The organism is Nesterenkonia alkaliphila, from assembly GCF_009758175.1.
GTDB classification, from domain to species: domain Bacteria; phylum Actinomycetota; class Actinomycetes; order Actinomycetales; family Micrococcaceae; genus Nesterenkonia; species Nesterenkonia alkaliphila.
The window spans coordinates 1-57,671 of sequence record NZ_WRPM01000071.1 but is presented as its reverse complement, the minus strand read 5'-3'; the positions used below and the strand labels follow the sequence as shown (position 1 = coordinate 57,671).

The following is a 57,671-nucleotide window of genomic DNA, read 5'->3' as shown; positions in this document are numbered from 1 at the left end:
CCCACGCGGGCTTCTTCGGCGGCCCGGCGGGCGTCCTCAGAGATCTGCTCGGTGGTGGCCGTGGCCTCGACGGGGTGCAGCTGTGGGGATTGTGCGGACATGGTGACCTCCTGAATTACTGACCGTTCGTTCAGTATATACCAGGAGTGATGTGAGGCACAACACTTAGTGGGGTTCCCGCTCCGGAGCGCGCAGGCCCTCCAGCAGCAGGGTGACTACTGACTGGGCCACCGGAGCTGAGGAGTCTGCCCGTTCCGGGCGGTACCAGTCCACGATGGAGTTGACCATGCCCATGGCCAGCCGGGAGGCGGTGCGGGCGTTGATATCGCTGCGCAGATCACCGTCCTGCTGAGCCTGGCGGATCAGCTCCGCGATGCGCAGGGTAATCTCTCGGCGGCGCCGTAGGGCAGCGGTCTCCAGATCGGAGTTACCGCGCAGCCGCAGCAGCAGGGTGACGTAGGGCAGGGAGCGGGTGAGCACATTGACCGATTCGCGCAGGATAGTCTCCAGTTCGACCACCGCGGGCACATCCAGGGCCTCGGCCTCGGTGACCACCCGCTCGAGCTCCGAGAGTGAGTGGCTCAGCGCAGCCTCAAGGATCTCCTCCTTGGACTTCACATGATGATAGATCGCGGATTTGGAGATGCCCAGCTCCTGGGCAAGAGTGCCCATGGAGGTCGCCTCATAACCGTGTCGGTTGAACACTTCTACGCAGACTCTGACCAGGGAGTCCCGGTCATAGCCGGGGCGTCCCCGCCGGGCCTGACGGTCGGACTCTGCGGAGCTGAGATCGGTGGTGGGAGGCATCATCCCAGGGTACCGTTCGGCAGTCTCAGCGGCGCGGGCTCAACGGGGGCGTTTGTCATAGATTCGGCGCAGTTTTCCTGAGGAGCGGGCCAGGGTCTCCGGCTCGGCGACCACCACTTGGCAGCTGGAGCCGATCTTGACCTTGATCTGTTTGGCCAGTTCGGCGCCTGCGGCCTGGGCGGCCTCAGGCGTGGTCTCCGGGCGGCGCTCAATGTGCACCGTCATCTGGTCCATATGCTTGGGTCGGGTCAGCTCCAGCTGGAAATGAGGGGAGAGGCCCTGGATGCTCAGGGCGATCTCCTCGATCTGTGTGGGGAAGAGGTTGACCCCGCGCAGGATGATCATGTCATCGCTGCGCCCGGTGATGCGGCCCATCCGGCGGTGCCCGGGACGGTCGGTGCCGGGGAGCAGCCGGGTCAGGTCATGGGTGCGGTACCGGATGATCGGCAGTGCTTCCTTGGTGAGGGTGGTAAAGACCAGCTCGCCGTGCTGACCCATCGGCAGCACCTGCTCGGTGAGCGGGTCGATGATCTCTGGGCGGAAATGGTCCTCCCAGATGGTGGAGCCGTCCTTGCGCTGCACGGACTCACCGGCCACTCCTGGCCCCATCACCTCGGAGAGCCCGTAGATATCGCAGGCGGTGATGTTGAAGGCCTTCTCGATCTCGTGCCGCATCTCCTCAGTCCAGGGCTCGGCACCGAAGACCCCCACCTCCAGGGAGGACTCCCGGGGGTCCAGGCCCCGGTGGCGGAAGGCATCGGCCAGGGCCAGAAGGTAGGTGGGGGTGCAGAGGATGACCCGGGGTTGGAAGTCCTGGATGAGCTGGATCTGCTTCTCGGTCTGCCCGCCGGACATCGGGATCACTGTGGCGCCGAGCTTCTCGATGCCGTAGTGGGCGCCAAGTCCGCCGGTGAACAGCCCGTAGCCGTAGGCGTTGTGCACAATGTCCCCGGGCCGGACTCCGGAGAAGCGAAGGCAGCGCGCCAGCAGGGTGGCCCAGCGGTCAATGTCACCCTCGGTGTAGCCCACCACTGTGGGCCGCCCGGTGGTGCCGGAGGAGGCGTGGATGCGCCGGACCTGGTCCATCGGTACGGCGAAGGACTTGAACGGATAGGCGCTGCGCAGAAACTCCTTGTCGGTGAAGGGGAACTTGGCCAGGTCCTCCAGGGTCTGCAGGTCCTCAGGGCTCACCCCGTGGGCGTCATAGAGCTCACGGTAGGCGGTGATGTTCTCATAGGCGTGCCGCACAGTGGCCTGCAGGCGGGGCAGCTGCAGCGCCTCGATCTGCTCACGGCTGGCCAGCTCCTCGGGATCAGGCTCATTGCCCGGGGTGGGGGCGGCGGCAGTGGCGGCAATTGCGGTGGCCACTGCATTGGCGGCGTCGTGCTCGGTGCCAGTGGCGCCTGCGGCGGGGGAGGGGGCAATGCTCATCAGCGAGTCACCTTCTCTGGGTTGAACGGCACGGTGCGGGAACGCCCGCGGAACACGGCGATCAGGTCATCGCCCCGGGTGACGGAGACGTCATAGACCCCGCTGCGCCCGGCTTGGGCCACCGGTTTGGCCTCAGCGATGAGCTCATCACCCAGCCAGGCTGACTTCATGAAGTTGATGTCCACACCTGAGGCCACGGTGATGGTGCCATCATCCCCCTGCGGGTGATTGCAGGCCATGGCGAAGGCGGTGTCAGCCAGGCTGAAGATCATCCCGCCGTGCACGATGTCGAAGCCGTTGGTCATCTCCCGGCGCACGGTCATCGCGAGCTTGGCATGGCCCGGCTCGGCCAACAGCACCTCAGCACCCAGCCAGGCGGTGCACCGGTCTGTTTCCAGCATCCTGTGGTGCGGGCCGCCAGGGGGCATCGGCACGCCCTCATAGGTGGTCTCGGCAGTGGTGCTGATGTCAGTCATGGTGCTCCTGGGGATGCGAACAACAATTACAGACCAATCGGTCAGTAATGTAACCTAAGCACCGCGGAGCCTGTGATGTCAAGCACACTCAGGGCCTTCAGCTCAGACGAAGGCAGAAACTCCTGTCAGGTCACGGCCAGCAATGAGCAGATTGATGCCGTGGCTTCCTTCATAGGTGTAGATTGCCTCGATGTCACCGGCCACTTTGGCGGCCTCGTGGGTGCTCAGGATCCCGTTGCCGCCCAGGGTCTCGCGCGCCAGGGCGGCGGACTCGCGGGCCAGGCGGGTCAGTGTGGCTTTGGCCAGCGAGGCCCGCATCATGGTCAACTTCTCCTCACTCTGCAGGCGGCTGAGTTCTCCCATCAGTGCGGTGGACACGGCTAGGTTCCCGGCCACCTTGGCCAGGGCGGTCTGGATCATTTGGAAGGAGGCCAGCGGCTTGCCGAACTGCTGCCGGGAGCGTGCGTAGCTGCGGGAGATGTCCAGCAGTGCCTGCTGGGCGCCCACTGCCTGCCAGCCCACCCATGCGCGTGAACCCCGCAGGCCCTCTCCTGCGGCGGCGAAGCTGCTGGCTCCCGGCATCAGGGCGGTCTCCGGCACCAGCACATCTAAGGTGATGTCGGCGTTCTGCATAATCCGCAGCCCGGTCTTCTGGCTGATTTTCTGCGCTTGGTAGCCCGGAGTGCTGGTGGGTACCAGGAACCCCTTAATCTGGGCGTCGGCAGTGTCGCGTGCCCAGACCAGAGCCACATCTGCAACGGTGCCCAGGCCGATCCAGCGCTTGGCCCCCTGGATGTGCCACTGGCCGTCCGCCTGCTGCGTGGCCGAGGTGGTCAGGCCGCCGGCCACATCCGAGCCGTGCTCGGGTTCGGTCAGGCAGAAGGCTCCCAACTGCCGAAGGCTGCGCAACCCGGGGAGCCACTCGCGCTTGTGCTGCTCCGATCCCAGGCTGTCGATAGTGCCCACGATGAGCTCATTGTGGATGCCGACTACGGCAGATATCGAGACGTCTGCCCGAGCCAGGGCCGCGTGGGCCAGGCCTTGGAAGAGGTGGGAGGACCCGTCGACGAAGACCTCGCCGAGCCCAAGCTCGCCGGCCTCCTCGAGCAGGTGGCGGGGCAGCTCCTCCTGGTTCCACGGCTCGATGCTCTCGGGCCGGATGCGGCCTTGGGCAAACTCCTCGATCTGCTGCAGCCGCTGCCGCTCAGCCGGCTGCAGATGCCGGGCCAGCTCCAGGAGATCGGGGTGCTCCGGGCTGGTGTGCAGCTGATGTGGGGCAGCTGCCAGGGCTGGCGGCGTCGTCATCGTTGTCTCCTCAATCTCCCGCGAGTCTCGGGTGTTCTGCGGCCCGGGCGGGGGTGGACACCGGGACTTTACCAACTATAGGACTTCCAAGTATATTCTATGGGTGACTGGCATCACACTGTTATTGCAGGAGCAGATATGACCGTGACTGAGGAGTTCCGCGCAGCTCGCGACCACCTGGTCAGCGTTCAGGAGGACTGGGAGCGTGCCCGGAAGGAGTTCCAGTGGCCCCGCTTCACCCACTTCAACTTCGGGTTCGACTGGTTCGACCAGGTGGCTGCCAGCCCGGAGCGCGCCGAGCAGGATGCCCTGGTGATCGTCGAGGAGGACGGCAGACGGCTCTCCCGCACTTTCGCCCAGCTCAGCGCCGATTCCAATCGCGTGGCGAACTGGTTCCGCAGCATCGGGATCTCCCGCGGTGACCGGCTCATCCTGATGCTAGGCAATCAGGTTGAACTTTGGGAGACGATGCTGGCAGCCATCAAGCTGGGAGCGGTACTGGTGCCCACCACCACCCAGATGGGCGCCTATGATCTCCAAGACCGGGTCACCCGGGCCGAGGCCAGATGGGTGGTCGGCGATACGGAGACCCTGCAGAAGTTCACCGAGGTCACCGGCGACTATCAGCTCATCCACGTCCCGGGGTTCTACGCCGGCGACGCCGCAACCGCACCTGAGGTGCCCGGACGCAGGGTGCACTCCTATCCGGAGGCGTATCAGTCCTCCGCTGAGCTCCGCCCGGAGCAGCCCAGCGGAGCGGATGACACCCTGCTGCTGTACTTCACCTCCGGGACCACCTCCAAGCCCAAACTGGTCGAGCACACCCACACCTCCTATCCGGTAGGCCACCTCTCCACGCTCTACTGGATCGGACTGCAGCCCGGCGATGTCCACCTCAACGTGTCCTCCCCGGGGTGGGCCAAGCATGCTTGGTCCAACTTCTTCGCCCCGTGGATCGCCGAGGCGACCATTTACCTCTATAACTTCAGCAAGTTCGACGCCGCGGCCCTGATGCAGAACATGCAGGAGGCCGCGGTGACGACTTTCTGCGCCCCGCCGACGGTGTGGCGGATGCTCATCAAGGCCGACCTGTCCCAGCTGAAGACCCCTCCCCGGGTGGCGGTCTCGGCAGGAGAGCCGCTGAACGCGGAGGTGATCGAGCAGGTGCAGCGGGCTTGGGGCTGCACCATCCGGGACGGTTTCGGCCAGACCGAGTCCTCGCTGCAGGTGGCCAATACGCCCGGCCGGCAGGTCAAGTTCGGCGCCATGGGGGTCCCGCTGCCCGGGTTCGACGTGGCCCTGGTGGACCCGATCTCCGGGGAGGAGGCGGCCGAGGGAGAGATATGCCTGCGTCTGGACAGCGAGCTCTACGGGCCTCCGGTAGGCCTGATGAAGGGCTACTACGGGGATGAGGAGAAGAACGCCGAGGTCTTCCGGGAGGGCTACTACCACACCGGGGATATCGCCTCCCGCGATGAGAATGGCGTGATCACCTATGTGGGCCGGGCCGATGACGTATTCAAGTCCAGCGACTATAAGGTCTCGCCCTTCGAGCTGGAGTCTGTGCTGGTGGAGCACCCGGCTGTGGTGGAGGCGGCCATTGTGCCAGCCCCGGACGAGATCCGGCTGGCCATTCCCAAGGCCTATGTGACCCTTGCCTCCGGATGGGAGCCGGATGAGCGCACCGCAGCGGAGATCCTGCAGTTCTGCCTGGACAAGCTGCCTCCCTATAAACGGATCCGCCGCATCGAGTTCACTGAGCTGCCGAAGACTATCTCTGGAAAGATCCGCCGGGTTCAGCTGCGCAAGGCGGAGGAGGAGCGGGCCCAGTCCGGCGGGGCTCCGGAGGGCTACGGGGTGGAGTATAGGGAGGAGGATCTCGCCATCCGACCCAAACGATGAGGCGGCTCTAGAATAGTCAAAATTCGCCGCAACCTTGAAGGAGACTGTCGATGCATCCGCCGCTGGCCAAGGACCCGATCGCTGAGATCCAGAAGAACTGGGAGCGCCATGGGTGGGAGACGGCAGCGGCCCCGGCTGCGGCGGTGACCGCGATCATGCGCACCCAGCAGATCCTGCTGGGCCGGGCACAGGAGATCCTCAAGCCTTTCGAGCTGACCTTCGCCCGCTATGAGGTGATCAGCCTGCTGAGCTTCTCCCGGGAGAAGCGGATGCCCATGAACAAGGCCTCCAAGCTCTTGCAGGTCCACCCCACCTCGATCACCAATGCAGTGGATCGTCTGGAGTCAGCCGGGCTGATGGAGCGTCAGCCGCATGAGTCGGACCGGAGGGCTGTGCTGCTGGTGCTCACCGCCAAGGGCAAGCAGGTGGCCGGGGAGGCCACCCGGGCGCTCAATGAGCAGCTGTTCGAGCAGACAGGCTTCACCCCGGAGGAGGTCGCTGAACTCAACCGGATTCTGGCAAAGTTCCGCCAGCGCGCCGGGGACTTCGAGGCCTGAGCGCTCAGTTCACCGGTGCTTCCACTGGGGTTCGCGTTTCTCGGCGAATGCGGCCATACCCTCCGCCTGGTCCTCGGTGGAGAACAGCGAGTGGAAGATCCGCCGCTCAAAGAGCAGCCCCTGGCTCAGGGAGGTCTCGAAGGCGCTGGCCACCGCCTCCTTGGCCAGCTGAGTGGCCGGTTTAGACTTCGCAGCGATAGTCTCAGCGACCTTGGTGGCCTCGGCAAGGGTCTGGTCATCGGCCACCACCCGCGAGACCAGCCCGATCCGCTCGGCCTCCGCGGCATCGATATGCCGGCCGGTGAGCACCATGTCCATGGTCTTAGCCTTGCCCACTGAGCGCGCCAGCCGCTGGGAGCCGCCCATTCCGGGAATCACACCGAGGTTGATCTCGGGCTGGCCGAACTTGGCGCTCTCCCCGGCGATGATCACATCGGTCATCATGGCCAGTTCGCAGCCCCCGCCCAGGGCGTAGCCGTTGACTGCGGCCACCACTGGGGTGCGCAGGGCTGCGAAGTCCTCCCAGCGCTGGAAGAAGTCCGCCGCGTACATCGCCGGATAGTCCATATCCGCCATCTGTTTGATGTCAGCACCGGCAGCGAAGGCCTTATCCGAGCCGGTGAGCACTATGGCACCGATTCGCGGATCTGCATCAAATGCCGTGGCGGCAGTGATTACCTCCTCCATCACGGTTTCGTTGAGCGCGTTCAGTGCCTTGGGCCGGTTGAGCTGGATGGTTCCCACACGGCCAGAGGTGGAGACCAGGATGGTGGAGTACTCGGTCATATGGTGTCCTTTGTCGGTTGCGCCTGTGAGACATCAGGCTGGGAGTTCTCACGGATGGTATTGATGATGGCAGAAAAGTCCTGGCCGGCGCCCTCGCCTTGGGCGAACTCGGAGTAGATCTCGGTAGCCAACCGGCCCAGCTGAGCCTGCACCCCCTGCTCATCCAAGGCATTGGTGGCCAGGTTGAGGTCCTTGGCCATCAGGGCCCCGGCGAACCCGGGCTGGTAGTTCCGGTTAGCCGGCGAGGTGGGCACCGGTCCCGGCACTGGGCAGTTGGTGGTCAGGGCCCAGCACTGGCCGGAGGCCTTGGAGACTACGTCGAAGAGCGCCTGGTGGGTCAGGCCCAGCTTCTCCCCGAGTACGAAGGCCTCACCAACTGCGATCTGGGTGATGCCCAAAATCATGTTGTTGCAGATCTTGGCCGCCTGACCCAGACCGTTGGTGCCGCAGTGCACCACTCGGGCGCCCATGATCTCAAGCAGCGGCTCGATCTCGGCGAAGACCTCGTCCCCGGCGCCGACCATGAACGCCAGAGTGCCCGCCTCTGCGCCGACCACTCCACCCGAAACTGGGGCGTCAGCGGCGCGGAATCCTGACTGCTGGGCCAGCTCGGCCGCCTGCTGGGCCTCGGAGATATTGATGGTGGAGCAGTCCAGGAAGATAGTTCCGGGCCGGGCCGCTGAGAGCAGTCCGGGGGAGTCCTGGTAGGCGGAGATCACCTGCTGTCCCGAAGGCAGCATGGTCAGGACAACCTCCGCTTGGGCCACCGCCTCCAGGGGGTCATCCACCACCGTGATCCCGTTCGTGCTGGCGGTCTCCATGGCGGCGGGCACCACATCGAATCCGTAGACCCTGACCCCGGCCTTGACCAGGTTTGCGGCCATCGGCCCGCCCATATTGCCCAGCCCGATAAAGGCGACAGTGGGCAGTGGGGCCTCTCCCGCGTCGTCGTACTGGGAGGTCTGGGTACTCAGCACCGCCTCAGTCTCCAGCGGGGTGTCCACAAGGGGTGTGGGCTCAGTGCTGTATCCATGTTCTTCCATCATGCTCAGCTTCCCTCCGGCATGATGAAGCTCGCGCCCTCTTTCAGCCCGGAGGGCCAGCGGGTGCTTACTGTTTTGGTCTTGGTGTAGAACTTCAGCCCCTCGGTGCCGTGCTGGTTGAGGTCACCGAAACCGGAGGCCTTCCAGCCGCCGAAGGTGTAGTAGGCGATCGGCACTGGGATCGGCACATTGACCCCGACCATGCCCACCTCCACGCGTGAGGTGAAATCGCGTGCGGTGTCCCCGTCACGGGTGAAGATCGCTACGCCGTTGCCGAACTCGTGCTCGGTGGGCAGCCGCAGCGCCTCCTCGTAGTCGGCGGCGCGCACTATGCACAGCACGGGGCCGAAGATCTCCTCCTTATAGATCCGCATCTGCGGGGTGACATGGTCGAACAGTGTGGCGCCGACCCAGTAGCCGTTGGGGTAGCCCTCCACCTGCGCGCCGCGACCGTCCACCACCAGCTCGGCACCCTCCTGGGCCCCGATGCCGATGTAGTTCTCGATCCGCTCCTTGGCATCGGCCCCGACCACCGGGCCGAAGTCGCTGGTGGGGTCCAGGGAGGGGCCCACCCTGAGCTTGGCGATGCGCTGCTCCAGCTTCTCGCGCAGTGCTTGGGCAGTGGCCTCGCCTACCGGGACTGCCACTGAGATGGCCATGCAGCGCTCGCCGGCCGAGCCGTAGCCGGCACCGATCAGTGCATCGGCGGCCTGATCGAGGTCGGCGTCAGGCATGATGACCATGTGGTTCTTGGCCCCACCGAAGCACTGGGCCCGTTTGCCTGCCGCTGCGGCCGCGGAGTAGATGGCTTGGGCGATGGGGGTGGAACCTACAAACCCGACGGCTTTGACGCGGGGGTCCTCGATGAGCGCGTCCACCGCTTCCTTGTCTCCGTTGACCACGTTCAGCGTGCCTGGGGGCATTCCGGCCTCCAGAGCCAGTTCGGCCAGGCGCAGCGGAACCGAGGGGTCACGCTCTGAGGGTTTGAGCACAAAAGTGTTGCCTGCGGCCAGGGCCGTGCCGGCCTTCCACAGCGGAATCATCGCCGGGAAGTTGAAGGGAGTGATTCCGCCAACCACACCTAGGGGCTGGCGCAGGCTGTGCACATCCATGCCAGTGGCCACGCTATGGCTGAACTCGCCCTTGAGCAGATGCGGTGCCCCGGCGCCGAACTCCACCACCTCCACCCCGCGCTGGATGTCTCCCTTGGCGTCCTCGAAGGTCTTGCCGTGCTCATTGGAGAGCATCTCGGCCAACTCATCGCGGTGCTGAGCGATCAGGTCCACCCACTTCAGCAGGATCCGCCCGCGCCGCTGCGGATTGATGGCCGACCACTCTGGGAAGGCTCGTTGGGCGGAGTCCACTGCGGCGCTGACCTCATCCAGGCTGGCCAGCGGAACATGAGAGGTGACTTCGCCGCGCACCGGATTGAAGACCTCTCGGCTCCGGCCGGAGGTTCCGCTGACGTGCTCACCGTGGATAAAGTGGGACAGTTCGGGCATGAGGCGTTCCTTTGCACAGGGAGTGATCTATCTCTCATGTGCTAGCCTAAGCTCGAGTGGTTGGACGTGCAACTAATTAGCTGGAGCGAGCGCGACCCCGCCCCAGCGTTTGAATCAACACAGTGAGGTGTCATGGCGGAATCAGTGATCGTAGCCGGTGCCCGCACCCCGATGGGGAGGCTGCTGGGCGGACTTTCCTCCCTCTCCGCGGCTGACTTAGGCGGTGCAGCCGTCGCCGCTGCGCTGCAGCGCGCCGGGGTCAGCGGAGATGCTGTGGACTACGTGGTGATGGGCCAGGTGATTCAGGCTGGGGCCGGGCAGAATCCGGCGCGCACTGCGGCGATCGCCGGCGGAATCCCCACCTCAGTTCCTGCCATCACGGTGAACAAGGTTTGCCTCTCCGGGCTGAACGCCGTGGCCACCGCGGATCAGATGATCCGCGCCGGCGAGTGCGAGGTGGTGGTGGCCGGCGGAATGGAGTCCATGTCCCAGGCCCCGCACCTGCTGCCCAGCTCCCGCACCGGGATCAAATACGGCGACGCCGCCCTAGTGGACTCAATGGCCTATGACGCCCTCTACGACCAGGCCACCAGCCAGTCTATGGGCGCGTTGACCGAGTCCTGCAACGCCGATGCCCTGGAGGTCTCGCGCGCAGAGCAGGACCGGATCGCGGCAACCTCCCACCAGCGGGCAGCACGCGCTGCAGAGGCCGGGCTGTTCGCCGAGGAGATCGTTCCGGTGCGGATCCCGCAGCGCCGCGGCGACGATCTGGTGGTGGAGGCCGATGAGGGCATCCGCCCGGAGACCACCGCCGAATCCCTGGGCAAGCTGCGCCCGGCATTCAGCGGCAAGGGCACTGTGACCGCTGGGTCCGCCTCCCAGATCTCAGACGGCGCCTGCGCCCTAGTGGTGATGTCCAGGGCAAAGGCTGAGTCCCTGGGGCTGAACTGGATCGCCCGGATCGGCGCCCACGGCATGGTGGCCGGCCCGGACTCCAGCCTGCAGCTGCAGCCGGCCAATGCCATCGAGGCCGCCTGCGCCAAGGCCGGGATTGCTCCCGGTGAGCTGGACCTGATCGAGATCAACGAGGCCTTCGCAGCAGTCTCTGCGGCCTCCATGCGGCAGCTGGGAGTCGGCGAGGAGATCGTCAATGTCAACGGCGGAGCCATCGCGCTGGGCCACCCGGTAGGAATGTCCGGGGCGCGGCTGCTGCTGCACCTGGCTCTGGAGCTGGGCCGCCGCGGCGGCGGCACCGGAGTCGCCGCACTGTGCGGGGGCGGCGGCCAGGGCGATGCCCTCATCCTTCACGTTTGAGCACACCCACGGGAGAGAGACGATGGCACTGAACATCAGCACCGACCTCACCGGAACCAGCGCCGTGATCACCGGAGGCGCCTCCGGTCTCGGCTACGCCACCGCCCAAGCGCTGGTGGAAGCCGGCGCCCAGGTAGTGGTCATTGACCTCCCGGATGCACCGGACTCCACATCCCGAGCCGATGCCGTGGCTGCCCTGGGGGAGGCCGCGCAGTTCCATCCCGGTGATGTCACGGACCCGCAGACCAGTATTGACGCCGTGGCAGCGGCCGCAGCCCGGGGCCCGCTGCGCACTGCGGTCAGCTGCGCCGGGGTGGCAACCCCCGGCAAGCTGCTGGGCCGCAAGGGGCCCCTGCCCGCCGAGACGTTCATGAAGGTGCTGGCCATCAACACCGGCGGCACTGTGAACCTGATGACCGCGGCAGCGGCGGTGATGGCGGAGAACGAGCTGGCCGGGGAGGACCGCGGGGTGCTGATCAACACTGCCTCCGTGGCTGCCTTCGACGGTCAGATCGGCCAGATCGCCTACTCGGCTTCCAAAGGAGCGGTGGCCTCGCTGACCCTGCCTGCTGCTCGGGAGCTGGCCGCCCATGCCATCCGCGTAGTGACCATCGCACCGGGGCTGTTCGAGACCCCCATGATGGCAGGCCTGCCGGAGGATGCCCGCGAGTCCCTGCGCGCCAAGACCCTGCACCCGGCCCGGCTGGGCAAGCCCGAGGACTATGCCCAGACCGTCCTGCAGATCATCGCCAACCCTATGCTCAACGGCGAGACTATCCGGCTGGACGGGGCCATCCGCCTCGAACCCAAGTAGCGTCGAAACCCTCCGCTGTCAGCCCTGCCTAGAGCTGTATGCGCTGCCTAGAGCTATACCGCTCGGCATCCTGAACAGCTCTAGGCAAACGGCTGCTGGGCGGCGGAAGTAGGCTAGTTCCATGCCTGCCGGACGCTATGCACCCAGCCCCTCCGGGGATCTGCATCTGGGGAATCTGCGCACCGCCATCCTCGCCTGGCTGTTTGCCCGGGCCTCAGGCAGGGCGCTGCTGCTGCGCTATGAGGATCTGGACACCGGGCGCACCGTACCTGGCTCCGCTGAGCGCCAAGCTGCCGATATGCGCGCCCTCGGCATCACCTTTGACGGGGAGGCCACGCATCAGTCCCAGCGCCGGGACTATTACGACGACGCCCTGGACCAGTTGAGAGCCCAGGGCCTGGTCTATGAGTGCTTCTGCACCCGCCGCGAGATCCAGGAGGCCCCGCGGGCACCGCATGCTCCGCCCGGGGCCTATCCCGGCACCTGCCGGAACCTCACTGACCAGGAGCGCCGGCGGCGTCGGAGGCAGCGCACTCCGGCTCTGCGGCTGCGCGCTGAGCAGCAGACATACACCGTCTACGACCAGCTGCTGGGCCAGGTCACCGCCGCAGTGGACGACGTGGTGCTGCTGCGCAATGACGGGGCTGCCGCCTATAACCTCGCAGTGGTGGTGGATGACCAGCTCTCCGGGGTGGACCAGGTGGTCAGGGCAGATGACCTGGCCGACTCCGCCCCGCGGCAGGCATATCTGCGGGGCCTACTCTACGGTCAGGAGGCTGCCCAGGCGGTGGAGTATGCGCATGTGCCACTGGTGGTCAACGATGAGGGGAAGCGGCTGGCCAAGCGCGACGGGGCGGTCACCCTGGCCCAGCTCGGCGAGCAGGGAGTCTCCGCCGAGCAGGTGCGCGACCTGCTGCTGGCCTCACTCGGCCTCCCTCCCGGTCCGCTGGAGCAGGCGCTCGCCGCCTTCAGGCCGGAGCACCTGCCCCGTGAGCCGTGGGTCTGGCCAGGCGGGCCGCAGCCGGGCGCCGAGGGCTGACTCAGAGCGAGACGATGACCATGGTGGCCGCGAAGACCACCCCGGAGGCCAGCAGCACGATGGTGGTGTAGCTGAGGATGTCGCGCATCTTCAATCCCGCGATCGCCAGCAGCGGCAGTGCCCAGAACGGTTGGATCATATTGGTCCACTGGTCCCCGTAGGCAACTGCCATGATGGCCACAGCCGGGTCGGTGCCCAGTGACCCGGCAGCCTCCAGCAGGATCGGCGCCTGAACTGCGATCTGACCACCCCCGGAGGGCACAAAGAAGTTGACCAACCCGGCTGAGAGAAACGCCCACAGGGCAAAGGTCTCCTGGGTGGAGATCGAGACGAACGCCTCGGAGATCACTGTCATCAGACCGGTGCCTGACATGATCCCCAGAATTCCCGCGTAGAGCGGGAACTGCAGCAGGATCTCCCCGACATTGGAAGCAGCCTGTTTGGTCAGCGCGATCAGCTCGAACGGGTTGCGCACCAGCAGCATGATCAGTGCCAGGAAGCTCCAGTTCACAATGTCCAGGGTCAGTGACCCGCCGCCGCTGAAGTGGATCACCAGGTAGCCCACCAGCAGCAGGCCCATCAGCAGAGTGGGGATCCGGGAGGCGTCCACCCGGTCTGCCGGGGTCACCACCTCCTCCTCGACCCGGACCTCCTCATCGCTGCGCGCCGCCTTCAGGGTCACCACCGCCTTGGGGTCCCGCGGAGCTATCAGGTAGAGCGCACCGAGCACCACCACGATGGTCACCAGGCAGGCGATGATGTTCCAAGTGGAGAAGATGGTCTCCGAGATGGGGATGGTCCCGCCAATCTGATCCTCGATGAAGGATCCCGGGGTGGCTGCGGTCAGCGGTCCGGAGGCGGAGTAGCCCATATGCCAGACCACCATTCCGGAGAACGCGGCAGCCACCAGCATCGGGAAGTGCACCGGGGTGCCGCGCTCCCGGAACACATGGGCGATCTCGCGCGCCAGCAGTGCTCCGGCAACCAGACCCAGGCCCCAGGTGATCAAGCATGCGATGGAGGCGACCACGAAGATGAACAGATAGGCCTGGACCGCGGTCTTCGGGACTTTCGCCAGGCGGTGCAGCAGCTTCCGCACCGGCCCGGTGTTGGCCAGAATGTAGCCCAGGAACAGGATCAGAGCCATCTGAGTGATGAACTCCAGCAGACCGGCGAGCCCCAGCCCCCACTCCTCCACCACAGTGACCGGACCGGCATCGGTGAAGATCAGCGCCAGCACCGCCACAATGAAGGTCAGTGCTACGGCGAAGACCAGGGCTGAGGGAATCAGCTTCTCCACTGCCGTGTTCAGCGGGCGCATCACCGCGCCCAGGATTGCGCCATTGGAACGGCTGGCAGGCTTCGGCCCAGTCGTGCGATTCATTGTGCCCCTCCTTGTGCCATCATGTGATCCAGTTCATAGAAACACACTTCAGCTTCTGAATCCAGAGAGTCTTGCTGAACTCGCGACTATTCGCTCAGTGCGCAGGTTGGGCAGCATTTCGGAGGTGAATCGGGCCCAGATGCTGCACATGGTGCGCACTCAAGGCAGGACCCGGTGGCGCGTGTCCATATAACGGAATATTGCGCCGCGACTTGCGCAGAGTCCGCGCAATCAGCAGACTTGTCCATAGGTCAAGAGTGCCAGCGCAAAACCCCGGTTTGCTGGCCGGCAACCCTCCAGTTCGCGGTGGGGTGCCCCGGGTGACGACCTGGCCGCACGGAACACCCCGTGACGGCAAGCGCGGACCTCACTGGCTCCCAGTGCAGGTCTATGAGTGACCACTGGAGCGTCATCATGACTGAGCAGAACACCACCCAGCCCACCATCGAGCAGCCGCGGTTTGAAACGCTGCAGATCCATGCCGGAGTGGAGCCGGACCCCGGATCAGGAGCCCGGGCCCTGCCGATCCAGCAGACCACCAGCTTTGTGTTCCCCGATACCGAGGCAGCCGCCAAGCGCTTCGGGCTCGAGGAGATCGCCCCCATCTACTCCCGGATCGGCAACCCCACCGTGCAGGCGGTGGAGGATAAGATCGCGGCACTGGAGGGCGGTGTCGGTGCCCTGGCCGTAGCCTCCGGTCAGGCCGCCACCACCCTTGCGCTGCTGAACATCGCAGAGGCCGGCAGCCATGTGGTGGCCTCACCCTCCCTCTACGGCGGCACCCAGAACCTCTTCAAGCACACCCTGCCCAAATTCGGGGTAGAGGTCAGCTTTGTGGCGGACCCCGATGACCCGGAGTCCTGGCGAGCAGAGATCCGGGAGAACACCGTGGCCTTCTTCGCTGAGACCGTGGCCAACCCGCGCACCGATGTGCTGGACCTGGAGGCAGTGGCCGGCATCGCCCATGAGTACGGGGCGCCCCTGATCGTGGACAACACGCTGCCCACCCCCTACCTGCTGCGGCCCTTCGAGTTCGGCGCCGATGTAGTGGTGCACTCGGCCACTAAGTTCTTGGGCGGGCACGGCACCGCCATTGCCGGGGTCATTGTCGATTCCGGAAACTTCGACTACACCCAGTACCCGCAGCGGTTCCCCGGCTTCAACCAGCCGGATGAGAGCTACCACGGGTTGGTCTTCGGCCGTGACCTGGGGCCAGAGGGCATATTCGGGGTCAACCTCTCCTATATCCTCAAGGCCCGGGTGCAGCTGCTGCGCGATATCGGCCCCGCCCTGTCCCCGCACAACGCGTTCGAGATCAACCTGGGCCTGGAGACGCTGAGTCTTCGCGTGGAGCGACACGTGTCGAATGCCCAGAAGGTGGCCGAATACCTGGAGGCCCACAGCGCGGTCCGCCGGGTCTTCTACTCCGGGCTGAAATCCAGCCCCTGCTACGAGCGAGGCCAGAAGTACCTGCCCAAGGGAATCGGTGCCGTGCTGAGCTTTGAGCTGCACGAGAACGACCCGGAGCAGGCGGTGGCCAAGGGCCAGGCCCTGGTGGACGCTCTGAAGCTGCACTCCCTGGTGGCCAATGTGGGCGATGTCCGCTCCCTGGCCATTCACCCGGCATCCACCACCCACCGCCAGCTCAGTCAGGCAGAACAGCGGGCCGCCGGAGTCAAGCCTGGGCTGGTGCGGCTCTCGGTGGGACTGGAGCATATTGATGACATCATCGCTGACCTGGACCAGGCGCTGGCCCAGGCCGAAGGCTGAGCCCGCCCATGTCCCTGGTGCCGGAGGAGAAGGTGGGTGCTGTCGAGAATGACCTCGGCACCCGGCCCGCAGGGGCCCTGAGAACCTACGACGCCGGCCCCTTCACCTTCGAGACCGGGGGGCACCTACCAGCTGTCACCGTTGCCTATGAGACCTGGGGTGAGCTCAACACCGCAGGCGACAACGCCGTGCTGGTGGCCCATGCGCTCACCGGCGACACCCATGTGGCCTCCTCACCGACTGACCCAGCCATCGGCTGGTGGGAGGGCCTGCTGGGGGAGGGCCGGCCCATCGACACCTCCCGGTGGTTCGTGATCGCTCCAGCCATGGTCGGCGGCTGCTACGGATCCACCGGCCCGGGCTCGGCCGCTCCGGACGGAACCCCCTGGGGATCCCGGTTCCCGTTCGTGACCATCCGTGACTCCGTGCACCTGGAGAAGCGGCTGCTGGACCACCTGGGGGTCACCCGGCTGCACTCAGTGGTGGGCGGCTCGATGGGCGGGGCCCGGGCCCTGGAATGGGCGGCCACCTACCCGGAGTTCGTGCGCAGCTTCGGAGTCTTCGCCTGCGGGGCGGCCTCCACCGCGGAGCAGATCGCCTTCGGCCAGGCCCAGGTGCTGGCCATCCGCAACGACCCGCACTTCAACGGTGGGGACTACTACGCGGGCCCGCACCCGGAGGCCGGGCTGGGCCTGGCCCGCCGGATCGCCCATATCACCTACCGCACGGAGGCCGAGCTGGGCCTGCGCTTCGGCCGCGCTCCCCAAGGGGCGGAGAACCCGCTGGGGGGCACCGAGCTGGCCGGGCGGCGTCGTCGTACCGGCCGGTACCAGGTGGAGTCCTATCTGGACCACCAGGCCGCAAAGCTCACCCAACGGTTTGACCCCAACGCATACATTACCCTGGCCGAGGCGCTGATCAGCCACGATGTGGGCCGGGGCCGCGGGGGAGTGGCAGCAGCCCTGGCGCAGGTCAGCGCCGTCCCGCTGCTGGCCGCGGTGGACACCGACCGGCTCTACTTCCCTGAACAGTCCCAGCAGATCGCGGACCTGCTGCCCGGGGAGCACCAGGTGCACCTGATCACCTCGCATATCGGCCATGACGGCTTCCTCACCTCCGCTGAGCAGCTGGGACGTCAGATTCGTGTAACGCTCGGCCTATAGAGTGGCTCAGGTGACACAGATCCTGCAGCCCGGCGAGCACCTCCCTGAGGATGTGCCGCACTACCTTCCCGCTGAGCCGGACACCGTCCTGTGGGGCCGGCTGCCCTCCCGCCGCGACACCCCGGTGCTGCGGGTCAGTCCCGGCGAACGGGTCACCGTAGACACCATCTCCCATGAGGGCATTCTGGAGGACCAGGGCCGTGACCCAGTGGCCTTCTTCGGGTCCCACGGCGTGGCCCCTGAGCAGGTGCTCACCGACGCCGCAGCCCTGGCCGCCAGCGACTGGCCCCGGGACCCGGCCGCCGACGGCCCGCATGTGAACACCGGGCCGATCTACGTGCAGGGGGCCCAGCCCGGGGACCTGCTGAAGATCAGCATCCTGGAGCTGCAGCGCAGGGTGCCCTACGGGGTGATCTCCAACCGGCACGGCAGGGGCGCGCTGCCCGAATTCCCCCGCGGGGAGCACAATGTCTCCATCTTCGCGGCTGTGGACGGCGACCAGGGCGCCATCGCCCCGTCCGCCGGGGCCCCGCGCAGCATCAGGTTCCCGCTCGAGCCGTTCTTCGGCACGATGGGGGTGGCAGTCGACGACGACGTCCGCCCGCACTCCGTGCCCCCTGGCCGGCACGGCGGCAACATCGACATCCGGATGCTCACCGAGGGCTCCGCGCTCTACCTGCCGGTGCAGGTGCCCGGGGCGCTGGCGTTCCTGGGCGACCCGCACTTCGCCCAGGGCGACGGGGAGGTGGCGCTGACCGCCATGGAGGCCAGCCTGCGCGGCACCGTCCAGTTCGACGTGGTCGCCCGCGAGGACGCCCTGCGTGAGTTCGGGGAACAGCTGGGCCCGCTTGCCGAGACTGCGGAGCACCTCATCCCCACCGGCATGGACGAGGACCTGGACACCGCCGTGCAGAACTGTGTGCGGCATGCGATCGCCCTGCTGCAGGCCCGCTGGGGGTTGGATGCCGAACACGCCTACGCCTACCTCTCGGCAGCTACCGACTTTCACATTTCCCAGGTGGTGGACCTCGTCAAAGGGGTGCATGCCGCCGTGCGCAAAGCTGACTTTAGGAGCATCCAGATATGAGCACACCTGCCAGCACGGACACCTACGACCGCTCGGTATGGCGCACCAAGGGCGCGCCCCTGGTCCCAGCCGCCGGGACCGGCCCGCTGACCGGTGAGACAGTGGCGGTCAAGGACCTCTTCGCGGTAGCCGGGCACCCCATCGGCGCCGGCAACCCGGAGTTCCTGTCCCAGGCGGGCCCTCAGACCCACTCCGCTCCGGCCGTGCAGGCCCTGCTGGAGGCCGGTGCTGAGATCACTGGAATCTCCCAGACCGATGAGTTCGCGCTCTCCCTCGCCGGGACCAACGGCCACTACGGCACCCCGCCCAACCCGGCGGCCCCCGGCCGGATCCCAGGCGGGTCCTCCAACGGCTCAGCCTCCGCGGTGACCCTGGGGGAGGTGAGCATCGGGCTGGGCACCGACACCGGAGGCTCCATCCGGGTGCCGGCCGCCTACCAGGGGCTCTGGGGCATCCGGCCCACCCACGGGCTGGTGCCCATCAAGGGGGTCCACCCCCTGGCGCAGAGCTTCGACACCGTCGGCTGGCTCACCCGCACCCCGCAGCTGCTGGCTGCAGTGGCCGAGGTGCTGGTGCCCAGGCCGAAGAAGATCGTGCCCTCAGCACCCTCAGCGCTGGGTGGGATGGGGACCACCGGTTCCATCCCCACTGTGCCCAAAGGACCGGTGGCCTGGGAGGCCGAGCGGCCGCTGGGCCGGCTGCGCACCGCCCCGAGCCTGTTCGGACTGGCTGACCCTGAGGTGACCGAGGCGGTCCACGGCTTGGTGGGCCGGCTGGAGCAGCTCAACGGAGACACCGCGGAGAAGCTGTTGGGCCCGGAGCCGGAGCTGCTGGAGCGCTGGCTGGACGAGGCCTTCCAGACGGTGCAGGTCTTCGAGGCGTGGGCCAATAACGGTGCGTGGATCAGCAGGCACTGGGAGGCCATGACGCCCGAGGTGGGAGAGCGCTACGCGAAGGCCGCTGAGGTCACCGCTGAGCAGGCAGCCGCCGGGCGCGAGCTGCTGGCGGCGGCGCGGGAGACCATCCGGTCCTGGGTCGCCGACGGGGTGCTGGTCCTGCCCTCCGCCGCCTCAGTGGCCCCCACGGTGGAGGAGGCGGAGGCGGGGTCTGAGCACTCCGGCCGGGTGCGGCGTCGTAATCTGCTGCTGACCTCCGTGGCCGGCCTCTCCGGGCTGCCTGCGGTCAATGTTCCCGTCACCACTGCCTCAGGGCTGCCCGCTGGGATGAGCCTGATCGGCCCGGCCGGCAGCGATAAGGCGCTGATCCGCTATGCCGTACGTCTGGCTGGTGCACAGTGAAGCTGGAGGCGTTCAACACCGCGGAGGCCGGCGAGGCAGGGGAGCTGCTGGAAGCCTGCGCCCCGATCGCTTCCTGGCGCGCCGGTCTTCTGGCCCGCCGCCCCTATAGCTCCCGGGAGGAGATGCTGGAGACCGCGGCGTCCCTGGCTGGGGGGTGGACCGACCAGGAGGTCGACGCCGCGCTGGCCCACCACCCGCGGATCGGGGAGAGAGCTTCCGGGAACAGTGCCGAGGCTCAGGCCTCGCGTGCCGAGCAGGGCAGCCTCAGCGAGGACGAGCAGGCCCGGCAGGAGTGGCTGGCGGCCAACCGGGACTATGAGGAGAAGTTCGGCCGGATCTTTCTGATCCGCGCCAAAGGGCGGTCTTCGGCCCAGATGCTGGCTGCACTGCGTGAGCGTCTGGAGAACGACGACGCTGCAGAGGCCCGCATCCGCCGCGAGCAGCTGGCCGAGATCGCGCTGCTGCGCCTCCAGGATGCTGTTCCCGCCTGAGGGCTGGGAGCACGACCGCTGGCGAATACAAGGCCATGGATGGCGGTGTGGGCTGAACATATTGAATGGTGCGCAGAACGGCAGCCTCAGGGGAAGAAGTTCAGCTGAACGTCATGTGCTGGTGGCTTTCGCATGGTTAGATGAGGGAGAAATCACTCGCCTTTCCTGAACGAAGAGAGCCTTGCTATGCCTGTATCTGAATCCGGGAGCCTACGCGCCCGCCTGACCAGGGGATTCGCCGGAGTCGGCCTCGCAGCCGCGCTGATCGGAGCCTCCTTCGCACCTGCCTCCGCCGACACCGAGAGCAGCCAGGCCGCCGAGGGGGCCGAGTGCGTGGAGATCTCCGAGGTCAATACCCGAGGCGGCAGCACGGCATCCCCGTATCCGCGCTACGTGGAGCTGGAGAACACCTGTGCCCACGATGTCGCCCTGGACGGGTGGCACATCCAGGGCTACCAGGCCAACGGCACCCCCTACGGCGGGGGCGACTCCGCGCTGACCGGAAGCATCCCGGCCGGGGGCAACTACCTCATCGCAGGCAGCGGTGCGGCAGGCCAGTCCGAGCTGCCCGGTGTGGACCATGCTGCCGGCAACCGGATCAACGTCGCGGGTGCGAACTCCTCCGTGGTGCTCTTCTCCACTGAGCCGGTGAGCGTCTCCGGAGACGTCTCGGGCACCCCTGAGGTGGTGGATGCGGTGGCCTGGGGATCCGGCACCGTGCGGCTGGGCTCAGCCGCGGCAGCCCCTGCCACCACCGAGTCGCTGCTGCGCACCGACCGCACCGGCAACAACGCCGAGGACTTCACCCCCGGCGAGCACAGCCCCCGCTACACGGGCAGCGCCGCCGGCGAGGAACCGGAGACTCCCGAGGAGGCCGAGTGCGTGGTCATCTCCGAGGTCAATACTCGCGGCGGCAGCACGGCTTCCCCCTACCCGCGCTATGTGGAGCTGGAGAACACCTGTGATGACGACGTCGCCCTGGAGGGGTGGCACATCCAGGGCTACCAGGCCAACGGCACCCCCTACTCAGGCGGTTCCCCCTCCCTGAGCGGCAGCATTCCTGCCGGCGGGCACTACCTGATCACCGGCCCCGGCACCGCCGGCCAGGAGGAGCTGAACTCCGACCACCACGCGGCCAACGCGCTGAACATCGCCGGCGCCAACTCCTCCGTGGTGCTCTTCTCCACCGAGCCGGTGGCCGTCTCCGGAGACGTCTCCGAGGTGGAAGAAGTCATCGACGCCGTGGGCTGGGGCAGCGCCACCGTACGGATCGGAGAGAGCGCCGCCGCACCCAGCACCGCCCAGGCGCTGCTGCGCACTGACCGCACCGGCAACAACGCCGAGGACTTCAGCCCCGGCGAGCACTCCCCGCACTACACAGGCGGCTCCGCTGTCGAGGACGGCTCCGAGGAGCCCGGCGAGCCGGAGGAACCGGAGGAGCCGCAGCTGGTCACCGTCGCGGAGATCCGCGGCGAGCCCAGCCTGGACCCCGCCGATGCCGCGCTCTACGGCGAGGACGTCGTGGTGCGCGGAGTCATCACCGGCACCTACTTCCGCGGATCCTCCGAAGGCCGCGGCTATGACGGGTTCTATGTCCAGGACCCCGGGGCCTGCGGTGACGAGGAGTTCGACGGGCTGCCCGAGGTCTCCTGCGCCATCTTCGTCTACAGCGGCAGCTGGGGCGGCTCGGCCGGCGGCCACCAGTTCGGCACCGGCGACTTCGTGGAGATCGAAGCAGAGGTGACATCCTTCAACGGGCACCTGCAGCTCTCCGGCTTCACCGAGCTGGTGGAGGACCAGGAGATCATCGAGCAGCACTATGCCGAGGTCGTGCCCTTCCCCTATGAAGGGGACTTCCGCGCCCAGGAGCGCACCGCCCTGCTGGGCATGGTCGTGGAGCCGCAGGGCAGCTGGACCATCACCGACAACTACGGCCTGATGCACGGCAACCCCAACTCCATCGGCGGGTGGATCACCCTGACCGACGGCACTGAGCCGCTCTGGCTGCCGACCTCCCTGCACCATCCCTCCTCCCCGGAGCGGGAGGCGCTGGCCGAGGAGAACCAGGCCCGGATGATCACCCTGGGTCACGGCGGACAGACCCGCTGGACCAACTGGGCCGAGTCCGACCGCCCGCTGCCCTACCTGCGCCCGGATGCCCCGGTGCGGGTCGGAGCAGGTGTGGACTGGACCGACCAGGTGGTGCTGGACTACCGGCTGCAGCACTGGATGTTCGAGCCGCTGTCCACCGTGATCGGTGATCCGGAGTCCGAGCCGGTGCAGTTCGAGAACACCCGTGAATCGGTCGCCCTGCCCGAGCGGCAGGGCGACCTGCGGATGGGCAGCTTCAACGTGCTCAACTACTTCCCGCACTACGGTCAGCTGGACCCCACCTGCACCGAGTCGATGACCTACACCGACATCGACGGCAACCCCACCACCCTCAACGGCTGCACCAGCCGCGGCGCCTGGAGCCGGGAGCTCTTCGAATACGGCGAGGCCAAAGTGGTCGAGGCCATCGTGGCGATGGACGCCGATGTCATCGCCCTGCAGGAGATCGAGAACTCCCGCCACTTCGGCGAGGACCGCGACTACGCACACCGCCGCCTGGCAGAGCAGGTCAGTGCGGCCACCGGCCAGGACTGGGACTACGTGGCCCTGCCGGACGGGCGCGCTTACCCGGAGGATGAGGATGTCATCCGCAACGGGTACATCTACCGCACCGACAAGCTCGAGGTCATCGATGCGATGATCCTCTTCGAAGACGGCATCGACCACCTGGACCTCAGCTACTTCGAGGAGATCGGTGATATCGATGAGATCTACTCGAACGCCCGTGAGCCCTTCGCGGTGCTGTTTCAGCCGGTGGACGGCGGCGAGGCCGACCAGTTCGCGGTGATCGTCAATCACCTGAAGTCCAAGCGCGACGACGGCCGGGTCACCCATCCCGGTGATGTGGACACCGGAGACGGCGCGGGCAGCTACAACCACACCCGCACCCTGCAGGCCGAGGCAATGGTGGCCTTCACCCTGGCCCTGGAGGAGTACTACGGTCTGGACAAGTTCTACCTGACCGGCGACTTCAACTCGTATGCGGCCGAGGACCCGGCAGTGGTCATCGAAGAGGCCGGGTACACCAACCTGGGCAAGGACGCCGGAACCTCATACGTCTTCGGCGGCGAGTCCGGCTCCCTGGACCACCTCTTCGCCTCCCCCGGCGCAGCCGAGACCGTGCAGAGCACCGTAAAGTGGCAGATCAACTCCCCGGAGCCGATTGCCCTGGAGTACACCCGCTTCAACTCCACCGGCACCTCCGGGCTCAACGACAGCCTGGACCTCTCCGCCGGGCCGCTGAACGGCTACTGGCGCTCCTCCGACCATGACCCGGTGATCACCGACATCCTGCTCACCGGTGACACCGGCGAGCCCGAGGAGCCGGAGCACCCGGCATGGGAGGCCGGGACCGTCTACACCGGCGGTGAGGTCGTGGAGCATAACGGCCGGGTCTTTGAAGCCCTGTGGTGGACCCAGAACCAGGAACCCGGTGCTTCCCCCTGGGGTGCCTGGTCCGAGATCGGGGCCCCCACCGCATGCGCCACCGGCACCTACCCGGCCTGGGCCGCCAGCACCGAGTTCACCGGCGGCGAGACCGTAGTGCATCACGGCACCGTCTACACCGCCAAGTGGTACTCCCGCAGCCAGGCTCCCGGTGAGCCCTGGGGCCCGTGGGAGGAGATCAGCGACTGCTGAACCGATGAGCCGGTGAACTGCCGGCGGTGAGAGGACCGTGTGCGCCGTGGAGCGAAACCGCCCAGCGCACACGGTCCTTCGCGTTTCCGGCAGACAACCTCCGAGATCGTTTCTCCAGCGAATATCCGGGCCCTGCAGGGGTGCGGCCCGCTGCCTGGCCAGGGGGAGTTAGCCCTTTTGTCACCAAAAGTTAACATCCGCCTGGTTGGCTCACTGATGGTCGCTTCTGAGGCTCGGGTTCCTTCCCCGGCAGGCTCGGAAGCGCCATCCACTCGCTGTCTCTTGATGAGGATCGACTGCTTCTGATGAGTACTGATACTGTCCCTCCGCGCTCGCTGCCCGCCCGCATCACAAAGTCCCTGGCAAGTGTCGGCATCGTCGCCGCGCTGCTGGGCGCACCCCTCGCCCCGGCCGCCGCCGGCACCTCCGGCCCCGCCCCGCAAATCATGCCGATGACCGGTGGCTCCGAGGCTCCCGGCGCCGACTGCGTGGTCATCTCCGAGGTGAACAACCGGGGCGGCTCCGGCGCCTCCCCGCACCAGCGCTATGTGGAGCTGGAGAACACCTGCGAGACCGACGTCGACCTCTCCGGTTGGTCCGTCCAGGGTTATCAGGCCAACGGCAATGCCTACTCCGGCGGCGAAGCCCAGTTGGCCGGCAGCATCCCGGCCGGCGGCAACTACCTCATCGTGGGCCCCGGCAACGGCCAGGATCCCATTGAGTACGACTACGACGCCGGGAACATCCTGAACTTCGCGGGCGGCGGATCCTCCGTTGTCCTGTTCTCCACTCCCGAGCCGGTGGAGGCAGTTGAGGGCGACCTGAGCGAGCACGAGGATGTGGTCGACGCTCTGGGCTGGGGCGACGCTTCCCTCTTCATCGGCGCTCCGGCCCTCGCAGCGAACAACCCCGAGACCCTGCACCGGATAGGCAGCACTTCTGACAATTCCGCGGACTTCGCGCCAGCCGCAGCCGACCCGCACTTCACCGGCGGCCCTGCAGCCGGGCAGGACGAGGCGCCCGAGCCGCCCGCCGACGGCGAGTCCACTGTCGCCTTCGACGTCGTCTACACCCAAGGCGCTGAGCCGGAGTCCATCTACTCCGACCGCTACGTGCAGCTCCACAACTACGGTGAGGAGCCCGTTGACCTCGACGGCTGGTCGCTGCAGTACACCAACGCCTCGGGCAGCTTCAACCGTGCACACGCCCTCTCCGGCAGCATCGAAGCCGGCGGGTACTACCTGATCGCCATCGAAGGCAGCAACTACGGCGACGACGCCGGAACCTCCCTGCGGGATCACTCCGACGTCGTCATCGACGACTGGATCCACACTTTCGACTACACCCTCACGCTGACCACCACCGGTTCCGTGGTGGACCTCGAGGGCGCGATCGACCCCGAGGGACGTGAGGACGTCGCCGACATCATCGGCTACGGCAACGCCCACGCATGGTCCGGCTCAGCTCCGGCCGAGACCCTGGAGAGCAACGACGACGTCCGTGCCTTCCAGCGCACCGGCGAGATCGAGGGCCCCTCGTTGGACAATGTGGCCGACTTCGTCCTGACCGAGCAGTTTGTCGCGACCAACGCCGCCGGTGAGCAGCTCCCGGGCGAGCGCGGCGGCGATGAGACCCCCACCCCTGAGGACCCGGAGGAGGTCGAGATCGCGGAGATTCGCGCCACCACCTCCCTCGACCCGGCTGACGCCGCCCTCTACGGCGAGTCCGTGACCACCCGCGGTGTGGTCACCGGCTACTACTCCGACGCTGAGAACGACTCCCGCGCCCACGACGGCTTCTACATCCAGACCCCCGGCGCCTGCGGCGAGGAGGCCTTCGACGCACTGCCGGAGACCTCCTGCGCGATCTTCGTCTACATGGGCACTTCCTGGGACGGCGCCGAGGTGGACCCCGGCGACTATGTCGAGGTGACTGCCGTGGTCGGATCCTGGCGCGAGACCGGCGCCAGCAGCTCTGCTCAGCTGCAGCTCACCGGCGCTGAGATCGAAGTGCTGGACGAAGAGTTCGCTGAGATCGTCCCCGTCACCTACGAGGGCTTCGTCGCCGTCGAGGACCGCCCCGCGCTGCTCGGCATGCTGATTGAGCCCGCCGGGGAGTGGACCATCACGGACAACTACTCGCTGCTGTACGGCAACCCTGACAATATCGGCGGCTGGCTGGGCCTGGTCGACGGCACCGAGCCGCTGAGCATCCCCACCACCATCCACGCCCCGGGCAGCGAGGGCCAGCAGGCACTGGCTCAGGAAAACGCCGAGCGGCTCATCTGGCTCGACCACGGCGGACGCAACCGCTGGGCCAGCTTCGCCTTCGACCGGCACATGCCGCTGCCCTACCTCTCCGCCGAGGTCACCCCGCGGGTGGGCGCCGGCGTGGACTTCCACGACCCGGTCATCCTGGAGTACCGCTACGACTCCTGGCGCTTCCAGCCCACCGCCTTCCTGCCCGGCAGCCCCGAGGCGGAGCCGGTGACCTTCGAGGACACTCGCACCGACAACGCCGCACCCCCGGCGCGCGAGGGCGATGTGCGCCTGGCCGGGTTCAACGTCCTGAACTACTTCCCGAATGTGGGCGAGGACGAGGCCGGCTGTGAGTTCCACGAGGACCGCTTCGGTAACCCCACCACTGCGAACTGGTGCACCGTGCGTGGCGCCTACACCCAGGAGCACTTCGAGACCCAGCAGGCCCGCATCGTCAACACCATCATCGCGATGGACGCTGATGTGGTGGCCCTGCAGGAGATCGAGAACTCCGGAGCCCTGGACCACCTGGACCTGCACCGCGACTACGCCCACGAGGTGCTGGTGGCCGCCCTCAACGCCGTGGAGGGCGAGGGCACCTGGGACTTCGTGCCGGTTGAGGAGCACCCCGAGAACGAGGATGTCATCCGCAACGGGTACATCTACAAGCCTGAGGCCGTCGAGTTCATCGACTCTGTCATCCTCTTCGAGGACGGCGTCACCCACCTCGGTGACCTCGCCGAGTGGACCACCGAGGGCCAGACCCTGGACGAGGTCTACTCCAACGCTCGCGAACCCATGGCGGCCGTATTCCAGCCGGTCGACGGCACCGAGGACGACCGCTTCGTCACCGTGGTCAACCACTTCAAGTCCAAGGGCGGCTCCGGTGACGGAGACAACGTCGAGACCGGCGGCGAGGGCGCCTTCAACGGCGACCGCACCCGCCAGGCAGCCGGACTGGTGGCCTTCAGCGAAGAGCTCGCAGAGTACTACGAGACCGACCGCATCTACCTGATGGGCGACTTCAACTCCTATGACGCGGAGACACCTCTGCAGGTCATTGAAGAGGGCGGCTACGTCAACCTCTCCTCCCAGCCGGGCCAGTGGTCCTATCAGTTCGGCTCCGAGGTCGGCTCCCTCGACCATGTCTTCGCCACAGACTCCGCAGCCGAGACTGTGGTGCAGACTGAAATCTGGTCCACCAACGCTGCAGAACCCATCGCCCTGGAGTACAGCCGGTATGAGGCTTCCGGCACCGAGGGCATCTACGGGACCGAGGAGTGGAACTCCATGATTTGGCGGGCCTCCGACCATGACCCGATCATCGCGGACATCGTTGTGGGCACTGAGACCGAGCCGGAGATCGAGATCGACCAGCTGGCGGTCTCGGTGGTCGGTGACGGAGAACGCACCGGCAACGAGGGTGTCCCCGTGAACATCCACCTCTTTGAGGCCGACGGCACCCTCAACGGCATCACCGGCATCCCCTACGCCGGCGACGAGGACGGCCAGCACCGGTTCGTCCTCGGGGCCGACCGGGACCAGGCCGGCGCGCTGCAGCTCTCCGCCGACGGCTCCACCCTGGTGATCGGCGGCTACGACGCCGACCTGGGCGCCTCCACCAACGGTGCCCTCACCGAGCTGGGCACTGAGCGAGTGGTCGCAGCGATCCGCCCAGACGGCACCGTGGACGTCTCCACCTCCCTGGCCGGGGCCTTCAGCGGCGGACATATCCGCGGCGTAGCCGCCCTGGACGGCACCCGCTACTGGGTTGCCGGCCACGGCAACAACGACGCCCAGGCTCCCTACGACGCCGGCGTGCTCACCGTGGAAGCCGGCGGCGACGACCCGAGCGTCGTCGTCCCGGGCAGCTCCGGTCAGCTGCGCAACCACCGTGTGCCCGGCATCTACAACGACCAGCTCTACGTCTCCTCCGACCGCTCCAACTACAGCGGAATCGTCCAGGTCGGCACCGGAGTGCCCACCGAGACCATCAGCGAGGAGGAGTTCGTGGTGATCGCAGCCACCCCAGAGGGCCGCGACACCCCGCACGACTTCGTCTTCGCCGGAGACTACCTCTACGTGGCCTTCACCGAGGGTGAGGAGCCGGCCCTGGTGCGCTACGCCGAGGTCGACGGCGCCTGGGAGCCTGACTCCGCCTACCCCGGCGAGTTCTGGGGCGTGGAAGCCGCAGAGACCGAGGCCGGCGTGGCCATCTACGCCACCCGCGGATCCGGGTTCGGCAACGAGCTGGTCCAGATCCTCGACACCGACGGGCTGGACGAGGCCGAATCCGAGGTGATTGCCACCGCCGAGGAAAACTACGCCTTCCGCGGAGTGGCCTTCGCCCCTGACTTCCAGCCCGGCGGGGCGGTGGAGGTCGACGCGCCAGCGCCGCTTCCCGCCGACATCGACTGGGAGGTCCAGGTGCCCTACGGTGAGGGCGATGCGCTCTCCGCCGTGCTCGGCGCTGAGACCAACCCGCAGGCTCGGTTTGTGCTCGGCAGTGATGAGATCAGCGAGCTAGGCGCAGTCGAGTTCCAGATCACCAGCGGTGACCAGGATGTGGTGACCGGGGACGGCGTCGTCATCACCTCCAATGAGGACGGCAGCTACACGCTGGCGGCTGAGCCGGTTTCCTCCGGCATCACTGAGCTGGAGATCACGGCGGTGCTTGACGGCGAGGAGATTGCCGAGTCCACGCTGCGCTACTGGGTCTCGGATTCCCTGCCGCTGGATGACGCCCTGGCCCATGTGGGCATCGCCGATGCCTCTACTGCTCAGGATGTGGGCGAGGGCTACCTGCTGGTGGGTGACGACGATACCCTCGGCATCCGGCTCTATGGGCCAACCTTCGATGTGCCGGTGAACTTCTTCCCGATTGAGGGTGAGGACCACGAGCACATCCCCTACGAGCGGGGACCAGGGGAGACCTGGGACATCGAATCCTCGGCGCGGATGGGCGACACCATCTTCTGGCTGGGTTCGATCGGTAACTCCCGCTCCGGCAACGTCCGGCCCGACCGCGATACCATCGCCGCCACCGAGCTGAGCGGCTCCGGCGCTGATGCTGAGCTGGAAACCCTGGGTTACGCCCGCGGCTTCAAAGAGGCTCTGGTGGAGTGGGACAACGCAGACGGCCACGGGCTTGGCGCAGGCGCATTCCAGTTTGAGCGTGCTATTGAGCCCGGCTACTCCGTGGAGGGCCCGAACAGCCTCAACGTGGAGGGCGCGGCCATCGCACCCGACGGCGAGTCACTGTGGCTGGCCTTCCGCTCCCCACTGGTGGATCCTGAGACCGGCGTGGGCAGCAACGATGATCCTGGCAGCGAGGGCGACCACGCGCTGATCATCGAGATTGCCGATATCTATGACGTCACGGTCAACGGTGCGGAGATCGAGATCACCGACTACCACCTGCTGGACCTGGACGGCCGCGCCATCCGCGGTATGGCCAACACCGGGGACGGCTACTACGCCATCCAGGCAGGCTCGGCTGACGACGCTGGGAACTTCGCGATCTTCGGCTGGACCGGGGACCCCGAGGACGCCCCGGTGCAGTCGGTCAACGAGCTGAGCATGTGGGACAAGGACGGCTCCTACGAGTCCCTGCCGCTGGTGCCCAACCTGCAGGACGGCACCACCATCCGCGTGGTGCAGGACGTGGGAACTGTGGACCTCTACGACAACGGGCTTGAGGCACAGAGCCTGACCCCGGAGTTCATGAAGTTCTTCACCCACGACTACGTGCTGGACTTCCAGGGTGCCTTCGAGGACGACGACGCCGCCGACCCGGACCCGGAGATCACCCTGAGTGCCAGCGCGGCTGAGCCCGGTGAGGAGATCACCGTGGAGGGAACCGGATTCGCAGCAGGGGAGCAGCTGACGCTGCGGCTGAACCCCGAGCTGGGCACCGTGGAGGCCGACGCGGAGGGTGAGTTCACCACCACGGTGACCATCCCCGAGGAGACCGACCCCGCCCAGTATGCCGTGCAGGCGCTGAACGCTGAGGCCGAGGTGCTGGCCGAAGCCCCGCTGACGGTGCTCGACCCGGCCGGCGGCTCAACCCCGGACCCGACCGAGGATCCCACGGCTGATCCGACCCCAGATCCGACGGAGGACCCCACGGCTGATCCGACGGGCACCCCCACCGCCTCACCCACTGAGCCCGGGGAGACCGATGAGGACGGCGAGGGCGGGCTGGCCCGCACCGGTGCCGCCGTCGGCGCAGTCCTCGGCGGAGCGCTGCTGCTGGTGCTGCTGGGTCTGATCCTGCACCACCGGGCACGCCGAGCTTCAGAGCACTCCGCCTGATGATCTTCGAGGTGCTCAGCCGGTGATTCCGAGCAGCGCGCTGAGCACCTCGAAGGAGGGTTTGCGGCCGATCTCAATATGTGAGTAGGTCAGCGTTTCGGTCAGACGTGGATTCCCACTGCGCACTGCTTCCACAATCGAGCGGTGCGCCCGGCAGGCCACCTCATGGTCACGCTGAGAGGTCAGGTGAAAGAGCCAGACCATCTGCCCGGCGATGGAAGCCATGAGCCGGTCGGTGAGCGGATTGCCGGCCTGAGCCACCAGCGCCTGGTGAAAACGGACATTGGCCTCCGCGAAGGCCAGGTCATCGCCGCTGCGCATCTGCTCCTCGGAGCGCTCCAGCGCCACTTCAAGAGCTTCCAGTGAAGCTCCTTGTGCAGCCTGCTGAGCTGCCTTATTGGCCGCCGAGGTCTCCAGTGCCAGCCTGCTGTCGAAGAGATGGTGGACTGCCTCCACTGTCCAGGTGGTCACCACCGCCCCGCGCCGGGGTCGCAGCTCCACAAAGCCTTCTGCATCGAGTTTGGAGAGCGCCTCACGCAACGGGATCCGGGAGGTTTGCAGCTCATCGGCCAGTCTCTGCTCAGGCAGCCGGACCCCTTGGGCCAGCTCGCCCAGAATGATGCGGCGGCGGATCACCTCATAGAGCCGCTGGGCAGAGGACTCCGAGAGCGGCTCTGTAGCACGGTCAACTGTCATGAGTAGTGCTGCCTCCCAGCGAAACTTCGGTATACCAACACTATCTGCTTCCTCCAATGTATACCGTTCAGCAGAATCCGTCGGAGTGTGATTGCTGATCAGGGCCGAATCGACTCTGGCTTCGCCGGCACCCAGTGCCCTGTTGTACGAGGGGAGTATGGGCCTCCATGATATTTACAGGGCGTTTACCTGCTGAAATCTGCGTGAAACAGTAGGCGGACAAACTGTATACCATTCAATCGTTCGCGTACTAGCCGACGGAGGGGCCCATGGCACGTTATCTGGGGCGCAGACTGCTCCAAGCGCTTGCCACGATCTTCGTCGTCGTGACGGTGACCTTCATCATCGGCCGACTGGCCGGCAGCCCCTCGGCGCTGATCCTCGGGGAATGGGCTACGCCGGAGCAGATCGCAGCGTTGGATGTCGAGCTCGGCTTTGACCGGCCCTATCTCGTGCAGTACGCCGATTACCTGGGCGGGTTGCTGCAGGGCGACTTCGGCAATTCCTATCGGGACAGAGGAACCTCGTCAATGGCCATGGTTATGGACCGTCTTCCCGACTCGCTGGTGCTGGGTGCGGCCGGGCTCAGCCTGGGCCTGCTGATGGCTTTTGCTGCCGTGCTGTTTATCCATCTGACCCGTTGGTGGCCGCTGCGTTCGGTGATGCTGGGACTGGGCTCGATGCGCCAGTCGCTGCCTGACTTCTTCTTCGGCCTCCTGCTGGTGCTGATTCTCTCGGTCTCATTGGGCTGGCTGCCTTCGCTGGGCTCCGGCAGTCTGCAGACCCTCATCATGCCGGCGCTGACCATCGCTACGGGTCAGTTCATCGTCTACGCCCGGCTGCTGGACAATGCTCTGCTGGAACAGGGCAAACATGACTATGTGCGCACCGCCCTGGCCCGGGGGGAGAGCCCCCGGCGGGTGGTGCTGGCCGAGACTCTTCCCAATGGGCTGCTTCCGGTGATGACCGTGGCCGGGATTAATCTGGGAACTTTCCTGGGCGGGCTGGTCATCGTGGAGAACGTCTTTGCCTGGCCAGGGATGGGGCAACTGATGCTCACGGCGACCTTCTCCCGGGACTTTGCGGTGGTCCAGTCGGGTCTCATCATGGTCGCGGTGCTGTTCGTCGCGGCCAATCTGCTGGTTGATTTCCTCTATGGCATTGTCGACCCGCGAGTGAGGATGCGATGAAGTTCATCTCTGCCCTGAAGCGCTGGCGACCGCTGCAGCTGAGCGGACTGCTCATGGTCTTGCTGGTTGTCGGCTTCTCCCTGCTCTATCCCCTGAGCCCCGGATATGACCCGTATACCCAGAACCTCAGCAGCATCCTGCAGTCTCCCGGCTCGTCCGGTCATTGGCTGGGCACCGACAGCCTGGGTCGTGACGTGGCCAGCCGGCTGGCATTGGGCGGGCGGACTACCCTGAGCATCGCGCTGGCAGTGATCCTGGCCAATATGGTGATCGGCATCATCATCGGCATGGTGGCAGGCTACTTCGGCGGACGTACTGACAATGTGCTGATGGGGCTGACCGATGTTCAGCTCGCACTGCCGGTGATGCTGGTGCTCATCGCCTTCTCAGCCGTCTATGGGCCCAGTGTGACGCTCATGATCGTTGTCCTCTCAGTCACCTACTGGGTCGGCTATGCCAGAGTGGCCCGTTCAGTGGCGCTCAGCCTGGCTGGCCGAGATTTCGTGTTGGCTCCCAAGATTCAGGGGGCAGGGCCGCTGTGGATCATGCGCCGGCATATTGCGCCCAACGTCTTTACGCAGGTGCTCATCGTGGCTACTACTGACCTCGGGGCGATCATCATTCTCATCGCTTCCTTCGACTTCTTGGGCCTGGGCATCCAGGCCCCGACTCCCAGCTGGGGCTCGATGATCAGCGACGGTCAGGGGTACCTGCGTCAGCAGCCCGCACTAGTCATGATCCCCGGTGTGGCGATGTTCCTGATCATCGCGGGGACCAATCTCATCAGCCAGCGCTTCACCGAAGAAGGGGCCGGCGCCCCAGCCAGGAGAAAGGTTGCAGCGTGAGCACCGAACCCATTCTTGATGTCCAGGACCTCACGGTGGTCTACCAGGATGACCGGGGCCGTGATGTGCCACTGGTGGAAGACATCAGCTTCACGGTGCTGCCCCGGGAGGTCCTCTGCATCGTTGGTGAGGCCGGCTCCGGGAAGTCGGTCACCATGCTGGCAGTGATGGGTCTGCTGCCGCCGGAGCTGCACATCACCTCCGGCAGCATCAGATACCGCGGCGAGGAGCTGGTGGGGATGCCGGAGAAGCGGCGGCGTGCCCTGCGCGGGAAAGAGATGGGCATGGTGTTCCAGGACCCCATGACTGCCCTGAACCCGGTCAAGAGCGTGGGCAGCCAGATCGGCCGGGCCCTCAGCGTGCACAATCGAAGGCTCGCCTGGGGCGACCGGGACCAGCGGGTGGCCGAACTGCTCGCCAGCGTGGGCGTCCCACAGCCCAAGCGCCGGTCCCGGCTCTACCCCCACGAATGGTCAGGAGGGATGCGGCAGCGCGCCGTGATCGCTATGGCCATCGCCAATTCGCCCAGCCTGTTGGTGGCTGATGAACCCACCACCGCGTTGGACACTACGGTGCAGGCGCAGGTGATGGAGGCGCTGGAGACAGCCCGGGAGACCTCCGACGCCGCAATGGTCATGATCACCCATGACCTGGCCCTGGTGGCCCAGGTGGCGGACAGGGTGGCCATCATGTACTCCGGAAGCTTTGTGGAGACCGGTTCAGTGTACGAGATCTTCGACAGTGCCCAGCATCCCTATACCAAGGGACTGCTGGCCAGTATTCTCACCGAGTACTCCGATACGAATGCCGCCTTCGCCATCCCGGGCTCACCCCCGGCCCCCAGCCAGCGCCCAGAGGGCTGTGCCTTCGCGCCTCGGTGCACCAGTGCCGGAAAAGATGCAGCCTGCCTCGAGCGGCCTGCCCTGCTGCCGATGCCAGGATCCGGAGAAAGGCAGCGGGCTGCGGCCTGCCACCACCCGGGGACGGAGCTGCTGAACGCCCCGTACGCAGCACCGGCTGCAGAAAGGGCTGGTGCACGATGACAGTTGTCACCAACGCCGCTGAGGAAGTGGTGCTCAGGGTCAATGAACTGAGCTTGGAGTACAGGCTGCGCGGGGCCGGGCCCAAGACGCTGCGTGCAGTCGACGGAGTATCCCTGGAACTCAGGCGCGGCGAAACCCTGGGCCTGGTCGGCGAATCCGGGTGCGGCAAGTCGTCTCTGGTCCGCACAATCTTTGACATCAACGTCCCCTCCTCCGGCAGTGTGGAGGTCTTCGGGCAGCGTCTGGCGGAGCTGAGGCCCAAAGATCGCCGTCAGCTGCGCAACCGGGTCCAGATGATCTTCCAGGACCCCTACTCCGCCTTGGACCCCCGGCTCAGCGCCCATGAGATCGTCGCCGAGCCGCTCCGCATTGCCCGCCGCTACTCCAAGGACAGGGTTGTTGAGCTGCTCGAATCGGTGGGTCTCTCAGCAGAGGTGATGGACCGCCGCCCCGCGGCGTTCTCCGGCGGGCAGCGGCAACGGCTGGGCATCGCCCGGGCGCTCGCCCTGGACCCTGATGTCCTGGTCCTCGACGAGCCGGTTTCAGCGCTGGACGTCTCAGTGCAGGCACAAGTGATCAATCTGCTCAAGGATCTGCAGCAGCGGCTGGGACTGGCCTATCTGTTCATCGCCCACGACCTCTCCGTAGTCCGTCACATCTCCGACAGGGTCGCCGTGATGCACCTGGGCCAGATTGTGGAAACCGGAACAGCGGAGGAGATCTTTGCCAACCCGGTCCACCCCTATACCCGCTCGCTGCTCTCCGCAGCACCGGTACCTGACCCCCGGGCCCGCAGCAGCAGGCGCCGGGTCGTGCTGGCCGGCGAACTGCCCGACGCCGCCCGACGCCCCTCCGGATGCAGCTTCCGGACCCGCTGCCCGATCGCGCAGGAGCAGTGTTCTCAGCAGGACCCCACTCTTGTGAGCACCGGCAGCCCAACCCACCAGCATGCCTGCCACTTCCCAGAGGATTCGCAGCGCTCGGTGGCCCCCGCAATGACCTAAACCCCATCACTCCCCACCACAAGGAAGGTTTCCTGCCATGCCTCAGCACACCAGAGGTCGCTTGACCAGATACTCTCCCTCCCGGCTGCTCACCGGCACCGCCGCAGCTGCACTGCTGCTCTCAGCCTGTTCCGACAGCACTGAGCCGGCAGGCGACCAGACACCTGCAGAGGGAGGAGAGCTGATTATCGCGGCAGTAGCGGAGCCGGAGAATGTCACCGAACCGGTGGTGGACGGCTCACTGGCCGGCTACAACTACTACTACAACGTCTTCGACCGGCTCACCATGTTTGACGCCGAGGGGCAGATGCAGCCGGAGCTGGCCACTGAATGGGAGCCCAATGAGGATTTCACCGAATGGACTTACACCATCCGTGACGACGTCACCTTCCACGACGGTGAAGAATTGACTGTCGACGATGTGATCTTCACCTACAACGAGGTGCTCAACTCCACCGATTCTTCGGTCACCGGGTACCTCAATGTGCTCGACACCGTGGAAGCAGGGGAGGAGGAGAACACTCTGATCTTTACCCTGAACACCTCCTTCTCCGCGTTCCCCTCACTGACCACTGCAGTCTCCATCGTTCCGGAGCATGTGTACTCCGAACTGGGCTCAGAGGAGTTCGCCCAGCAGCCGGTGGGATCTGGCCCCTTCCAGTTCGTCAGCTACACCCGTGGGGTGGAATATGTCATCGAGCGCAATGAGGACTACTGGGGCGGAGCACCGAGTCTGGAACGGGTCACCTTCCAAACTGTGTCCGACCAGGATGCCCGGCTCAACGGCGTCATCTCAGGCAGTGTGGACCTCGGCCAGATTTCACCGAACCAGGTAGGGGCGGTGGCGGACGACCCGAATATCGTCATCGAATCGGTGACCTCCAACGGGGTAGTCTTCCTGGGCGTCAACACCGGTGCTGAGGGTCTTGACGACCCGCTGGTCCGGCAGGCGATCATCCACGCTGTCGACCGTGAGTCCATAGTGGAGAACGTGCTCACCGGAGGTGGCCTGGCCAATGGGCAGATCGTTGCCCAGTCTGTAGGCGGCTATGACGACTCGGTACAGCTGCCGGCCTATGATCCTGAGCTGGCGGAGCAGCTGCTGGCCGAGGCGGACTACCAGGGCGAGACCATTACCCTTGAGTACGCCACCGACGGGCGGATCCCGCTCAGCACTGAGGTGGCCCAGGCCATCCAGGGATACCTCACTGCCGTCGGCATCTCCGTCGAGATGTCGGGGATGGACCAGAGCACCCTGTCCAACCGGGTCAGTGCAACTCAGGATCTCAGGGGGCTGTTCCTCAACACCTGGGCGCCCTCCACGATGGACGGGGACATGCCCGCCACTAACTTCTTCTGCGGCGGCTCCAACGACTACACCCATGATGAGACCGCCTGCGGCCTGGTGGAAGCCCAGCGGGAAGTTGATGAGCAGGAACGCACTGATGTCTTCGGCGAACTGGCTGAGCTGAACATCGAGCAGGGATTCATCATGCCGCTGTACTCCCCGGACAATATCTATGCCGCGAACCCCAACCTGGACTGGCAGCCCCGGGCTGACGGGCTGTTCGTGCTCAAGGACGCGAGCCTGACCGAATGAGGATAGTTCGCGGAGGCACCGTAGTGACCATGGACGCCGAGCGCAGGGTCATCGAGGACGGTGCGGTACTGCTGGAGGGCACCACGATCCGTGAGGTCGGCGACTACTCGGAACTGAGGTCCCGCTACCCCGAGGTGCAGGAGGTCATCGGCAATGAGCGCACTGCGGTGCTTCCCGGGCTCATCGATGTGCACGGGCACGCCGGGCACAGCCTGATGAAGACCGTGGCCAGCGACCGGCCGGATGTCTGGATGGACCTGTTGACCACGTTCTACTTCACCCGCACGGACGAGCAGTTCTGGTACGCAGATGCCAGGCTTTCCGCCCTGGACCGGCTGCGCCAGGGGGTGACGACCTCGATGAGCGTCATGGGCTCCAGGCCCCGTGTCGACGAGCCTGGTTTCATCAGGGCCCATGCCGCCGGCTATGCCGAAGTGGGCGTGGCCGACATCATCGGGACCGGCCCCTCCGGTGCGCCCTACCCGCATCCGGTGGAGAGCCGTGATGCGGGCGCCGGATGGCGGAAGAAGATGGTGTCCCTGCAGGACATGCTGGAAGCCGCCGAGCAGGTGATCAGTGAACTGCACGGGACCCGGGGCGGACTGACTCAGGTGTTCCTGACCCCGTTCACCATCCTTCCGTCTCTTTTCGGCTCAGGTCCCTCAACACCCTATGCCGCGCAACGGCTCACTGAGTCAGACCGTCGGCACGGGGCCGCAGTGCTGGAGCTGGCCGCCCGGACCGGCACCAGGATTCACTCCGATGCCTTCGGCGGACACATTCGGCTGGCCATGCAGGACCCGGAGACCGCAATCCTGGGCCCGCAGGTCCATCTGCAGCATTGTGTGGGCATCGATGAGGAGGAGATTGTCCACCTGGCTTCCACCGGCACTCATGTCTCCCATGCGCCCGGGGGCGGACTCAATGTCGCTGCCCTGCTGGCCCAGGGCGTCAACGTGGCGTTGACCACCGATGGTGCTGCCCCACTGCGGCCCTTCGACCTGCTGCTGGCCGCTAGGACTGCCCGGGAGGCACAGGTGGTCCGCACTGGTGACCGCTATCTGCTCCCGCCGGGGAAGCTGCTCGAGATGATCACCATCGACGCCGCCCGGGCAGTGGGGATGCAGGACGAGATCGGCTCCCTGGAGCCCGGGAAGCGTGCCGACCTGGTCCTCATCGATACGGCCCAGCCGCATCTGACTCCTTGGTGGATGCCTGTGCACCGACTGATGTATCAGGCCACCGGCGCTGATGTTCATACCGTGTTGGTCGCCGGGGAGGTCCTGCTGGATGATGGCTGCGCTGTGCGGGTTGATGAGCAGGAGGTGATCGATCTCGCCCAGGAGCAAGCGTCCCGTGCGCTGGTGGACGGTGGGCTTGAGCAGCACCTTGCCGACCCAGGCTGGAAGCAGGTGCGCCGTGTCTTCTGCTGAGATCTCAGACGCTGCTGCACACCAGATCGTGGTGCTCAACTGCAACACCAACTCGGTGCTGACCCGCTCGCTGGAGGCGATCGCCCGCTTGGCGGCCTCGCCCGGCAGTACCGTCGTGGGCCTCACCCCGCCCTTCGGCCCGGAGTCTGCCGAAGGCTACTACGAGAGCATGATCTCGGCCACGGCGATGTTCGCCGCCCTGGAGAAGTATCCCGAGCCATTCGATGCAGTGGTGCTGGCCGGCTTCGGTGAGCACGGCAGGGAAGGGATGCGCCAGCGCTGGGAGGTCCCGGTCGTGGACATCACCGAAGCCGGGCCCATCCTCGCGAATCTGGTGGCCCACCGTTACGGAGTGGTCACCACGCTCAGCAGTACGGTTCCGGTGATCTGGGAAAGCCTGCGCAATGCCGGACTGCATACCCGCTGCATCGGGGTGGAGGCCAGCGAGATCCCGGTCTCCTCGATCCACACTGATATCGCCGAGGTGGCAGGGGCTTTGGAGTCCCGGGCCCGCCAGCTGGTGAGCCGGGGTGCTGAAGCGATCGTGCTGGGCTGTGCCGGCTTTGCAGGACTCGACCTCGAGCTCGGCCGGAGGCTGGGCATCCCGGTGATCGACGGGGTCCCGGCCGGGGTGCGGCTGGCCGAGGCTCTGCTCAGCGCTGGCATGAGCACCTCCAAAGCTCATGCATTCAGTCCGCTGAACCCGGCAAAGCGCTGGAAGGGATGGCCGCCGGCCGCCAGCACGGAGCAGATGCACCTGGATCCGGCCCGTGTTTCATAGATGAAACATGCGTTTCACTAGGATGGGAGATATGAGCCATTCCGTATCGGAGCACCCCCAGATCCACCCGCCGCAGCGGCTGCTGATGGGGCCGGGGCCGGTCAATGCCGACCCGCGGGTGCTGCGCGCTATGTCCGCTCCGCTCATCGGTCAGTATGACCCCGCCATGACCGGATACATGAACGAGGTGATGGCGCTGTATCGGGGGGTCTTCTGCACCAGCAATGAGGCCACTCTGCTCGTCGACGGCACCTCCCGGGCCGGTATTGAGGCTGCCATCGTCTCCCTGGTGGAGCCCGGTGAGAAGGTGCTGGTGCCGGTCTTCGGCCGGTTCGGACACCTGCTGAAGGAAATCGCTGAAAGGGCAGGCGGTGAGGTCGTGGTCATCGAGAAGGAGTGGGGGCAGGTCTTCACCCTGGCAGAGCTCGACGCCGCCCTGGCCGCTCACCGGCCCAGGCTCCTGGCCCTGGTGCAGGGTGATACTTCCACCACTATGAACCAGCCGCTGGAGGGCATTGCCGCGCTGTGCAATAAGCACGGCACCCTCTTCTACACCGATGCCACCGCCTCCCTGGGCGGCAATGAGTTCCTGGCCGATGCATGGGGAGTCGACGCCGCCACCGCAGGGCTGCAGAAATGCTTGGGCGGCCCCTCCGGCTCCGCCCCGATCACGCTCTCCGAGAAGGCCGTGGAGGTGATCGGCGCACGCCGCCACGTGGAGGCCGGCATCGACGACGGCAGCGCCCCGCGCGGCATTCGCATCGCCTCCAACTACTTGGACCTGGCAATGATCCTCGACTACTGGGGTCCGAAGCGGCTCAACCATCACACCGAGGCCACCTCCATGCTCTACGCCGCCCGGGAGTGCGCACGGCTTCTGGTGGGTGAGGGCATACCAGAGGCCGTAGCGCGGCACCGGCTGCACGGGACCGCCATGACCGCCGGACTGCAGGGTCTGGGGCTGCAGCTCTTCGGCGACCAGGCACACCGGATGAACAACGTGGTCGCGGTCCATATCCCGGAGGGGGTCAACGGTGAGGCGGTGCGCAGTGCGCTGCTCAATGACTACAGCATCGAGATCGGCACCAGTTTCGGGCCGCTGCACGGTGTGGTCTGGCGGATCGGCGTGATGGGCTACAACGCACGGAAGGACGCGGTGCTGCTCACCCTGGCAGCCCTGGAACAGGTGCTGCGCGCCGCCGGCGCCCCGGTCACCGCCGGCGGGGGAGTGGGCGCGGCCCTTGAGGTGTATGAGGCCGCCGGATGAGCACCGCCTACGACGCCGTCCCGGGCACCTGCCGGCCCAAGGAGCAGACAATGACCGCAGCGCGGCGGGTGATGGCCCGCTGTGACGAGCTGGCCCAGATCTCAGCCCTGCGCGGTGCCGATGGGAAGGCTCAGGGGATCCTGCGCGCCTACCTCACCGAGGAGCACCGGCGGCATAATGCGCTGGCCGGCCGGTGGATGCAGGAGGCCGGGATGACCACCTGGCAGGACGCGGCCGGGAACCAGTGCGGCAGGATCGAAGGCCGAACACCCGGGCTGCCTGCACTCATGCTCGCCTCCCACCTGGACACGGTGCCGCATGCCGGCCGCTATGACGGAATCCTGGGTGTGCTTACCGCCATCGAGACTGTGCGCAGCCTCGCGCCCCAGGCGGACCAGCTGCCCTTCGCCCTGGAGGTGGCCGCCTTCGCAGATGAGGAAGGCACCCGCTTCGGTGCCACGCTGTTGGGCTCCCGGGCCATGGCCGGCACCTGGGACCCCCAGTGGTGGGAGCTGGCTGATGAGCAGGGCATCACGATGGCCGAGGCCTTCGAAGACTTCGGGCTGGACCCCTGCCGGATCGGTGAGGCAGCACGTGCCCGGGAAGACCTGGTCGGCTATCTGGAGGCCCATATCGAACAGGGCCCCTATCTGGAGGAGGCCGGCCGCCCCCTGGGGATTGTGAGCTCCATCGCCGGGGCCAGGCGCTTCCGGGTCAGCATCCACGGCGAGGCCAGGCACGCCGGGGGCACCCCCTACGCCCGCCGCCAGGATGCGCTCATCGGAGCCAGTCAGGCGGTGCTGGAGATCGAACGGATCGGCATAGAGAAGCAGGCCATCGCCACCGTGGGCCAGATGAGCACCCACCCCGGAGCGGTGAACGTGGTCCCGGGCCGCGCTGACTTCTCCGTGGACCTGCGCGCCGAGACCGATACGCTGCGTGATGCCGCATGGGGGGCCATGGAATCAGCGATCACCGGCTTCTGCGCCGACCGGGGGCTGCAACTGCAGGTCGAGGAGATCCACGCCGCCCCCACCGTGTTCTGCGCCGAGCCCCTGGTAGCAGCCATCGCCGCAGGGATCACCGAGGCAGGCGACCCGGAGCCGATGCGGCTGTTCTCCCGGGCAGGCCACGACGCCATGGCCATGGCCGAGATCACCGGCATCGGCATGCTCTTCACCCGCTGCCACGACGGGATCAGTCATCACCCCGATGAATCGGTGACCGAGGCCGATGTGGCGAGCACCCTCCAGGCGCTGCAGCATGCAGTGCTCAGCCTGGCCGCCGGCCGCGGGGGTGACCAGCCATGACCCGTCGGATCGATGCGCGGATCGAGAACCAGTACGGGGACCTCCCGCCCCAGGAGCGCCGGGTGGCCGACTTCCTGCTGGAGCACCTCGGAGACCTCGCCGTCTTCTCCGCCGCGGAGATCAGCCGCCAGACCGGGGTCTCCAAGGCCACCGTCTCCCGGCTGTTCCGCAAACTGGGCTTCGACGACTTCAAAGAGGTCCGGGACCATGCCATGGCGCTGCGGGCCTCCGGCCAGCCCACTGCTGCACCGTTGCTGACCGGGGACTCCGAGGCCACCACCGGTATCCAGCGGCACATTCAGCATGAACAGGCCAACCTCGCCCGACTGGCTGAGACGCTCTCCGGCGGACGTCTCAACGAGGTGGTGGAACTGGTGGCAGGGGCCGAATCGGTGCTGATCATCGGCCTGCGCAACAGCTACCCTCCGGCCGCCCACCTGCACCATCAGCTGATCCAGCTGCGCAGCCGGGTGCGGCTGGCGCCCCAGCCGGGCCAGAGCATCGGTGAAGAGCTGGCCGGCCTGGGCCTCCATGAGGCGGTGGTGGTCTTCGGATTCCGCCGGCGTCCCCGCGGGTTCACCGAACTCGTCCAGCGCACCGCTGCCTCCCCAGCCGTGCTGGTGCTCATCGGCGATGCCACGGCCCGCCGCTACGCCCAGCACGCCCAGATCTGGATCGAGTGCCCGCTGGACGCAGACGGCGCCTTCGACTCCTACGCCGCCCCGATGTCACTGGTGTCCCTGCTGGCCAACGGCGTGCTCAACGCCGCCTTGCCGGCCGGGCGGCGCCGCATCTCCCACGTGGCCGATACCTACGACGATCTCAAGGAGCTGGACCTCTGATGAGCCTGGTGACCACCCATATCCTCGACACCGTTGCCGGCACCCCCGCCAGCGGCGTCGTCGTCATCCTCAGTGACGCTGCCGGGGAACAGATTGCCCGGGGCACCACAGACAGTGACGGCCGGGTCAATGAGCTGGGGCCGGAGCAGCTTCAGCCGGGCAGCTACCGGCTGAGCTTCCGCACCGGAGAGTACTTCCGGGCCAGGGGGCTGCCCACCTTCTTCCCCGAGGTGCAGATCACCTTCGAGACCGGGGCCGAGCCGCACTACCACGTGCCGCTGCTGATCAGCCCCTACGCATACTCCACCTACCGCGGAAGCTGAGGAAGAACCATGAACGAGATAGTGCTTGGGCCCAACCAGTACGGCAAGGCTGAGGTGAGAGTGGTGCGCGTGCACCGGGAGACCGAGGTGCACCAGATCCGCGATCTGAACGTGACCAGCTTCCTGCGCGGAGATTTCGCCGAGACCTTCCTGACCGGGGACAACTCCAAGGTGCTGGCCACTGACACGCAGAAGAACACCGTCTATGCCTTCGCCAAGAAGTACGGGATCAGCAGTCCCGAGGAGTTCCTGCTCACCCTAGGCCGGCACTTTCTGTCCTATCCGGAGGTGCACGGCGGGCGCTGGCTGGCCGAGTCCTATCCCTGGGAGAGGATCACCGTGGAGGGCAGGCCGCATGAGCACTCCTTCGTGAGATCCACACAGGAGATCCGCACTGCGGCAGTCACCAGCCAGGACGGCGCAGAGTACGTGCTGGGCGGGTTCAAGGACCTCACCGTGCTGAAGTCCACCGGCAGCGAGTTCACCGGATTCCCACGGGACGAGTACACCACCCTGCCGGAGACCACTGACCGGATCATGGCCACCGATATCTCAGCCCGGTGGCTCTACCAGGACGATGCCGCCCAGGCCGGGTCGGTGGACTTCGACGCGGTCTTTGCCCAGGTCAAGCAGATAGTGCTGGAGCAGTTCGCCGCAGTGCACTCGCTGTCCCTGCAGCAGACCCTCTACGCTGCCGGCAGCGCTGTCCTGGAGGCCGTACCGCAGATCGAGGACATCCGCTTCGCCATGCCGAACAACCACCACTACGTGGTCGACCTGACGCCCTTCGGCCTGGAGAACCCCAACGAAGTTTTCGAAGCCGGCGTGCTGCCCTACGGGCTGATGAACGCCTCGGTGACCCGCGCCGGGGCGCAGCCCAAGCCTGCGGCCTGGCAGTGGATTCCCGGCTTCGTCTAGCGCAGGCGGCATACGAGATGCCTGGTGAGCGCGTCACCGGAGCTGAACACGGCGTCAATATTCCCGAAATATGCCCGCCCTAGGCTTAGGCCTCATGACCGTGCGCCACCTGATCGCAGAGCGGGTCCTGATTGAGGGGGACCTGGTTCCGGCGCACCTGGAGATCGATCACCAGGGCGCCGTCCGGCGGATCACCCGCCTGGCTCCCGGCCAGGCCGCCAGACATGCGGCGATCGTGCGCGCCCGTGATGTCTCCGGAGGTGCGGGCATGCTGCGGGTGCCGCCGCGGCTGGTGGTGCTGCCCGGGAACGTGGACAGTCATGTGCACCTCAACGAGCCGGGCCGCACCAGTTGGGAGGGCTTCGCCACGGGGACTATGGCAGCCGCGCTCGGCGGGGTCACCACCATCGTGGACATGCCGCTGAACTCCATCCCGCCGACCGTGGACGTGCCCAGCCTGCGGGCCAAGCAGGCAGCTGCGGCAGGTCAGACCTATGTGGACGTGGGGTTCTGGGGCGGGGTGGTGCCGGGCAACGCCGAGGACCTCGAGCCGCTGTGGGAAGCCGGGGTCTTCGGGTTCAAATGCTTCTTGCTGGACTCCGGGGTCCCGGAGTTCCCGCCGGTGAGCCCGGCCCAGCTGCGCGAGGCGATGACCCGCATCCGCGGCTTCGGCGGACTGCTGATCGTCCACGCCGAGGATGCCCGCACCATTGACACCGCCACTGCCGCCCTCGGCGGCCAGTTCCGGAAGGTCCGCCGCTACGCCGAATGGGCGGCGACCCGCCCGGCAGAGGCGGAGCTGACTGCGATCGAAGGCCTGCTGGAGGCAGTGCGCGAGACCGGCTGCCGGACCCATATTCTGCACTTGGCCGCCGCCGGAGCCCTGGAGACCATCCAAACGGCCCGGGACGAGGGGCTGCCGGTCACTGTGGAGACCTGCCCGCACTATCTGTGCTTCGAGGCCGAGTCCGTCCCCGACGGTGCTGCTGAGTTCAAATGCTGCCCGCCCATCCGGGACGCCGGCAACCGGGAGGCTCTGTGGCAGGGGCTCCAGGAGGGTCTGATCGACATGGTGGTCACTGACCACTCTCCGGCAACCCGTGAGCAGAAGTACAAAGGGGCCCCGGACCTCAGCCAAGCATGGGGCGGAGTCTCCGGGCTGCAGGTGGGCTTCGCCGCGGTGGCCTCCGCCGCCGCTCAGCGCGGCATCGGGCTGGAGCAGGTCAGCCGGTGGATGGCCCAGCGCACCGCTGCGCTGGTGGGGCTGAGCCATAAGGGGCGGATCGCAGTAGGCTGTGATGCCGACTTCCTGATCTATGACCCTGAGCAGACTCACGTGGTCTCCTCTGCCGGGCTGGCGCATAAGAACCCGATCAGCGCCTATGACGGCTACGAGATCCGCGGCACAGTGGTGGGAGCGGTGCTGCGCGGGGTAGAGCTGTTCAGCGACCAGGACTCCACGGCGACGCTGCTCAGCGGCGGGGAGCAGCTGCGTGGACCAGGATACTCAGCCGGGCGGCCGGCCCGCTCAGAAGAAGAGGTGGGAACCCGATGACCGAGCCCCGACGTTCCTCAGTGCAGTCCGTGGAACGGGCCCTGGCACTGATTGAGGTGGTGGCCTCGCGCGGTGGGGCTGCCACGCTCAGTGAGCTCTCCTCCGTCACCGACCTGCCGGCTGCCACGGTCCACCGGCTGCTGCGCACCCTGATCACCTCCGGATACCTGGTGCAGATGCAGGACCGGCGCTACGGGCTCAGCGACAAGCTGGTGCCCATCGGCGACGCCGCAGCCCGCCGCAACCGGCTCTAGGAGGGCGCGGGGTGCTCACCGGCACAGTTATCCTGGCCGCCGGGCGGGCCCAGCGCCTCGGCGGGATATCGAAACCGCTGCTGCGCAGCCGGGGCGAGCTGCTGGCCGCCCGGTCGCTGCGCACCGCACTGCAGGCCGGCACGGTCCCGGTGCTGGTGCTGGGCCACCGGGCCGAGCAGGTCGGGGCGGCGCTGAAGGCTGAGGTGCCGGGGCTGGCTGCCCAGGCTCAGTTCGCCGTCGTCCCTGAGGGGCGCAGCCAACTGGCAGAGTCCTTCCGGACCGGGGTGCGGCGAGCGGCCGGGCTCGGCGCAGACCGGATTGCGGTGCTTCTGGTGGACCAGCCAGGCATCACGGCTGCGGCACTGGCGGCAGCGCTGGAGGGCCATACCGCAGGGAGAATCATCAGGGGCGCGGTGCAGGGCAGGGCCGGACACCCGGTGGTGATGGCGACCGCTGAGGCTGCAGCGGCCGCTGAGCTGGCAGAAGGCGATGAAGGCGCCCGGCGGTATCTGCACAGCCAGGCCGGGAGAGTGGACACCGTGGACCTCACGGGTCTGGCGGAGGATGCCGATATCGACACCCCGGAGGATCTGGCACTGCTCACCGCTTCTGCTCTGCAGCGCGCAGGGCAGCGAAGATCCGGTCCTTGGTGAACGGGGTGCTGGTCATCCGGATGCCGGTGGCGTCCCGGATGGCATTGCCCAGGGCAGGGGCTACCGGGTTGAAGGGGGACTCGGACATGGATTTCGCCCCCATGGGGCCCAGCGGGTCCGCCGAGGCGGCAAAGTGGACCTCGGTGCGCGGCAGGTCGGCCATCTGCGGGATGTGATAAGTGCGCAGAACCTCGGTGCTGATCCTCCCGCCGGGGCTGATCACGATCTCCTCGAAGAGTGCCGCGCCGATCGCCTGGGCTGCTCCGCCCTCCACCTGGCCGCGGCACTGGGCCTCGTTGAGCACTGTTCCGGCATCGGCGGCCTGCACCGACTGCAGAATCACCAGGGTGCCGGAGCTGATGTCCACCGCCACCCGGAACCCGTGCACGTTGAAGGCCGCCGTACGCGGCGACCCGCCCCAGTGCCCGGTGCCGATCACTGTGCCGGGGTCCGCGCCCGGGGGCAGGGCGGCCAGTTTGGCCGCCAAGTCCTTGGCCGCGAGGTAGGAGGCTTTGACCCCTACGGTGATCCCGGTGGAGGCAAAAGCACCGGTGTCATGGCTCACCAGGTCGGTGTCGGCCTGACGCAGCAGAATCTGCTCTGCGGCGGTGCCCAGCACCTTCGCGGCCACCTGCCGGTGCACCGTGGAGGTGCCGTTGCCGAACTCCGCAGTGCCGACCTTCAGCTCGTACCGCCCGCCGCCCAGGGGCCGGATGGCAGCATGGGAGTGGTGCCCGTTGGGCGGGGCGGTGTCAATCATCGCCACCGCGGTGCCGGTGCCCAGCCGCCAATCGCCCCCGGGGCCGGCGTAGCCGTGCCGCTCCTCGGCCAGCCGCTGCTCGCACTGGGCCAGCTCGGCGGTGCTCAGCTGCTCAGTGCGCAGCTGTGCGGCCATGATCTCCAGGCACTGGTGCAGCCCGGCGGCGTCGACCTGCACATCGGCGTCCTGTCCGAAGAGCTTCTCACCGATCTGCACAATATTCGCAGTTTTGAACTCCAGGGGGTCACGCACCAGCCGGCGGGCCAGCTCATCCATGGCGCAGTCCACGGCGAACAGGGTCTGCGAGAGGCCGTAGCCCCGGAAGGCCCCGGAGGGCGGGTTGTTGGTGTAGACCACCTCAGCCCGGACGTGCTTATTCGGCGCGGAGTAGAGCTGCATGGACTCATGCACCGAGTGGAACATCACCCCCGGCCCGTGGTTGCCGTAGGCCCCGGTGTCGGAGAGCACCTCCATGGTCTGGGCCGTGAGCCTGCCGGCCTCGTCGGCCGCCAGCGCCACCTCGATCCTGAACGGATGCCGGGTGGTGGTGGCGGTCAGCGCCTCGGTGCGGGTCAGCTCCCAGGACACCGGGCGACGGATGCCCTGCTCGGCGAGCTTCATCAGGACCAGCAGCACCAGATCCTCGGTGAGCACCTCCTGCTTGGAGCCGAAGCCGCCGCCGACCCGGGGGGAGAAGACCCGTAATGCCTCCGGGCCCAGCCCGAAGATCCGCTGCAGGGTCCGCTTGGCGAGGAACGGCACCTGGGTGGAGGTGCGCAGCACATACCGGCCGTTCTCATCCACCCAGCCCAGGGTGCCGTGGGTCTCCAGCGCAGTGTGTGAGGTCCGATGGGTGGTGAAGCTCATCCGAAGCTGGTGCGGGGAGGAGGACAGCGCGCCCATGGAGTTCCCGGAGGCAGCCTCCACCGAGGCCAGCCGGTTACGCCCAGGCTCCAGGGCCGGAAAATAGGTGCTGCCCACCGCATCGGTACGCTGCGGCAGCTCCGGGTGCAGCACTGGGGCGCCGGGTCGGGTCGCCTCACGGGGGTCGAAGACCGCGGGCAGCGGCTCATAGTCCACCTCCACCAGCTGGGCGGCCCGTGCGGCCTGGCGCCGCGTCTCGGCCACCACCACCGCCACCCGCTGGCCGGCGAACCGCACCGTGTCGTCGAGCAGACGGGTATCTGCCGGGTCATCCTCGACCAGCTCATGCTGGGCGGTGGAGTAGCGGATGTGCTGCGGGGCATCCGCATGGGTGATGACAGCGACGACGCCGGGCCGGCTCAGTGCCCGTGAGGTACTGATGCTGCGGATCCGGGCGTGCGGATGCGGGGAGCGCAGCACCACGATATGAAGGGGCTCGCCCTGGCCGGCGGGCCAGGACTCGGGTTCAGCGGCCAGCGGGCGGTCCTGGCTGTAGTCGGCCGTCCCGGTCACCACCCTGGGGCCCGCCGGTGCCATAGGGCTCTTCCGGGGTGTTCCGGCCAGCGCGTCCTTGATGGAGCAGTAGCCGGTGCAGCGGCAGAGGTTTCCCTTGAACTTCCGTCCCTGGTCCGCGGGGCTGGGATAGGGAGACTCCGGGGCGGTCTCCGTCATGATGAACCCGGCAGTGCAGAAGCCGCATTGGAAACCATGGGCCTGCAGGAAATCCCTCTGGGTGGGGTGCAGAGCCGGCTCCACCGGCCGGTCCCCGGGTTCAGCGGCAGCACGGGCAGCCTCGGGGCTGAGCCCGCGCAGGGTGGTGATGCTCTGTCCGGCTGCCCGCTGAGCAGGGGTGATGCAGGAATGTACAGCGGTGCTGCCCAGATGGACGGTGCAGGCACCGCAGTCCCCGGCGTCGCAGCCACGTTTGACCGCATCCGCCCCGGCCCGCTCGCGCAGCCAGGTGCGCAGGCACTGGCCGGGGGCGTGCTCCAAGGGCACCTCGGTGCCGTCCACTGTCACCGTCCGCGGGGCCCCCTCTGTGCCCTGCGGAGTGGTTGTCAGGCGGGGGGCGGAAGATCGGCTGCGCATGGACGGCTGATCTTCTGCCAGGTGTCTGACACGGAGTGCGGGGGCAGGCGAGGGTGAGCGCGGGAGCGCGCGCAGGAGTTCGGCGGCCAGGCGGGAGCTGATGTCGCGCCGCCACTGCGGGGCGCCGTGCACATCGTTGACCCAGAGCTCTTCCGGCAGGGCCTGTACCGCTGCCCGGGCCTTCTCCGGGTCCAGTCCCAGTTCGAGCACCACCGGATGGGCAGTGCTGGCGGTGACGGTCAGCCTCACGGAAGCGGGGCCCGCCAGCTGGGCGATCAGCAGCGCGGCAGAGCGGCCGTAGCGGGTCAGTGACTCCCGGGCCATCAGGGCCTGGCGGGCCAGCCTGTCCGCCGGGATCCAGAAGGACCGGATCAGCTCGCCCTGCTCCAGGGCGGTGCGGCCGTTGCCGGTGACCAGCTGCGCCACCGGTGTGTGCCGGCGACCCCCGCCGGGGGAGAGGATCAGCGCTGCAGCCCCCATCCCAGCCAGCCAGGAGGTCATCGGCCCGGCCGGCAGCCCGGTGGCCACGTTGCCGCCCACCGTGGAGAGGTTCCACACCTTCCAGGAGGCCACGAACGCTTCTGCCGCGGGGCGCATCAGGTGCAGCCCGGGCAGCTGCTCAGTGACCAGCCCGCGGTGCTGCAAGGTGTCAGCGGCAGCGTGGAACTCTGCGATGGTGCAGGTGGCGGCGATCTCCAGCCCGGTGTCCTGACTGTCCTGCCCCTGGTGCCAGCTCAGCGGCTCCCAGGGGGCGCCGCTGATGTCCAGCAGCCGGCGCGGGGCCCCGGTGCGGAGATCACGGCCGTAGGAGTAGAGCACTGTGCCTCCGGCAAGCCAGGAGTCACCCGGGCGAGCCTCATCGGGGTCCCAGGTGCTGAGCACCTCCTCCGCACTGGTGATATCCATCAGCTGCCCGCCATCACCGGCACCGGCTCGATGATGGTCTGCGAGCGCGGCCGCGTGTAGTGGATGGGGCCGGTGCTGCGGGCAAGCGGGCGACCGGCGGGGAGCCGGCCGGCGGTGTTCTTCGCGGCGATCAGCTCCGCCAGGGCCGAGACTGCGCTTTCAGCCGGGGAGCCGGCGGCGATGTCCAGTCCGAGCGGGCCGCGGACGGCAGCGATCTGCTCGGTGCTGAGGCCCCGTTCGGCCAGGGCTTCACGCCGCCGACGCTGGGCGTTCCGGGAGCCCAGAGCCCCGACGAACTCAGGGCCGGGCTGGGCTGACAGCAAGGCCGCCAGCACCGGCACGTCGAGATCGGGGTGATGGGTCATCACACAGGCTGCGGTCCAGCCGCCCTGCTGCTCGGCGAGCAGCCGGGCGGCGGCCGCAGCCGGGTCGTCCACCACCAAGCGGGCCCGCTGCGGAACCCGGTCCCCGGCGGCGAAGGCTGGGCGGTGGTCCACCAGGACCACCTGCCAGCCGGCGGACAGGGCCATCCCGGCCAAGTGGACGGAGTAGTCCTGCACCCCGAAGAGCAGCAGCCGCGGTGCGGGCTCACGGTGCTCGGTGACGGTGAACGCCCCCCGGGGTGTCTGCACCTCTCTGCGCAGCACCGCACCGAGGTGCGGGTCGGTGTGTGCCAGCCGGAGGGCGTCGTCGTACTCTGTGCGGGCTACGGTGCTCAGCGGCTGGATGAGCACCTGGATCTGGCCGCCGCAGGTCAGCGGCACCTCACCGAGTTGGCCGCCCTCCGGGCCGAAGCTCTCCAGCACCGGCTCCCCCCAAGCGATGCTCTGTTGGGCCAGCGCGGCCGCGGTGGACTCCACACAGCCTCCGGAGAGTGACCCGATGATCTCCAGGTCTGCCGAGACGGCCATCGAGGTGCCCACCGGGGCCGGGGAGGAGCCGGCGACGCTGACTACGGTGGCCACCGCCCAGTGCTGCGGATGGGCCAGGGCCCGGCGGTAGTCGGTGATCCGGTCCAGCACCTTCTGGCACCTCCTCGCAGCGGACGGCAGGGCAATGAAACGTTCGTCTCATCGGGTGAGCCTAGTTCGGGGTCTGTTACATCCTTATGACAGAAGAGTTTCACTGTGTTTTTCCGCAGCCGTTTTACCTGGCTGTAATCCTCAGGTGAGTGGTGTGAAACAAGCGTTTCATACGGTGGGTAACGTGAACCCCGTACCTGCCGCCGAGCTTCTCATCACCAATGCCTACCTGGTGCTTGAGTCCCGGCCTGCTTCGGCTGCTGAGCGTGAAGCAGGCGTCACCGACGTGGCCTCCGCCCAGGCTGCCGGACGGGAGATCGACGGCGGCTGGCTGGCGGTGGCGCAGGGCCGGGTGCACAGTGTGGGGCGGATGGGGCAGCCGATGCCTGCGGCCGGGCGCACCCTTGATGCCGGGGGCAGACTGGTCACTCCCGGTCTGGTCAACACCCACCACCATATGTACCAGAACCTGACCCGGGCCTATGCCCCGGCCATCAACGGCACGCTCTTCCAGTGGCTGACCACCCTGTATCCGCGGTGGGCCCGGCTGAACAAGGAGTCGGTGTACCTGGCCACCTATGTGGCCGCTGCGGAGCTGCTCACCGGGGGCTGCACCACCAGCTCTGACCATATGTACGTCCATCCGGTGCCGGAGCTCATCGACGCCCAGGTCCAGGCCGTCACCGATGCCGGGTTCCGGTTCATGGCCAACCGCGGATCCATGACCCGCTCAGTGGAGGATGGAGGGCTGCCGCCGAAGGAGGTGGTTCAGGACGAGGACACCATCCTGGCCGACTCCGAACGCCTGATCAAGGCCTATCACGACCCCAGCCCCGGGGCGATGGTCCGGGTGGCGCTGGCCCCCTGCTCCATGTTCTCGGTCAGCGAGTCCATCATGCGTTCCACCGCTGAGCTGGCCGAGCGCCACGACGTGCGCCTGCACACCCACCTGGCCGAAGACACCGATGAGGACGCCTACGCCCTGGAGGTCTACGGACGCCGCCCCGTGGAGTACTTCGAGGACTGTGGCTGGGCCACGCCCCGGTCCTGGGTGGCGCACTACGTCTACGGATCCGCGGCCGAGAATGCCCGGCTGGCTGCGGCCGGAGTCGGAGCCACCCAGTGCCCCAGCTCCAACATGATCATCTGCGGCGATGCCGCCGACGCCAAGGGCCTGCGCAGCCTGGGGATGAATGTGGGCATCGGCTGCGACGGCTCGGCCTCTGCGGACTCGGCCGACCTCTGGCTGGAGACCCGCACCGCCCTGCTGCTGGGCCGGTTCCGGAACGGGCCCGACTCCTTCACCGCCCGGGAGGCCCTGAACATGGCCACCGAAGGCTCGGCGGCCAACCTCGGCTGGGCCGATGAGATCGGGCACCTCAATCCTGGAGCCTGCGCTGATCTGGTGATCTGGTCCTCCGCCCAGCTCTCCCAGGCCGGGGTGCTCACCGACCCTGTGGAGGGATGGCTGCGCTCCGGTCCTGCCCGGGCGCACACGGTCCTGGTCAACGGAACCGAACGGCTCAGCGAGGGCCAGCTGCAGCTGCCCGGACTGAATGACGTGCTGGCCGGGCACCGCCGGGCAGCCGAAGCAATGCAGGGATGACACCGAGCACCAACCACCGATCCATCACTGACTGGCACCTACCCATAAGGAGAAACCGCATGAACACCACCGCTAAGAGGACCCAGCTGGCCGCCGCCGCAGCTGTCGGAGCACTGGCGCTGACCAGCTGCGGCAACGGGGAGGGCGGCGGAGACGGCGACGGGGACTTCGGCTCCGTGGAGGTTCCGCTGTCCTGGATCATGACCGCTGAGTTCGCCGGCATGTACTACGCCGTGGACGAGGGCTACTACGAAGAGGAGGGCTTCGAGGAGGTCGAGCTGATCACCGGTGGTCCGGCGGCCACCCCCTCAGCCACCCAGATTGCCACCGGCACCGGCCTGGCCGGGCTCTCCAACCCCATCGACGTGGGGTCCTTCATCGACTCCGAGGGTGACGACGCCAATATCAGGATCATCGGCTCGGTGTTCCAGCGCAACGCCTTCGCCATCTTCAGCCTGGCGGAGAACCCGGCCACTGAGCCCGAGGACCTCATCGGGATGAGCATCGGGGTGGCTCCGAACAACGAGCCGGTCTACTACGCATTCCTGGAGGTCAACGGCATTGACCCCGATGACGTGGATATGGTCTCCACCGGGGGCACCGCCGAGCCGCTGTCCAACGGGGAGGTCGACGCCTATATCGGCTATGCGACCAATCAGGCCATCGACGTGGAGCTCGATGGCCATGAGGTGGAGTACATGTACCTCTACGACCATGGCCTGCCCTTCGCCGCCGGCTCCATCATCGCCACCGAGGAGACCATCGAGAACGACCGGGAGGCGCTGAAGGCACTGCTTGTCGGCACCATCCGGGGCTGGAAGACCGCCCTGGAGGACCATGAGGACGCCGCGACCATCACCGTGGAGGACTGGGCCGCCGACCAAGGCCTGGACTTCGAGCACCAGCTGATCACCGCTGAGCGGCAGGCACCGATGATCTCCGATGACTGGACCGATGAGAACGGCCTGCTGACCATGAGCGACGAACTGGTCGCCAACACCCTGCAGGCGGTCTCCGACGTCGGCTACGAGGTGCCTGACGACCTCTTCGACCTCAGCCTGCTGGAAGAGGTCTACGAGGAGAACCCCGACCTGCTCGACTGAGCCCCGGGTCCCAACAGCACACGAGGAGGAACGGTCATGACCAGCCAGCTGGCAGAAGCACCCGAGATCAGCGCCAACCCTGCGGCAGTGCCGGAGAACCCGCTGCTGACTGGCACCGGGGTGGATGTCCGCGGGGTGACCAAGATCTTCGGCTCGGGCAAGAAGCAGGTCACCGCGCTGGAGGACGCCCACCTGGCTACCGGGCGGGGAACCTTCCTCTCCCTGCTGGGCCCCTCCGGCTGCGGCAAGTCCACCATTCTGCGGATGCTCGCCGGACTGGAGACCCCCAGCAGCGGAGAGCTGCGGGTGGACGGCAAGACTCCCGAGCAGCTGCGTGAGGCTCATGAGCTGGGGATCGCCTTCCAGGATGCTGCCCTGCTGCCCTGGCGCAGCGTCCACGCCAATATCCGGCTGCCACTGGAGGTGGCGGGGATCAGGCCTGAAACCGGGCTGATCGAGGATCTCATCGAACTGGTGGGGCTCTCCGGCTTCGAACACGCCCGTCCGGGCCAACTCTCCGGCGGAATGCGCCAGCGGGTCTCCATCGCCCGGTCGCTGGTGGTCAAGCCCCAGGTGCTGCTGCTTGATGAGCCCTTCGGGGCACTGGACGATATGACCCGGCAACGGATGAACATCGAACTGATGCGCATCCTCGCAGAGAAGCCGGCCACCACCCTGATGGTGACACACGGCATCTCGGAGGCGATCTTCCTCTCTGACGTGGTGGCCGTGATGAGCGCCCGGCCGGGCCGGGTCAAGGAGGTCTTCGAGGTGGATCTGCCCCGCCCACGCACACCGGAGATGCAGCGCACCCCTGAGTTCCATGCCTTGGTGGATCACGCCTCGGACCTGCTCTTCGGCAAGGACCACCCCGGGGAGCACTGAGATGACCACATTGGTAAACACCCGCCCGCCGGCAGCGCAGCGCCGGCTCCGGGTCCCCGGCTGGGTGCCGGGGGCCTCAGGGCTGCTGATCGTCTTTGTGCTCTGGTGGGTGGTGGGGGCTTTCGGCACCATCGGCACGGCCGCCGGGGGATCCTCCGCCGTCCCCACCCCCTTCGCAGTGGCCGGGCAGCTCGCCGATGACGGATTCACCTTCTACTGGCGCAACGCCTCGGTGACCCTGACCGCAGCAGCGACCGGCTTCGCGGTGGGCAACCTGCTCGCGGTGCTCACCGCTTCACTGGTGCTCATTGCGCCCTGGCTGGAGGGCATCGCCACCCAGCTGGCCGTCATCACCTACTGCCTGCCGCTGATCGCCATCGGACCTGTGGTCTACGCAGTGGGCGGACAGCCTGCCACCGCCAATGTGCTGGCCGGGCTCTCGGTGTACTTCGTCACCGTGGTCACCACCATCCAGGGGCTGAAGTCCGCGGACCGGGCAGGGCTGGACGTGATCACGGTGGCCGGCGGCTCCAGGCTGCATCAGCTGACCAAGGTGCAGCTGATCGGTGCCATCCCCTATGTGTTCACCGCGCTGAAGATCGCCGCCCCCGCCGCAGTGCTCGGTGCGATCCTGGGGGAGTATGTCGGCGGCATCACCCGGGGACTCGGACCGGCCATGGTGGCCGCCCAGGGCAATAATGTGGAACGGCTGTGGGCACTGGCCATTGTGGGCGTCGTCGTCGCTGGGATCGCCTATGCGGTGATCGCGCTGATCGGCCGCCTCGCCACCCCCTGGACCAGGAGGTGATGCCGTGAACCCGGTACTGCGCGCCGTCGGTGCTCCGCTGGTCAGACTGGCTGCCTCCCTGGCGGTGATCACCGCGATCTGGGTGGGCGCTCTGCAGATCTTCGGGGTCAGCCCGATCATCGGCAAGGGTCCGCTGGACGTCTACGAGTACCTCTTCACCCACGAGGACTCCGCGGCCCACCGGGAGGTGGTCTTCGGCGATTTCTGGATCACCATGCTCGACACTCTGATCGGCTTCGGGGTGGGGCTCTTCGTGGCTGCAGCGACTGCTATGGCCTTCCAGATCTCCAAGGGATTCGAAGCAGCGGTGATGCCCTTGGCAATGATCTGCCGCTCAGTGCCGCTGGTCGCGATGGCTCCGATCATCGTGCTGATCTTCGGCAGGGACTTCGCCTCGGTGGCAGCAATGGGCACCATCGTGGTCATCTTCCCTGCCCTGGTGACCATTGTGGAGGGGCTGCGCTCCGCCTCCCCGGCGATGACCGAGGTGGTCCAGGTCTACGGCGGGTCCAAGGCCACCGTGCTGCGCCGGGTGGGGCTGCCTGCCTCGCTGCACAGCTTCTTCACCGCCGCCCGGGTCTCCATCCCCGGGGCGCTGACCGGGGCCATGCTGGCCGAATGGTTGGCCACCGGCGACGGCATGGGCTACGGCATCATCCAAGCAGTGACCCGGACCGACTACGACAGGCTCTGGGCCTCGGTGCTCATCGTCACCCTGGCCTCCCTGGTGGTCTACTCGCTGATCGGGGTGGCCGAGCGGCTGGTGGCCCGCTCCACCGGGATCGGCCTGGCGGCCTGAGCCCTAACCGCCGGCGAAGGGCGGGAGAACATCGACGATGTCGCCCGGGCGGACGGTGCCCGCCTCAGCCCTGGTGCGGGTGCCGTTGACCAGACAGCTGGACTGACCACAGACCCTGGCCAGCTCCCGGCTGCGCCCGGAGAGCTCTTCGAGCAGCTGGGTCAGCGGCAGCGGATGCTGATCCACCGCGACGGTGAGCTCATGGGTGCCTGCGGCCTCCGCGGCGGCGGCGTAGAGCCGGACAGTGACCGCACGTGTCTCATGCTCGCTCATCTCAGCCTCCGATCGCTGACATCGAACGCTCCGGGCGGGTGAACCCGGGCAGCTCGAACCCGGGCCTATCAGTGCCGTGGGCGGCAGGCTTGGCCCACATCGCATCGGCCCAGCGCTGGGCCACCGCCTGGTCATCGGCCCCGGAGCGCAGCAGGTCCATCAGGTCCACCTCCTGCCGGGAGAACAAGCAGCTCATCACCCGGCCCTCAGCGGTGATCCGGGTGCGGGTGCAGGCGGCGCAGAACGGCTCGGTGACACTGGCGATGATCCCCACCCTGCCCCGAGGAGGTGAGTCCGCGGCGTCGTGCTTCTCCCAGACGTCGAAACGCTCCGCCGGTGCGCCGCCGCGGTCCTCATCGGTGGGGGACAGCCGGTAGCGGGTGCTCAGCAGCTCACGGGTCTCCGCCGCGGTGACGGTGGCCTCGCGCCGCCAGGTCTGCTCCGCCTCCAGCGGCATCTGCTCGATGAACCGCAGCTCGAAGCCGTGGCCCAGCGCCCAGGCCAGCAGATCAGGGGCCTGGGCGTCGTTGACCCCGCGGACCAGCACGGCATTGATCTTCAGCGGGGTCAGCCCGGCATCTGCAACCGCCTGCACCCCGGTGAGCACCGCATCCAGCTGGTCCCGGCGGGTCAGCTTCGCAAAGGTCTCCCGGTGCACCGAGTCCAGCGAGATGTTCACCCGGGTCAGCCCGGCCTCGGCCAGCGCAGCAGCCCGGCGGTCCAGTCCGATCGCATTGGTGGTCAGCGCCACCGGAAGCCTAGGGTGATCAGCGCGGATGCCGGCAATGATCTCCTCCAGATCCTTGCGCACCAGGGGCTCGCCGCCGGTGAGCCGCAGCTCCCGGATGCCGAGGATCTCCACACCGATCCTCACCAGCCGGCGCACCTCGCCGACGGTCAGCAGCTGGTCGCGGTTCAGCCAGGGCAGCCCCTCGGCGGGCATGCAGTAGGTGCAGCGCAGATTGCACTTATCGATCAGGGAGAGCCGCATATCGGTGGCCCGCCGCCCGAACCGGTCCAGCAGGCCGGCGGCGGGATCGCCGTGCCGTCCCGGGCTCTCGGAGGGGGATTCCGGCGCAGTCCGGACCCGGGGTTCTCTCAGCGCTACCCTGGGACTCATGGCTGCTAAGTCTACGTCGCCCGGCTGCACGCCCGCCGCGCGGGTCCCGGTTCAGGAGCATATCGGGCGGCTGCGCGCGGTCCTGGAACCGGCGCTGGCCCGGCGCGGCACCCGGACCCTGTCCCTGGAGACCGACTCCTGCGCCGGTGCGGTCAGTGCCGAGGAGGTCAG

The 57,671-nt window shown here is 67.1% G+C and carries 45 protein-coding genes, 3 pseudogenes and 1 riboswitch (1 of these 49 running past the window's edge); of the genes and pseudogenes, 33 read left to right on the top strand and 15 right to left on the bottom strand.

Annotation, left to right across the window (positions count from 1 at the left end):
* The 5 genes from paaA to GNZ21_RS10215 form a co-directional block, all read right to left on the bottom strand.
* Positions 1–101, bottom strand: the beginning of a protein-coding gene (gene paaA, locus GNZ21_RS10235; RefSeq protein WP_157323974.1) for a 1,2-phenylacetyl-CoA epoxidase subunit PaaA. Its footprint begins 940 nt before the window's first position; the window shows 101 of its 1,041 coding nt (coding positions 1–101); the start codon lies at positions 99–101; its stop codon lies beyond the left edge, outside the window.
* 64 nt (positions 102–165) lie between these two features.
* A complete protein-coding gene (locus GNZ21_RS10230; RefSeq protein WP_157323972.1) occupies positions 166–810 on the bottom strand; it encodes a TetR/AcrR family transcriptional regulator in 645 nt (214 codons plus the stop codon).
* A 36-nt stretch (positions 811–846) separates the two neighbouring features.
* Complete coding sequence (locus GNZ21_RS10225; RefSeq protein ID WP_157323970.1) at positions 847–2,238, bottom strand: AMP-binding protein; 1,392 nt, start codon at positions 2,236–2,238, stop codon at positions 847–849.
* Positions 2,238–2,714: a hydroxyphenylacetyl-CoA thioesterase PaaI gene (paaI, locus tag GNZ21_RS10220; protein WP_308805439.1), complete on the bottom strand. Its 477-nt coding sequence runs from the start codon at positions 2,712–2,714 to the stop codon at positions 2,238–2,240. Before paaI ends, GNZ21_RS10225 begins: the two co-directional genes overlap by 1 nt.
* A gap of 102 nt (positions 2,715–2,816) precedes the next feature.
* The gene (locus tag GNZ21_RS10215) at positions 2,817–4,019 is read right to left on the bottom strand and encodes an acyl-CoA dehydrogenase family protein (protein WP_157323968.1); all 1,203 of its coding nucleotides are present in this window, start codon (positions 4,017–4,019) and stop codon (positions 2,817–2,819) included.
* 138 nt (positions 4,020–4,157) lie between these two features.
* Here GNZ21_RS10215 and GNZ21_RS10210 point away from each other — a divergent pair, with 138 nt between their 5' ends.
* Both GNZ21_RS10210 and GNZ21_RS10205 read left to right on the top strand, forming a co-directional pair.
* A complete protein-coding gene (locus tag GNZ21_RS10210; protein WP_157323965.1) occupies positions 4,158–5,921 on the top strand; it encodes an AMP-binding protein in 1,764 nt (587 codons plus the stop codon).
* A gap of 50 nt (positions 5,922–5,971) precedes the next feature.
* Positions 5,972–6,478: a MarR family winged helix-turn-helix transcriptional regulator gene (locus tag GNZ21_RS10205; RefSeq protein ID WP_157323963.1), complete on the top strand. Its 507-nt coding sequence runs from the start codon at positions 5,972–5,974 to the stop codon at positions 6,476–6,478.
* A 9-nt stretch (positions 6,479–6,487) separates the two neighbouring features.
* Here the strand turns inward: GNZ21_RS10205 and GNZ21_RS10200 are convergent, their stop codons facing one another.
* From GNZ21_RS10200 to GNZ21_RS10190, 3 genes are all read right to left on the bottom strand, one after another.
* Positions 6,488–7,264 carry an enoyl-CoA hydratase gene (locus GNZ21_RS10200; RefSeq protein ID WP_157323961.1) on the bottom strand — a complete coding sequence of 259 codons (777 nt, stop codon included), beginning with the start codon at positions 7,262–7,264 and terminating at the stop codon, positions 6,488–6,490.
* Entirely contained in the window at positions 7,261–8,193 is a 933-nt protein-coding gene (gene mmsB, locus GNZ21_RS10195) for a 3-hydroxyisobutyrate dehydrogenase (protein WP_157324093.1), read from the bottom strand. Before mmsB ends, GNZ21_RS10200 begins: the two co-directional genes overlap by 4 nt.
* Before the next feature lie 119 nt (positions 8,194–8,312).
* The gene (locus tag GNZ21_RS10190; protein ID WP_157323958.1) at positions 8,313–9,809 is read right to left on the bottom strand and encodes a CoA-acylating methylmalonate-semialdehyde dehydrogenase; all 1,497 of its coding nucleotides are present in this window, start codon (positions 9,807–9,809) and stop codon (positions 8,313–8,315) included.
* 132 nt (positions 9,810–9,941) lie between these two features.
* On the opposite strand from GNZ21_RS10190, the gene GNZ21_RS10185 reads away from it, so the two are divergent.
* The 3 genes from GNZ21_RS10185 to gluQRS all read left to right on the top strand — a co-directional run bounded on the left by GNZ21_RS10185 (position 9,942) and on the right by gluQRS (position 12,976).
* On the top strand, positions 9,942–11,123 hold the full coding sequence (locus GNZ21_RS10185) for an acetyl-CoA C-acetyltransferase (protein ID WP_157323956.1): 1,182 nt from the start codon (positions 9,942–9,944) through the stop codon (positions 11,121–11,123).
* Between the two features lie 22 nt (positions 11,124–11,145).
* Positions 11,146–11,937 carry an SDR family NAD(P)-dependent oxidoreductase gene (locus GNZ21_RS10180; RefSeq protein ID WP_157323954.1) on the top strand — a complete coding sequence of 264 codons (792 nt, stop codon included), beginning with the start codon at positions 11,146–11,148 and terminating at the stop codon, positions 11,935–11,937.
* Positions 11,938–12,058: 121 nt separating this feature from the next.
* Entirely contained in the window at positions 12,059–12,976 is a 918-nt protein-coding gene (gluQRS, locus tag GNZ21_RS10175) for a tRNA glutamyl-Q(34) synthetase GluQRS (RefSeq protein ID WP_157323952.1), read from the top strand.
* A 1-nt stretch (position 12,977) separates the two neighbouring features.
* Here the strand turns inward: gluQRS and GNZ21_RS10170 are convergent, their stop codons facing one another.
* The gene (locus GNZ21_RS10170) at positions 12,978–14,360 is read right to left on the bottom strand and encodes a short-chain fatty acid transporter (protein WP_373868353.1); all 1,383 of its coding nucleotides are present in this window, start codon (positions 14,358–14,360) and stop codon (positions 12,978–12,980) included.
* A gap of 249 nt (positions 14,361–14,609) precedes the next feature.
* Positions 14,610–14,727: riboswitch (SAM riboswitch) on the top strand.
* 47 nt (positions 14,728–14,774) lie between these two features.
* Here GNZ21_RS10170 and GNZ21_RS10165 point away from each other — a divergent pair.
* The 7 genes from GNZ21_RS10165 (at position 14,775) to GNZ21_RS10135 (ending at position 30,491) form a co-directional block, all read left to right on the top strand.
* On the top strand, positions 14,775–16,130 hold the full coding sequence (locus tag GNZ21_RS10165) for an O-acetylhomoserine aminocarboxypropyltransferase/cysteine synthase family protein (RefSeq protein ID WP_157323950.1): 1,356 nt from the start codon (positions 14,775–14,777) through the stop codon (positions 16,128–16,130).
* 8 nt (positions 16,131–16,138) lie between these two features.
* A complete protein-coding gene (gene metX / locus GNZ21_RS10160; protein ID WP_157323948.1) occupies positions 16,139–17,293 on the top strand; it encodes a homoserine O-acetyltransferase MetX in 1,155 nt (384 codons plus the stop codon).
* A gap of 10 nt (positions 17,294–17,303) precedes the next feature.
* The gene (locus GNZ21_RS10155; RefSeq protein ID WP_229659322.1) at positions 17,304–18,380 is read left to right on the top strand and encodes an acetamidase/formamidase family protein; all 1,077 of its coding nucleotides are present in this window, start codon (positions 17,304–17,306) and stop codon (positions 18,378–18,380) included.
* Complete coding sequence (locus GNZ21_RS10150; protein WP_157323946.1) at positions 18,377–19,678, top strand: amidase family protein; 1,302 nt, start codon at positions 18,377–18,379, stop codon at positions 19,676–19,678. The genes GNZ21_RS10155 and GNZ21_RS10150 overlap by 4 nt, the downstream gene beginning before the upstream one ends.
* A complete protein-coding gene (uraD, locus tag GNZ21_RS10145; RefSeq protein ID WP_188503374.1) occupies positions 19,675–20,169 on the top strand; it encodes a 2-oxo-4-hydroxy-4-carboxy-5-ureidoimidazoline decarboxylase in 495 nt (164 codons plus the stop codon). Before GNZ21_RS10150 ends, uraD begins: the two co-directional genes overlap by 4 nt.
* Before the next feature lie 186 nt (positions 20,170–20,355).
* A complete protein-coding gene (locus GNZ21_RS10140) occupies positions 20,356–23,919 on the top strand; it encodes an ExeM/NucH family extracellular endonuclease (RefSeq protein ID WP_157323944.1) in 3,564 nt (1,187 codons plus the stop codon).
* A gap of 305 nt (positions 23,920–24,224) precedes the next feature.
* The gene (locus GNZ21_RS10135; protein WP_157323942.1) at positions 24,225–30,491 is read left to right on the top strand and encodes an ExeM/NucH family extracellular endonuclease; all 6,267 of its coding nucleotides are present in this window, start codon (positions 24,225–24,227) and stop codon (positions 30,489–30,491) included.
* Positions 30,492–30,506: 15 nt separating this feature from the next.
* On the opposite strand, the gene GNZ21_RS10130 is transcribed toward GNZ21_RS10135, so the two are convergent.
* Positions 30,507–31,187 carry a GntR family transcriptional regulator gene (locus GNZ21_RS10130; protein WP_157323940.1) on the bottom strand — a complete coding sequence of 227 codons (681 nt, stop codon included), beginning with the start codon at positions 31,185–31,187 and terminating at the stop codon, positions 30,507–30,509.
* Positions 31,188–31,456: 269 nt separating this feature from the next.
* Here GNZ21_RS10130 and GNZ21_RS10125 point away from each other — a divergent pair, with 269 nt between their 5' ends.
* From GNZ21_RS10125 to GNZ21_RS10055, 15 genes are all read left to right on the top strand, one after another.
* The gene (locus tag GNZ21_RS10125; protein WP_157323938.1) at positions 31,457–32,377 is read left to right on the top strand and encodes an ABC transporter permease; all 921 of its coding nucleotides are present in this window, start codon (positions 31,457–31,459) and stop codon (positions 32,375–32,377) included.
* Entirely contained in the window at positions 32,374–33,222 is an 849-nt protein-coding gene (locus GNZ21_RS10120) for an ABC transporter permease (RefSeq protein WP_157323936.1), read from the top strand. The genes GNZ21_RS10125 and GNZ21_RS10120 overlap by 4 nt, the downstream gene beginning before the upstream one ends.
* Positions 33,219–34,265, top strand: a complete 1,047-nt coding sequence (locus GNZ21_RS10115; protein WP_198346008.1) for an ABC transporter ATP-binding protein — start codon at positions 33,219–33,221, stop codon at positions 34,263–34,265. The genes GNZ21_RS10120 and GNZ21_RS10115 overlap by 4 nt, the downstream gene beginning before the upstream one ends.
* Entirely contained in the window at positions 34,262–35,269 is a 1,008-nt protein-coding gene (locus GNZ21_RS10110; RefSeq protein ID WP_157323934.1) for an ABC transporter ATP-binding protein, read from the top strand. The genes GNZ21_RS10115 and GNZ21_RS10110 overlap by 4 nt, the downstream gene beginning before the upstream one ends.
* Positions 35,270–35,330: 61 nt before the next feature.
* Positions 35,331–36,869: an ABC transporter substrate-binding protein gene (locus GNZ21_RS10105; RefSeq protein ID WP_157323932.1), complete on the top strand. Its 1,539-nt coding sequence runs from the start codon at positions 35,331–35,333 to the stop codon at positions 36,867–36,869.
* The gene (locus GNZ21_RS10100) at positions 36,866–38,302 is read left to right on the top strand and encodes an amidohydrolase family protein (protein ID WP_157323930.1); all 1,437 of its coding nucleotides are present in this window, start codon (positions 36,866–36,868) and stop codon (positions 38,300–38,302) included. Before GNZ21_RS10105 ends, GNZ21_RS10100 begins: the two co-directional genes overlap by 4 nt.
* Positions 38,289–39,083 carry an aspartate/glutamate racemase family protein gene (locus GNZ21_RS10095; protein WP_188503373.1) on the top strand — a complete coding sequence of 265 codons (795 nt, stop codon included), beginning with the start codon at positions 38,289–38,291 and terminating at the stop codon, positions 39,081–39,083. Before GNZ21_RS10100 ends, GNZ21_RS10095 begins: the two co-directional genes overlap by 14 nt.
* A gap of 31 nt (positions 39,084–39,114) precedes the next feature.
* Positions 39,115–40,350 (top strand): pyridoxal-phosphate-dependent aminotransferase family protein, encoded by a 1,236-nt coding sequence (locus GNZ21_RS10090; RefSeq protein WP_229659321.1) that lies wholly within the window; start codon positions 39,115–39,117, stop codon positions 40,348–40,350.
* The gene (locus GNZ21_RS10085; protein ID WP_229659320.1) at positions 40,347–41,660 is read left to right on the top strand and encodes an allantoate amidohydrolase; all 1,314 of its coding nucleotides are present in this window, start codon (positions 40,347–40,349) and stop codon (positions 41,658–41,660) included. The genes GNZ21_RS10090 and GNZ21_RS10085 overlap by 4 nt, the downstream gene beginning before the upstream one ends.
* Positions 41,657–42,502, top strand: a complete 846-nt coding sequence (locus GNZ21_RS10080; protein ID WP_157323928.1) for a MurR/RpiR family transcriptional regulator — start codon at positions 41,657–41,659, stop codon at positions 42,500–42,502. Before GNZ21_RS10085 ends, GNZ21_RS10080 begins: the two co-directional genes overlap by 4 nt.
* Complete coding sequence (gene uraH / locus GNZ21_RS10075; RefSeq protein ID WP_157323919.1) at positions 42,502–42,825, top strand: hydroxyisourate hydrolase; 324 nt, start codon at positions 42,502–42,504, stop codon at positions 42,823–42,825. Before GNZ21_RS10080 ends, uraH begins: the two co-directional genes overlap by 1 nt.
* 9 nt (positions 42,826–42,834) lie before the next feature.
* Positions 42,835–43,743 carry a factor-independent urate hydroxylase gene (gene pucL / locus GNZ21_RS10070; protein WP_157323917.1) on the top strand — a complete coding sequence of 303 codons (909 nt, stop codon included), beginning with the start codon at positions 42,835–42,837 and terminating at the stop codon, positions 43,741–43,743.
* 94 nt (positions 43,744–43,837) lie between these two features.
* Positions 43,838–45,298 (top strand): allantoinase AllB, encoded by a 1,461-nt coding sequence (gene allB / locus GNZ21_RS10065; protein ID WP_157323915.1) that lies wholly within the window; start codon positions 43,838–43,840, stop codon positions 45,296–45,298.
* Positions 45,295–45,552 (top strand): helix-turn-helix domain-containing protein, encoded by a 258-nt coding sequence (locus GNZ21_RS10060; RefSeq protein WP_157323912.1) that lies wholly within the window; start codon positions 45,295–45,297, stop codon positions 45,550–45,552. The genes allB and GNZ21_RS10060 overlap by 4 nt, the downstream gene beginning before the upstream one ends.
* An 11-nt stretch (positions 45,553–45,563) precedes the next feature.
* Entirely contained in the window at positions 45,564–46,205 is a 642-nt protein-coding gene (locus GNZ21_RS10055; protein WP_157323910.1) for a nucleotidyltransferase family protein, read from the top strand.
* Here the strand turns inward: GNZ21_RS10055 and GNZ21_RS16335 are convergent.
* A pseudogene (locus GNZ21_RS16335) lies at positions 46,153–48,312 on the bottom strand (xanthine dehydrogenase family protein molybdopterin-binding subunit); the annotation flags it as partial. The gene GNZ21_RS10055 and the pseudogene GNZ21_RS16335 overlap by 53 nt on opposite strands.
* Positions 48,313–48,375: 63 nt before the next feature.
* On the opposite strand from GNZ21_RS16335, the pseudogene GNZ21_RS16330 reads away from it, so the two are divergent.
* Positions 48,376–48,558 (top strand): annotated as a pseudogene (locus tag GNZ21_RS16330) (hypothetical protein); the annotation flags it as partial.
* Here GNZ21_RS16330 and GNZ21_RS16325 read toward each other — a convergent pair.
* Both GNZ21_RS16325 and GNZ21_RS10045 read right to left on the bottom strand, forming a co-directional pair.
* Positions 48,511–49,884: pseudogene (locus GNZ21_RS16325) on the bottom strand (FAD binding domain-containing protein); the annotation flags it as partial. The pseudogenes GNZ21_RS16330 and GNZ21_RS16325 overlap by 48 nt on opposite strands.
* Positions 49,884–50,906, bottom strand: a complete 1,023-nt coding sequence (locus GNZ21_RS10045) for an XdhC family protein (protein ID WP_157323906.1) — start codon at positions 50,904–50,906, stop codon at positions 49,884–49,886. The gene GNZ21_RS10045 and the pseudogene GNZ21_RS16325, both read right to left, overlap by 1 nt.
* Positions 50,907–51,090: 184 nt before the next feature.
* On the opposite strand from GNZ21_RS10045, the gene GNZ21_RS10040 reads away from it, so the two are divergent.
* Genes GNZ21_RS10040 through GNZ21_RS10020 form a run of 5 tightly spaced genes read left to right on the top strand, consistent with a single transcriptional unit; the run spans position 51,091 to position 56,107 of the window.
* On the top strand, positions 51,091–52,512 hold the full coding sequence (locus GNZ21_RS10040) for an amidohydrolase family protein (RefSeq protein WP_198346007.1): 1,422 nt from the start codon (positions 51,091–51,093) through the stop codon (positions 52,510–52,512).
* Positions 52,513–52,571: 59 nt separating this feature from the next.
* Positions 52,572–53,615 carry an ABC transporter substrate-binding protein gene (locus GNZ21_RS10035; protein WP_157323904.1) on the top strand — a complete coding sequence of 348 codons (1,044 nt, stop codon included), beginning with the start codon at positions 52,572–52,574 and terminating at the stop codon, positions 53,613–53,615.
* Between the two features lie 36 nt (positions 53,616–53,651).
* Positions 53,652–54,500 (top strand): ABC transporter ATP-binding protein, encoded by an 849-nt coding sequence (locus tag GNZ21_RS10030; RefSeq protein WP_157323902.1) that lies wholly within the window; start codon positions 53,652–53,654, stop codon positions 54,498–54,500.
* A gap of 1 nt (position 54,501) precedes the next feature.
* Positions 54,502–55,308, top strand: coding sequence for an ABC transporter permease (locus GNZ21_RS10025; protein WP_157323900.1), 807 nt, complete (start codon positions 54,502–54,504; stop codon positions 55,306–55,308).
* Between the two features lie 4 nt (positions 55,309–55,312).
* Positions 55,313–56,107, top strand: coding sequence for an ABC transporter permease (locus tag GNZ21_RS10020; protein ID WP_188503372.1), 795 nt, complete (start codon positions 55,313–55,315; stop codon positions 56,105–56,107).
* A 3-nt stretch (positions 56,108–56,110) separates the two neighbouring features.
* Here the strand turns inward: GNZ21_RS10020 and GNZ21_RS10015 are convergent, their stop codons facing one another.
* Positions 56,111–56,380, bottom strand: a complete 270-nt coding sequence (locus tag GNZ21_RS10015) for a MoaD/ThiS family protein (RefSeq protein WP_157323898.1) — start codon at positions 56,378–56,380, stop codon at positions 56,111–56,113.
* A gap of 1 nt (position 56,381) precedes the next feature.
* Positions 56,382–57,500, bottom strand: coding sequence for a GTP 3',8-cyclase MoaA (gene moaA, locus GNZ21_RS10010; RefSeq protein ID WP_157323896.1), 1,119 nt, complete (start codon positions 57,498–57,500; stop codon positions 56,382–56,384).
* Between the last annotated feature and the right edge of the window lie 171 nt (positions 57,501–57,671).

Excerpts from the sequence above, each read along its gene's own strand:
- GNZ21_RS10230 (WP_157323972.1), bottom strand. The coding sequence starts at position 810 with ATGATGCCTCCCACCACCGATCTCAGCTCCGCAGAGTCCGACCGTCAG.
- GNZ21_RS10225 (WP_157323970.1), bottom strand. The coding sequence starts at position 2,238 with ATGAGCATTGCCCCCTCCCCCGCCGCAGGCGCCACTGGCACCGAGCAC.
- paaI (WP_308805439.1), bottom strand. The coding sequence starts at position 2,714 with ATGACTGACATCAGCACCACTGCCGAGACCACCTATGAGGGCGTGCCG.
- GNZ21_RS10215 (WP_157323968.1), bottom strand. The coding sequence starts at position 4,019 with ATGACGACGCCGCCAGCCCTGGCAGCTGCCCCACATCAGCTGCACACC.
- GNZ21_RS10210 (WP_157323965.1), top strand. The coding sequence starts at position 4,158 with ATGACCGTGACTGAGGAGTTCCGCGCAGCTCGCGACCACCTGGTCAGC.
- GNZ21_RS10205 (WP_157323963.1), top strand. The coding sequence starts at position 5,972 with ATGCATCCGCCGCTGGCCAAGGACCCGATCGCTGAGATCCAGAAGAAC.
- GNZ21_RS10200 (WP_157323961.1), bottom strand. The coding sequence starts at position 7,264 with ATGACCGAGTACTCCACCATCCTGGTCTCCACCTCTGGCCGTGTGGGA.
- GNZ21_RS10190 (WP_157323958.1), bottom strand. The coding sequence starts at position 9,809 with ATGCCCGAACTGTCCCACTTTATCCACGGTGAGCACGTCAGCGGAACC.
- GNZ21_RS10185 (WP_157323956.1), top strand. The coding sequence starts at position 9,942 with ATGGCGGAATCAGTGATCGTAGCCGGTGCCCGCACCCCGATGGGGAGG.
- GNZ21_RS10180 (WP_157323954.1), top strand. The coding sequence starts at position 11,146 with ATGGCACTGAACATCAGCACCGACCTCACCGGAACCAGCGCCGTGATC.
- gluQRS (WP_157323952.1), top strand. The coding sequence starts at position 12,059 with ATGCCTGCCGGACGCTATGCACCCAGCCCCTCCGGGGATCTGCATCTG.
- GNZ21_RS10170 (WP_373868353.1), bottom strand. The coding sequence starts at position 14,360 with ATGAATCGCACGACTGGGCCGAAGCCTGCCAGCCGTTCCAATGGCGCA.
- GNZ21_RS10165 (WP_157323950.1), top strand. The coding sequence starts at position 14,775 with ATGACTGAGCAGAACACCACCCAGCCCACCATCGAGCAGCCGCGGTTT.
- metX (WP_157323948.1), top strand. The coding sequence starts at position 16,139 with ATGTCCCTGGTGCCGGAGGAGAAGGTGGGTGCTGTCGAGAATGACCTC.
- GNZ21_RS10150 (WP_157323946.1), top strand. The coding sequence starts at position 18,377 with ATGAGCACACCTGCCAGCACGGACACCTACGACCGCTCGGTATGGCGC.
- GNZ21_RS10140 (WP_157323944.1), top strand. The coding sequence starts at position 20,356 with ATGCCTGTATCTGAATCCGGGAGCCTACGCGCCCGCCTGACCAGGGGA.
- GNZ21_RS10135 (WP_157323942.1), top strand. The coding sequence starts at position 24,225 with ATGAGTACTGATACTGTCCCTCCGCGCTCGCTGCCCGCCCGCATCACA.
- GNZ21_RS10130 (WP_157323940.1), bottom strand. The coding sequence starts at position 31,187 with ATGACAGTTGACCGTGCTACAGAGCCGCTCTCGGAGTCCTCTGCCCAG.
- GNZ21_RS10125 (WP_157323938.1), top strand. The coding sequence starts at position 31,457 with ATGGCACGTTATCTGGGGCGCAGACTGCTCCAAGCGCTTGCCACGATC.
- GNZ21_RS10120 (WP_157323936.1), top strand. The coding sequence starts at position 32,374 with ATGAAGTTCATCTCTGCCCTGAAGCGCTGGCGACCGCTGCAGCTGAGC.
- GNZ21_RS10110 (WP_157323934.1), top strand. The coding sequence starts at position 34,262 with ATGACAGTTGTCACCAACGCCGCTGAGGAAGTGGTGCTCAGGGTCAAT.
- GNZ21_RS10100 (WP_157323930.1), top strand. The coding sequence starts at position 36,866 with ATGAGGATAGTTCGCGGAGGCACCGTAGTGACCATGGACGCCGAGCGC.
- GNZ21_RS10090 (WP_229659321.1), top strand. The coding sequence starts at position 39,115 with ATGAGCCATTCCGTATCGGAGCACCCCCAGATCCACCCGCCGCAGCGG.
- GNZ21_RS10085 (WP_229659320.1), top strand. The coding sequence starts at position 40,347 with ATGAGCACCGCCTACGACGCCGTCCCGGGCACCTGCCGGCCCAAGGAG.
- GNZ21_RS10080 (WP_157323928.1), top strand. The coding sequence starts at position 41,657 with ATGACCCGTCGGATCGATGCGCGGATCGAGAACCAGTACGGGGACCTC.
- uraH (WP_157323919.1), top strand. The coding sequence starts at position 42,502 with ATGAGCCTGGTGACCACCCATATCCTCGACACCGTTGCCGGCACCCCC.
- pucL (WP_157323917.1), top strand. The coding sequence starts at position 42,835 with ATGAACGAGATAGTGCTTGGGCCCAACCAGTACGGCAAGGCTGAGGTG.
- allB (WP_157323915.1), top strand. The coding sequence starts at position 43,838 with ATGACCGTGCGCCACCTGATCGCAGAGCGGGTCCTGATTGAGGGGGAC.
- GNZ21_RS10060 (WP_157323912.1), top strand. The coding sequence starts at position 45,295 with ATGACCGAGCCCCGACGTTCCTCAGTGCAGTCCGTGGAACGGGCCCTG.
- GNZ21_RS10035 (WP_157323904.1), top strand. The coding sequence starts at position 52,572 with ATGAACACCACCGCTAAGAGGACCCAGCTGGCCGCCGCCGCAGCTGTC.
- GNZ21_RS10030 (WP_157323902.1), top strand. The coding sequence starts at position 53,652 with ATGACCAGCCAGCTGGCAGAAGCACCCGAGATCAGCGCCAACCCTGCG.
- GNZ21_RS10025 (WP_157323900.1), top strand. The coding sequence starts at position 54,502 with ATGACCACATTGGTAAACACCCGCCCGCCGGCAGCGCAGCGCCGGCTC.
- GNZ21_RS10015 (WP_157323898.1), bottom strand. The coding sequence starts at position 56,380 with ATGAGCGAGCATGAGACACGTGCGGTCACTGTCCGGCTCTACGCCGCC.
- moaA (WP_157323896.1), bottom strand. The coding sequence starts at position 57,500 with ATGAGTCCCAGGGTAGCGCTGAGAGAACCCCGGGTCCGGACTGCGCCG.